Source organism: Litorilinea aerophila, from assembly GCF_006569185.2.
Lineage (GTDB): Bacteria > Chloroflexota > Anaerolineae > Caldilineales > Caldilineaceae > Litorilinea > Litorilinea aerophila.
In genome coordinates this window covers 1-57,671 of record NZ_VIGC02000015.1, presented here as the reverse complement: position 1 = coordinate 57,671, position 57,671 = coordinate 1, and the positions used below count along the sequence as shown (strand labels likewise).

Below are 57,671 nucleotides of genomic sequence, written 5' to 3'. Positions count from 1 at the left end.
CGACAAGGAGCTGGGCCCCATCGACGTGGCCAAGGCCACCAAGGAGGAGCTGCGCCACGTCCGCCTCAACATGCAGATGATCTTTCAGGATCCCTTCTCCTCCCTCAACCCCCGCATGACCCTGCTGGAGATCGTGGGGGAGCCCCTGGTGGTGAACCGGGTGGCCCGGGGCAAGGAGGTGGAAGAGCGGGTGGCCGAGCTCCTGCGCCGGGTCGGCCTGCGGCCCGAGTACATGCGACGCTATCCCCACGCCTTCAGCGGCGGCCAGCGCCAGCGCATCGGCATCGCCCGGGCCCTGGCCCTGAACCCTCAGCTCATCGTGGCCGACGAGCCCGTCTCCGCGCTGGATGTCTCCATCCAGGCCCAGACCCTCAACCTGCTCCAGGATCTCCAGGAGGAGTTCCACCTTTCCTACATCTTCATCGCCCACGATCTCAGCGTGGTCCAACACCTGAGCGACAGGGTGGTGGTGATGTACGTGGGCAAGCTGGTGGAGATGGCCGACAACGAGGCCCTCTTCTTCTCGCCCAAGCATCCCTACACCGAGGCGCTGCTGGCTTCCGTGCGCCAGCCAGACCCCACCCTGCGCCGGGAACGCATCGTGCTGGAGGGAGATGTGCCTGACCCGGCCCACCCGCCCAGCGGCTGCTACTTCCACCCCCGCTGTCGCTACGCCGAGGCCCGCTGCCGGGAAGAAGAGCCAGCCCTGCGGGAGGTGGAGCCTGGCCACTGGGCCGCATGTCACTTCGCCGAGGAGCTGGAGCTCCAGGGCGCGCTGTGAGGAGGAATTCCCAGATGACAGAGACTTCCCAGCCGGCGCGCGGCCAGCGTGCCCGCCCGGCTTTCTCCTTTCGACCCGCCCAGGGCTGGGAGATCGAGCTCCACTCCCTGCCGCCCCAGGCGGTGCTGGACAAACTGGACCTGGATCGCCCCGGCTTGGAGGCCGTCCGGGCCGCGATGGCCCAGGGCCAGGACGCCGCCCTGACGGCGCTGCTGGATTACTACCGGCGGCGCTATCCCCGGCAAGAAACGGCGCCCGATGCGCCCTTTGCCACGCCCGGCCAGAACTCCCGATGGGCGCGCCCCGCTCCCCAGCAGGATGTGGACAAGGTCATCGCCACCGCCGACAACCTGGTGAATCACGTCTTCCAGTGGGGCCCCTACCCGCCGGCGGACTACGGCCCCGAGATCGATTGGGCCTGGGATCCTGCCGGCGACATCGAGTGGGTGGCTGCGGTCTATCGCTTCTACTGGGCTCAGCCCCTGGCCACGGCCTATGCCGCCACGGGCGACGAACGCTACGCCCGCACCTTCGTGGAGCTCACCACCGACTGGATCGCCAAGCATCCCCTGGAGGAGCACCGCCGCACCCACCCCGTCTACACCTACTGGGAAGGCTTCGCCTGGCTGGACCTCCAGACCGGGATTCGGGCCACCCAACTCTGCAACGCCTTCCGCACCCTGGTCCACGCCCAGGCCTTCACCCCCGAATTCCTGGCCATCTTCCTCGCCTCCCTCTACGACCATCAGGTGAAGACGGCCCAGATCCCCATGGGCAAGGTCCACAACAAGGCGGTCTTCGAGCAGCGGGGCTTTGTCAACGTGGCCTACACCTTCCCGGAGTTCAAGGAGGCGCGCCAGTGGCTGGAGCTGGGCCTGGAGCGGACCCGCGAGGTCTACCTGGCCCAGTGCACCGGCGATGGCGTCCAGCGGGAGTGGTGCGGTGGCTATCACCTGGCCGTGCTGCAGGATGCGGTCGAGATCGCCGGGCGCCTGGATGCCATGGGTATCCCCGTGCCCCCGGACTACCGGGAGATGATCCGCAAGAATTACGACTACCTCTTCGGCATGGCCACCCCGGAGCTGGGCTTTCCCATGTTCGGCGACACCGCCCGCCCCCGGGTAGACTGGTCCGACCGGAGCAGTTGGCCCCTGTACAGCGCGCTTCTGCAGGCCAGCGAGGTGCTGGGCGACCCCAAGTACGCCGCGCTGGCCCGGCTGGAGCGCACCCAGTTGCTGCCGCCCCAGAGTTTCGCCTTCCGGGAGGCAGGCATGTATGCCCTGCGCAACGACTGGGGCCCGGAGCAGGTCTACCTGGCCCTCCACTGCTCGCCGCCTGCCATCAGCTCCCACGACACGCCGGACAACGGCACCTTCGAACTCTTTGCCTATGGCCGCTGGCTGATGCCCGACACCGGCTTCTACACCTATGGCCACGACCTGGAGGCCCGGGCCTGGCACCGGCAGACCCGGGTGCATCCCGTCCTCACCCTGGACGGCCAGGACAGCGCCGTGGATGCGGCGCAGCTCCTCTGGCAGAGTGGCGCCGACCTGGACGTAGTCGCCGTGCAAAACCTCTCCTACCCCGGGCTGACCCATCGCCGGACCCTCTGGTTCGTGGACAAGACGAACCCCGGCCAATCTTTCTTCGTGCTGCTAGATGAGGCCATCGGCGACGCGCCGGGGCAGCTGGCCCTCCACTTCCAGTTCGCGCCGGGCGAGCTGGCGGTGGATGCCATCACCGGGCGGGTGCGCACCCTCTTCGACGACGCCAACCTGCTCCTGCAGACGGCTGCCACCGTCCCCCTCTCCCTGGCGGTGGAGCCAGGCTGGCACGCCTGGACCTACGGCGCCCGGGAGCCCCGCAACGCCATCCGGCTGGCCGCGCAGCGAGCATCCGGTGGGAGCGGCTCCGTGGCCTTCCTGACCCTCCTGGTGCCCTATCGGGGCAACGCCGTGCCCTCGGCCGACCTTTCCCTGCCTGGGGACCTGGCCGTGGGCCAGGATCAGGTGGAGGTGGCGGTGACGGCCTTCGGACGGCGCTGGCGGCTGGGCCGGGATCTCCAGGCCCACCGCGCCTGGTGCCACCGTGGGTAGCGGCACCCCGGACCTGGCGAGGAGGAGCCAGATGGGCAAACCGTCGGACGTGCGTGTGACCCACGCGGCAATGACTTTCCGCCATGAGCGGCTGGCCGTCCCCCTGCACCTGAGCAAGGGGGTGATCGAGGAAATCACCTATGCCCAGGCCACGGTGCAGGGCATCACCCGGGATGGACGCCCCGTTCAGGGGACCGGCGCCATCCTGCTGTCCGACCTGTGGGCCTTCCCGCACCCGCTCCTGAGCCATGAGCAGAAGGACCGGGCCATGCGCCTCCTCTGCCAGCAGTTGGCCGAGACACTCTCCCACGACGGCGAGTATGCCGACCCACTGGAGAAGGGGCTGGCTCTGGCCCAGACCTTGCCCATCCTGACCCGGCGGGTGGAGGAAGCGTTGCCGGAGCTTCCGGCGGGATCCATGCCCCGGCTGGCCGCCATGAACTGCCTGGCGCCCCTGGATGCCGCCATCCACGACGCCTGGGGACGTGGCCTGGGGGGCGAAGTTTATGATTTTTACAGCTCGACCTGGTTGAACCGGGATCTGGGGAGCTACCTGGGGCCCGGGTTCCAGGGCCACTTCCCCGCCGACTTCCTGGCCGGCCGTCGGCGGCGGCTGGGTGTCCAGCATGTGGTGGGCCTGGGCGACCCGCTGTGGCCCCAGGAAAGCGAGTCGAGTACCTGTGCGCCCGGGTTGCCGGCCCACCTGGTGGGCTGGATCCGTCGGGATGGGGTGGCCAATTTCAAGATCAAGACCCGGGGCACCGACCCCGAGGAGGACGTGCGGCGCATCGCCTCGGTCTATCGGGTGGCCGTCCAGGCCGGCCTGCCGCCGGCCCTCGTGCGCCTTTCCATCGACCCCAATGAAGGTTGCCCGGACGACATCTTCCTGCTGGAGATGTTGCACTGCCTGGCCTTGCACGCGCCGGACGCCTATGGCGCGCTGGATTACATCGAGCAGCCCACCCCCCGGGACCTGGCCGCCTATACCTTTACCCTCCACCGGGTGGCCGCTCGGAAGCCGGTGATTGTGGACGAAAGCCTGGATTGCCTGGAGGCGCTGCGCCTGCTGGAGGAGCTGGGCTGGAGTGGTCTGGCCCTGAAGACCTGTAAGGGCCAGACCCACTGTCTGCTGGCCTACTGCTGGGCGAAGCGCCATGGCCTGTACGTCACCTGCCAGGATCTGACCAATCCTGGCCTGGCCCTGGTGCACAGCGTCAACCTGTGCACCCGCCTGGACCTCTCGGTGGACTACCTGGAATGCAACCAGCGGCAGTACATGCCCGCCGCCTGCCCCGAGGAACGGCAGCGCTTTCCCCACCATTTCACTTTGCAGGGTGGCTGCCTGGTATTGCCGGCGCAGCCCCCCCTGGGCCTCTACTGAGGGAGACGGGCCAGGAGAAGCCGCCATGGCACGACCCAAGGATGAGACCATGCAACAGCTCCAGGCGCTGGCCCATGAGCCGGCGGCCCAGGCGGCCTTCGCCGCGACCCTGCTGACGCCCCGGTACGGCCGCTCCGTGCACCAGGCCGCGCTGGCCGTCTTGGAGCGGCATCCCCATCCGCCTGCCCGGGAGGCGCTCCACCGTCTGTACCAACGCCTGAATGCTCGCCAGGGCGCTGCCGATCCGGGAACTTACCTTCGCGCCGCCATTGTGCGGGCCCTGCGGCCCATGGCCACCCCCGCCGACCGTTCCCTGTTGCAGCAGGCTGTGACCACCTACGAGTTTCCGCCGCCTGCCTTCAAGGAAGAAGCGGCCATGTTGCGTAGCGCGGCCCTCCTGGCCCTCCAGGAGCTGGACGACCCCACGGTGCCCTATCACGCGGTCCGGCTGCTGGCCGACGAATACACCGATCCCATGTCCGGTGAACCCGCACTGACAGCGGTTCGCCTCCTGGCTGCCCACGAGGCCTATCAGCCCCTCTACTACTACGTAACCCAGCCGGCCAGCCACTGCCTGCCGGAGGTAACCTCCGAATGTCTACGCCACCTGGTGGAGTTGCCCGAGGAATTGCTACCCGGCCTGGTGGAGCGCTATGCCGGGGCCACAGAGGAGGTGGTGCTGGTGGGCCTCTTCGACCTTCTGTTGCAACACAGGACCGGGCCCCATCACGTGGACTTTCTGATGGACTACCTCCAGCAGGGCGCACACCTGGACGCCTGCCGCTACCTGGCCGTCTGCCTGGTGGCCAGCGGCCGGGAAGAACTGTTGTCCCGGCTGCTGGTGCTGGCCCCCTGGGTGCAGGAACCCGCACGCGTCGACCTGCTGCTGGAGGCCCTGGCCCTGATCCCCACCCACCCCGGGGTGGCCGCGGTCGTGGAGCGCCTGGAGCAGCGCCAACGCGGCCGGTGAGCGGGCCATCGCGGAGAGGCCTTTGGGCGGAAATTGGGCGGACTTTGATCTATAGCGCCAGTTGTGCTATAGTATCAATGACTCTGCGGAACTCGTGATTCGGATAGAATGCCGGGGCGAGCCAACACTTTACAAAAGGGAGCATGATGAAGTGGCGTGGAAGTGTTAGCCCTGGCCTCGGCCGGGGCAAGACGGAAGCGCCCAGTCAGCACCCACCTGCTTACGCAGGTTCGTACCCACTGTCCACACGGTTCTGCGGAGTCTATGCCGCCCGATCTCTGATCGGGCGGTTTCTTATTGGGAAGACGTGGCTGGAAAACGTTGAGGGGCAACGTTGCCCTGGAGCCAATAGCTGGGGCGCCCCTGCCCCCAGAAGCGCTTTGTGGAATTATGTCTACTCTTTTGACGAGGGCCAGCCCCTTGTGCTACACTTTTGTGCTTGGACTGTTTCCTGCTTGCAGATGCCCATGAGGGCCTGTTGTGCAGCTGCCAAATCGATGCCAGAAGATTGGGGGCAAAGAGGAGAAAGCCGTGTCCATCATTCGAACGCGCGTCGCCGATGACACCTGGGTCTTCACCAGCGAGCTCTACCTGGAAGTCAACGCCGGCCTGGTGGTGACACCGGAAGGCGGCATCCTGATCGATACCCTTCCCTTTCCGTCGGAAACCCGCCAGATCATCGAGTTCGCCGAGCGCATCTGCCCGGCCGGGATCAAGTACGTGATCAACACGGTGAGCCATGCCGACCACGTCTATGGCTCTTACCTCTTTCCCGAGGCCGAGCTCATTGCCCACGAACGCTGTCGGGAGATGTTGATCCAGTACGCCTACCAGGCATTGGAAGAGGCCAAAGAGCACACGCCGGAGCTGCGGGAGGTGGAGCTGCGCCTGCCCAAGGTGGTCTTCAACGAGGGGATGCTCATCCGCCTGGGCGGCAAGACAGTGCACATCTTCAACACGCCCGGACCCAGCCCGGAGGTCTGCGCCGTGCACGTGCGAGAGGACAAGGTGCTCTTTGCCAGCGATCTGATGATGCCGGTCCCGCTGATTGCCAGCCCCTTCAGCGACATCGAACAGTACAAACGGTCCCTGGCCAATCTCCACGATTACAATCTGGAGAGCATTGTCCAGGGCCACGGCGACATCCTGCTGCGGGGCGAAGTGACCAGCAGCATCAACGCCAGCATCAAATACCTCAACGATATCCAGCGGGTGGTGGACGAGTTGATGGCCTCTGGCGCCACCAAACATGACCTGCTGCAACACGATATCGAGCAGTTCGGCCGCAGCCGCATCCCCCTGGGCGGTATCGTCCAGCAATTCCACGCCTCGAACCTGCTGTTCCTCTGGGAGAAGGCCCGCCAGCGCCAGCGGGCTTCCCGCCAGGCCATGCGGCCGGGCCTGAACTAGGCCAGAGCCGACCACCGGAGGCATGGGAGATGGGCCGGGCGGCGGGCAGAGGCCAGGGAGCCGGAGGGTGACCATGGCAGAGACGGACCAGACGTTGGAGGCCCTGGTGGAGGCCATCGCCGGGTTGACGCCTGACCAGCGGCGGCGCCTGCAGCGGCGCCTGCGCCTGAGCGGCCTGTGGGAGCCAGAGGAACTGCTCACCGACCGCAACCGTCTGGCCGTGGCGCCGGCCCTGGCCAGGCGTCCGGGTGCACGACCCAGCCGGCGGACTACCCCGACCCCTCTGCCCGCTACCTCCGACACCGAGTATCAGTCGCCGGTTAGCGGCAAGGTGGTGCGGGGCGCCCCCACGGAGGTGGACGGGGCCGTCGAGCCCCACGCCATGCCTCCCCTGCCCGGCCAGGCGCCGGAACAGCCCATTGTCATCATCTTCGACGGGGGCAGCAAGGGCAACCCGGGGCTGGGCTATGGCAGCTATGCCCTGCGCTGGCCTGGACAGCCCCAACAGGTGGTCCAGCTCCGCTTTGGCGACCGGGTGACCAACAACGAGGCCGAATACGATACCCTCATCTCCGCGCTGGAGGCCACTTTGAAGCGCCTGGAGGATAGCGGCGCCGATCCGGCCACGGCCCGGGTGGAAATCTATGGCGACTCCCAACTGGTGGTCAATCAGGTCAATGGCCGGTGGGCCTGCAACGAAGATCGCCTGCGGGTGCGGCGGGATCGGGCCCTGGCCCTGTTGAACCGCTTCGGCCACTGGCGCCTCCGCCACCACGGCCGGGAACACAGCGTCCGGGTCCTGGGGCACTGAGCCCAGAGCACCTACGGCCGCTCCACCAGGATGGTTACCCGGGTTTCATCGCTGGCCTCATCCCGGGTGATGACCAGGGAAAAGCTGTCATCCCCCTTGCGACAGGTGTAAAAGCCAAAGGAGCCTTCCACGCTCCATCCCATGGCCGTCAGGGTATCCTGATAAAACTGGGTGACCTCTTCCTCGCTCAAACGGCTGACCAGCTCTGGAATCCCGCCGTAGTAGTTGACCAGCTCTGTCTCCGGCGGCAGGGGGAATTCCCCCGGTGCGAAGCCGGGGACCTGGATCACCCCCGGTTCTGGCGCATCCGCCGGCCAGCTCACCGCCACATCGGCCCCAATGTCGAACATCTCATACGACCAGGAGAGGGATTGATCCGCTTCTGTGGGTTGGAAGTCCGGCCCCAGGGTGCGTGCGCCCCGGACTTCGGCCACGAAGTCGTACTTCACCACGAAGCCCCCTTCCTGGGCCACCCAGCCGTCGTACTGCATGGAGAGGATCTGGCCCATGTTGGCGGCCGTCTCCGCCGGGAAGAGGGTGGCAAAGCGGCCCGGGTCGTCGATGCGGTAGTGGATGGCCGGCACCCCGTTGACCATCTCCACGCCGACCCGCTCCGCGTCCGTCAGGTTGCGGGCGATGGCCTGGGAGAGGTCCACAAAGGCCTGGATGCCCGCCGCAAAGGCGGATCCCTGATCCCGCTGCACCACCAGCCAGTCCCCCTCGCCGTAGTTGACCGCCAGCCGATCGCCCACCTGGTAGACGGCCACCGTCTCTTCGCTGCCATCTTCGTGGCGGGTGGTGAGGACGTAGGATTCGTCGGAGCCGTAGGCGCTGTCGGTGCGCACGAAGGCCATCTGGAATTCGCCCTGCTGGACGGTGACGCTGCCGTCGGCAAAGGTGGAGCGGGTGCGGAAGGTCCCCCGGGCCCGGAAGGTGTCCGGCAACTGGATCCCGGGCCCTGTCTCTGCCTGGGGTTGGGTCGAGCCGGCCGGCGCGGGGGTTGGGGTGGGGGTGGGCAGGAGCACCACCACATCGGCGACCGGGTTGGTGACTGTACCGGTCATCGTGTCGGTCATCATGTCGGTCATCGTGTCGGTCATCATGTCGGTCATCGTGATCGTCTCGGCGTCGGCGATGGTCTCCGAGCCCGGGCCGGCAGGAAGAGCTGGAGGCGTGGCCGTTGCCGGAGGAGTGGGGGATGGAGAGGACAGCGTGGGCGTGGGCTCTACGGGCGCCGCGACGGTGGCTGTCGGGGGGAGGGTGGCTGTTGGCTGGGGGGTGGGCGTTTCCGCCTCCTGGCTGCGGCCACAGCCAGCCAACAGCAGGCTCAACATGGCCACAAGGACGAGGCAATGCCGGGTGCACCACAGGGGTCGCATGGTCGAACTTTCCTCCTGCTCACGGTGGATGGGCCCTGGCGGCCCACACAGGATCGGCAATGGGCCAGTGTAACATAGGCCCACAGGACCCGCCAAACGGGGCACGGGGCCGGCCATGTTACAATAGACAGGTCCCGGCCGGTCCACCTCCGGCCAGGGTAGAGCCAACTCCATCGCCATCCTGTTGTGTTTGGAGGGTGCCATGTTGCTGATCGACGGTGCCTATGGGGAAGGCGGCGGCCAGATCCTGCGCACGGCCCTGGCCCTCAGCCTGCTGACCGACCAGCCCTTTCGGGTGGAAAACATCCGCCAGGGGCGACTTCAGCCCGGCCTCAAGCCCCAACATCTCCACATCGTCCGGGCCCTGCTGCAGATGAGCGACGCCCGGGTGGACGGCCTGGCGCCAGGCGCACAGCGCCTCTCCTTCTGGCCGGGCCGCCTGCGGGCGGGCCACTTTCACCTGGACGTGGGCACCGCCGGCGCCATCCCCCTCATGCTCCAGACGCTGCTGCCCGTGGCCATGTTCAGCCCGGGGCCGGTCACCTGGAGCCTGACGGGGGGAACGGACGTGCGGGGCGCCATGACCCTGGACTTCTGGCGAATGGTGTTGCTGCCGTTCCTCCGTCCCTATGCCCGGGCACTTTCCCTGGACATGGAGCGGCCCGGCTTTTACCCGGCTGGCGGTGGGCGGGTGACCCTGCGGGTGGAGCCCCGCTTTCGGCAGCCCGGCCGGGGCGATGGCCTGGCCCTGCCCCGGGATCTGCGTCTGGACATCCCAAGCCGGGGGGCGCTGGTAGGCATCCAGGTGATCTCCCGGGCCAGCAGCCGCCTCCGCGCACGGCGAGTGGCCGAACGCCAGCTGGAGGCCTTCGCGGCGGGCTGGTCCGGTCAGCCTGTGCAGCCCCAGGTGCGGTACGACGACACCCGCTCCCCCGGCTCGTCCCTTACCGCCGTGGCCCTCTACAGCGCAACCCGCCTGGGCGCGGATGCGCTGGGCGAACGGGGCAAACCGGCAGAGGAGGTGGGGCGGGACGCAGCCCGTCGCCTCCGGGCTGCCGTGGCGTCAGACGCCACAGTGGACGTCCACACTGCGGACAATCTCATGCTCTGGGCCGCGCTCTTCGGCGGCTCCTACACCTTTCCAGAAGTCAGCGGCCACATCACCACCAACGCCTGGGTGATCGAGCACTTCCTGCCCGGCGCCCTCCAGCTGCGCGGTCGGACCCTGGAGGCGCCAGGCGTTGGAGCGGGCGCCGGCTCGCGCACGACGGCATAAATCACCCTCGCCACGCGGCGTCGGCATCCGCAGATGCCGACCCGGGCGGAACAGCGCCGCATCGGGGGGAGGCGCATCGGCGGATGCTTCCCCCGCCCATGGGCCACCCTCGCGACCCTGTGTTTTCTCCGATGGCGTCATCTATGGTTCCTGCAGTGGACTCATGGTATAATCCGGGCGCCCGGCTCAAACTTCCGACGGCAGCAGAAGAGATGGGAGGATCATGACCAAAACCGCGCAGATGACCATCCAGGCCTTCCTCGATGCCCTGGCCGCGCGCCAGTCCACCCCCGGCGGCGGGGGCGCGGCGGCGCTGGCCGGTGCCCAGGCCGCCGCCCTGCTCAGCATGGTGGCCAATTTCACCCTGGGCAACAAGAAATACGCAGCGGTGGAGGCCGAGATGCAGGGCTATCTGGCCCGCAGTGAGGCGTTACGACAGGAGCTGTTGGAGCTGGTGGACCGGGATGCCGCGGCCTTCGACGCGGTGTCTGCCTGTTACGCCATGCCCCGGGGCACCGAAGCGGAAAAGGCCGCTCGCACGGCCGCTCTGCAGGAAGCCCTCCAGGGCGCCGCCCGGGTGCCCCTTCACACGGCCGAACAGTGTCTGGCTGTCCTCCAGTTGGCCGAGCCCCTGGGCAGCAAGGGCAACGCCAACGTGGTGAGCGACGTGGCCACAGCCGTCTACCTGGCCGTGGGCGCACTGCACAGCGCCATCGTGAATGTCAACATCAACCTGAAATTCATCCGGGACCAGGCCTTTGTGGAGCAGTTCGCCGCCCGCCGGGATGCCCTGTTGGCCGAAGCGGCCCAGGCAGAGGCCGCCGCCAAAGCCGCCTGCCGCCAGACCCTGGGGGTGGACCTATGAGCGCCCGTCTCCTGGACGGCGCTGGGCTGGCCCGGCAGCTCAAGGCCGAGCTGAAGGCGGAGATCGAGGCGTTCGTGGCGGCCCATGGGGTGACGCCCACCCTGGCCGTGCTCCAGGTGGGCGACGATGAAGCCGCCTCCGGCTACGCCCGGGCCATCGCCCGCACCTGCAAAGGGGTGGGCGTGGCCTTTCGGGCAGAAACCCTGCCCGGGGAGGCCAGCCAGGCCCAGGCCGTGGAGACCCTCCAGGCCCTGAACCGGGACCCACAGGTCCACGGCATCATGGTGCTGGAGCCGCTGCCGGCCGCCCTGGACCTGGACGCCCTGCTGGATCACCTGGACCCGGCCAAAGACGTGGATGGGGTCCATCCCCTCAACGCCGGCCGCCTGGCCACGCAGCGGCCGCCCTTTTTCGTGCCGGCCACGCCCGCAGGGGGTATCCGCCTCCTGGAGGAGGCCGGGGTCGACTTCCAGGGCAAGGAGGCGGTGGTGGTGGGCCGCAGCAACATCGTGGGCAAGCCCATGGCTATGCTCCTTCTCCACCGCCACTGTACCGTCACCGTGGCCCACAGCCGGACGGTGGATCTGCCGGCGGTCTGCCGCCGTGCGGACATTCTCTGCGTGGCCGTGGGCCGGCCGGAGATGGTCACCGGCGACTGGGTGAAGCCCGGCGCCGTGGTGGTCGACTTTGGCACCACCTACACGGATGCAGGCCTCAAGGGGGATTGCCACCAGGAGAGCGTGGCCGCGGTGGCCGGCATGATGACGCCGGTGCCGGGCGGCACCGGGCCCATGACGAATGTCCAGTTGATGACCAACGTGCTGCAGGCCGCGCGACAGGCCGTGGCCCGCTGAAGCTGGTTTCAGAACTCCGTGCAAGGATGAGCAGAGCGGCGGAAAAGGGGCAGATCGGGGTGGCGTCCGGCGGCCCTATCAAAGCCGAAAGAAGGCGGCCAGGTCGGTGGCATCTGGCCGCCCTTCTTTGTTACACGCTCCTCACGGCCCTCATGACCTGGCCCATGGCGAGCCAGGTGCAGCGCGCCATCCCCGGCGACGGCTTCGACGGCTGGCAGAACTACTGGAACCTGTGGTGGCTCAAGATCGCCCTGGTGGACCGCATCCAGAATCCCTACGTCACCGATCTGCTCTACCATCCCACGGGCGTGGGCCTTTACTTCCACACGCTGAATCCCTTCAACGGCCTGGCCACCATGCCCGTGCAACTGGCGGCGGGGCTGCTCCCGGCCTACCACGCCGTGGTCTGGATCAGTTGGGTGCTGGGCGGTTACGGCACCTATCTCCTGACCCTGTGGTGGCTGCGACGGAGCCGGGCGGCTGGGTGGCAGGTTCACCTGCCGGCCCTGCTGAGCGGCGTCATCTTCACTTTTGCCCCCTTTCACATGGCCCATCTGCTGGGCCACATGCAGGTGATGAGCCTGGAGTGGATTCCCTTCTATGTGCTGGCCTTGCTGCGGGCCATGGAGCGAAGCCGCCGGGGGCGTCCCTGGCTCCGGGACGGATTGCTGGCCGGTTTCTTCCTGGTGTTGACCGGCCTCTGCGACTGGTATTTTGTGCTCTATCTCTTCTTTTTCACCGGTTTGGCGCTGCTCTGGCAGTGGGGGAGCTTCCCTCGCCGGGCGCCCGCCCTCTTGGCCCCGGCGGTGGTGGCGGGTGGATTCTTTGCCGTGGTTCTCAGCCCTGTCCTCCTTCCCATGGTCCAGGAGGCCCTCCACTATTCCTTCATGGTGCGTCCCAGCTCGGACCTCTACATCCTGAGCGCCAGCTTGATGGATTTCCTGGTGCCCAATCGGCTTCACCCCCTCTGGCGTGATGTCGCGCCCGCGTGGATCGGCAACCAGATTGCTCCCCTCAGCGAGCGGACCATCTCCCTGGGCTACGTACCCCTGTTGCTGGCGGCGACGGCGGCGATGGGACAGCGGCGTCGGGCCGGCTTTTGGCTGGTGGTGGCCGTCTTTTTCCTGCTCCTGGCCATGGGGCCTGCTCTGCACCTGGGTAACATCACCTGGGCGGATGTCCCGGTGGAGGCCCAGGCCGGGCAGTCGGTGCCCGGCTGGACGCCCTTTGCGGTGCTCAATCGGCTGGTGCCCTTCATGCGCATCAGCCGCAGCGTGAGCCGCTACGCGCTGATGGTGCAGATGGCCGTCTCCGTCCTGGCGGGGATCGGGCTGGCCGGCTGGCTGGCCCGGCACTCCCCCGGCTGGGGGCGGGCTCTGGTCGGGGTCCTCGTGGCGGCGATCCTCTTCGAGTTTTGGGTGGCGCCCTTCCCCATGAGCCCGCCGGACACGCCGGCCTTCTACGCCCGGCTGGCCCAGATGCCCGACGACGGCGCGGTCCTCAATTTGCCCATGAACTACGACCGGCCGGGCTATCTCCTCTACCAGACCGTCCATGGCCGGCCGTTGACGGTGGCCTACATCAGCCGGGACGATCCCCGGACCTTGACTGAACGGGTGCCTGTGCTCCAGCACTTCCGCCACCTGGGGCCGGATATCCTGGACGTGGACCCCGCCCGGGTGGGGGAGACGGTGTTGCACGATCTGGAGGTGGCGTGGGTGGTGTTGGACCGGTACAAGATGCCTGGCGGCGATGAGCGGACGTACACCGAAGCCCTGGCCGGGGCCATCTTTGCCGGCCGGGCACCTTTCTACAGCGATGAGCGACTCACGGTGTACCAGGTGATGCCGCCCGCGGCACCACAGCCCTACCTGCTGCTGGGGCCGCTCAACTGGGGGCCGCTTCAGGGTGGGGATGCGCCCTTCCGGGCCCTGGGAGATGGCCCGGCCGGACTGATGGGTCGTCACTTGCCGGCCCAGGCATCGGTACACGTGCGCTACCGAACGCTGCCCGGCGTCGGCGCCGTGGTCTACACCCCCGACGAAACGGAGATGGTCGCGCGCCTGCCGGCTGCCCCCGATGGCGCTGAGGTCACCATCCCCCTGGCTTCCACCGGAAGCACCGGCGAGGCGGGGGTTGTATTCCAGGCGGAGCAGGCCGACGCCGTCTTCGTAGAGGAGATCCGCCTGGTGGCGCCCTGACGCGCTTTCGGCGTGGGCTCAGGAAGCGCCTTCACCAGGGGCCAGGAAGGCCTCGATCAACGCGACGATCTGGGACTCCACCTCTTGCTCCAGGTCGAACCAGTGGACGTCCGGCATTTTACGGAACCAGGTGTACTGGTGGCGGATAAAGCGGTGGGTCTCCACCTTCATGCGGGCCATGGCTTCTTCCAGCGACATTTCCCCCCGGAGGTAGGCGATGATTTCCCGGTAGCCCAGGCTGGTCATGGCCGGGAGGGCGGGGTCATAGCCGGCTTCCAGCAGGCGCCGGGTCTCTTCCACCAGCCCCTGGCGGATCATCTCCTCCACCCGGCGGTCCGCGCGCTGGTGGAGGATGTGCCGGGGGCGGGTCAGGCCGATGTGGAGGATGCGGTAGGGTGGGGGCTCCATGCCTTCCTGTTCCACCTTTGGCCGCCCTGTGATCAGGCGGATCTCCAGGGCCCGGAGCACCCGCCGGGGGTTTTTGCCGTCGATCACCGCGGCGGTGGCCGGGTCCAGAGTCTGCAGTCGGGCGTACAGGGCCTCCCGGCCCTCCCGTGCCAGAACGGCTTCCAGTTCGGCCCGGAGTTGAGGGTGGGGGGGCGCCTCGGGAATGCGCAACCCCTGGGTCACGGCCCGCAGGTAGAGGGCCGTGCCGCCCACCAGGAAGGGCAGGTGTCCCCGGGCGTGGATTTGGTCGATGGCCTGGTAGGCCAGCTGTTGATACTCGGCCAGCGTCAGGGGCTCGTCGGGGTTGCGCAGGTCCACCAGGTGGTGGGGGGCGCGGGCCTGCTCCTCGGGGGTGGGTTTGGCCGTGCCGATGGCCATCTCTCGGTAGATCTGGCGGCTGTCTGCGTTGACGATCTCGCCGTCAAAGCGCTGGCACAGGCGCAGGCTGAGCTCGGTCTTGCCCACGGCTGTGGGGCCCAGCAGCACGATCAGGGGGGGCAAGGAACGGGAGGTGGTCATGGCTTGGATCTGGGTTTATATGCCGCCCACCGCGTGGCGGATGTGTTCCACGGCCTGAAGCCGTCCCTGGCGGTCCATCTGGATCGCCACCACGTCGATGCGCCAGGGGCCGGTCCAGCCCTGCTGTTGCACATAGTGCTCGGCCACTTCCCGCAGTTTGGCCTGCTTGCGGGGCGTCACCGACTGGAGGGCTGTGCCGAAGTGGGTCCCCCGGCGGGTGCGCACCTCCACCAGGACCAGCCAGGGGGTGGGTTCGCCGTTGCGGCTGAAGTCCGGCGCCATTTCCTGGGCCACCAGGTCGATCTCGCCGGCAGGACAGCGCCAGTTGCGGTCCAGGATGGTGAGGCCCGCCTCGGTCAGGTGGGCTGCGGCCAAATCTTCACCGGTCTTGCCCAGGGAACGCCGTGGATCGCGGGGCATGGCTAGGGCTCCTGGCCGGGACGTGGATCCGGGAAAAAGGTGGCGGGACGGGCCAGGGGAGCGAAGGAAAAGCGGTGTACCGGGCAGGGGCCATGCCGGGCCAGCGCCTCCCGGTGGCTACGGGTGCCGTATCCCTTGTGGGCTGCGAAGCCATAGTGGGGAAACTGGTGATCCAGTTCCACCAGCAGCTCGTCCCGGTGCACTTTGGCCAGGATGGAGGCGGCGGCCACGGTGACGATGCGTTCGTCGGCCCGGGGGAGGCTCTCCTGAGGGATGTTGACCTGGCGCAATTTCACCCAGTCGATCAGGAGATAGTCCGGGGGGACGGCCAGGGCCGCCAGGGCCCGGTACATGGCCAGCCGGGTGGCCGGCCCGATGCCCATCTGGTCGATTTCGGCGGCCGGCACTGCGGCCACGGCCCAGGCCTGGGCTGCCCGCCGGATCTCGGCGGCCAGGGCCGCGCGTTCCGCGGGCTTCAGTTGCTTGCTGTCTCGCACCCGGGCCCAGATTCCGTCCAGGGGGCTCTGGGGGGGGAGCACCACTGCGGCGGCGACCACCGGCCCGGCCAGCGCGCCCCGGCCGGCTTCGTCCAGGCCGGCCACGTGGCGATGGCCGGCCTCCCATAGTCGCGCTTCGTATTCCAGGCTGGGAGCGGGCGTGGATTTCATGGCGTCGGCTTTATATTTGGTGACAACAAAAGGGCACCGGCAAAGGCTGCCGATGCCCTGCATGGACATCCCAAAATTGGACACCCAGGATGGAGGTGCGGGACCCCGCGACGCCGGCCCGAAGGGTCAGCCGCGGATCCGCCGAAAGTAAAAAGCCCGGAGTAAAGCCAGGGTAAAAAGGCGGTGTCCGGCCGATCAGGTCTGGAGGAAACGCTTTTCCCGCAGGCGGGCAGCCTTGCCCTGGCGTTCCCGCAGGTAGTAGAGCTGTGCGCGGCGCACCTTGGCCTTGCGCAACACCTCCACCTTCTCCACCGTCTTGCTGTAGAGGGGGAAGGTTCGCTCCACGCCGACGCCGTGGGCGCCGGTGCGGCGTACGGTGTAGGTGGCGCCGGCCGTCTTGCCGCCATGCATGGCGATGACAACCCCCTGGAAGACCTGAATCCGTTCGTTGCGGCCTTCTGTGATCCGCTGGTGTACCCGGACGGTGTCGCCCGGGCTGAGGTCCGGCATGTCCGGGCTGAGCTCGGGCTGGAGTGAGGCCATCAGAGCATTGGTCATGGTATCACCGATCCTTTATTCCTGCGCTGCTGCGTACCCATGGCCACGCAGCAGTTCGTCCTGTGCCGTCAGATAATTACAACCTGGCAAGTATAACATATCGCCATCCACGGCCGCAAACTGAATGCCTTTCCGGATCGACTATCTTCGCATTTTATGTTGATCCCCAGGCTTCACAGATGGCCTCGCCGGAAGTACAGCTCCTGTGCATGAGGCGCCCGATTTGCGGCAGGGATTTGGCCTTCCCGACTTTGGGGGCTATAATTGCGTCTGTTTGAACAATCCACGGCCCTGGCCGGTTGGCGTGAAGCAGGGGGCGAGAGGGTTGGTTGGCTTTATTTGCCCAGATATGGGCTTGGGTATTTATCAAATGCGCTCTTCTTTGTCCGCATCTGTTTCCTCTCTTCCCGCTGGCTGCCAGCCGTGCCTGCGCAGAAAAGCCCGGTCCTCCTCGCTGAGGTTGACCATCTGGAGGAGGTCGGGGCGTCGCTGGAGGGTGCGCAGCAACGCCTGTTCCCGACGCCAGCGGGCCACATGGCCGTGATGCCCGCTGAGCAAAATGTCGGGGACCTGTTCGCCCCGGAAGGTGTAGGGGCGGGTGTACTGGGGCCCCTCCAGCAGGCCACCCAGGCCAGGCGAGTAGCTGTCCTGTTGGGCGCCCTCGGCGTAGCCCAACACCCCGGGCACCAGACGGGTAATCGCGTCCACCAGCACCATGGCGGCCAGTTCCCCCCCGCTCAGGACATAATCGCCGATGCTGATCTCGTCGCTGACCAGCTGGGTGCGCACCCGTTCATCCACGCCTTCGTAGCGCCCACAGATGAGGGCCAGCCGGCTGAAGTGGCTGAGTTCGGTGACGATGGCCTGGTTCAGGCGCCGTCCTTGGGGCGTCAGCAGGATGATGGGCACGTCCGCAGGCAGCGGGGCCGGCGCCTCTGGATCCCAGGGCGGCAGGTTGACGAAGGCGTCTTCCGGGGGGAGTTGCCAGCCCGGCGGGCGGGTGAGCACGGTTTCCACGGCGCGGAAGATGGGCTCCGGCTTCATGATCATGCCGCCGCCGCCGCCGTAGGGCGTATCGTCGCAGATGTGGTGGCGGTCGGTGGTGTAGGCCCGGATGTCATGCAACGCGACGGATAGCAGCCCTTTTTCCTGGGCCCGCTTTAGGATGCTTTCCGAAAGCGGACCACAGAACATGGACGGAAACAGGGTGAAGATGTCGAAGTGGATGCTGTGGGCCGGCCCGCCAGCCACCAGGCCTTCGCCTGGTTCGGTGGCCATCTCTGGATTTGCTTCGGACATACTCAATGTGGTGTGCAGGATTCTGAGTTCAAGGCTGCGGACATGTCGAAATCATCGGACTGGCAGCAGGGTTCATTTTTGCTTCGTGTTCTACAGCGCCTGAGAGTCTGGCAGCGCCTGGGCGCAGAGCAGCTGGCGCTGGCGCTGGAACGGCTCCGGTTGTGGCTGACCGGCATTGTAACACAGGGCCCGCTCCCTTTGAAGCCGGAAGCCTGGGCGGTTTCCTGGCCACGCGGCCGTCGCCTTCGGCAGTGGGCGCCCATCACCGTACAGGTGGGCTTTTGGGGCGTGCTGGCCCTGGTGATGTGGTGGAGTTGGCCCCACGGGGCCGGGACGCCCATGGCCGCCTCCTCGTCCACCTGGTCGAGGCAGGGCAGCCAGGCGTCCAGTTCGCCGGCTTCGCTAGCCATCGTCAACCCGGCCAACCTGACCACGCCCCAGGCTGCGGCCACCCCCGCGGAGGCGACAAGGACCGAAGACTCCGGGGAGAGCTCGGGCCTGGCCAGCCGTGAGCCCGCCGCCGGCAGCGCAATGACCGTCACCGTGACGGCAGCCGCCACCGGAGCCAGCGGCGCACCCTGGCCCCAGGAAATCGTGGTGGTCACCCCGACAGCAGCCCAGCCGGAAGCCGAGTCGCCAGCTTCCGCCCAGCCGGATCTGCCCGTCGGCAGCCCCCTGGTGATTCCCGTCGATTTGGCGGCTCCTTCCCAAGAAGTCGGGTCCGGGCAGGCAAGTCCTACCCCACCCCTTGCCGAGGCAGCATTGCTTCCGCTGCCCACCCCCACGCCGCTGCCGGTGCCGCCCACGCCCGACCCATCCCGTCTGATCACCGAAGAAGTCTCTTCGTTGCCGACGGTGGCCGTGGTTTCCCTTGCCGGTGTTCCCCTTTCGCCGACTGTGTTGCCACCCACCGCCACGCCAGAACCCACGCCGACCCCCTCTCCCACCCCCACCCGAGTGCCCTCTGAGCGCGGGCCTGGACGCCTCTGGTCCACCTTCACCCCGCGGCCGGCGGCAGAAAACGACCACTTCTGGATCGGTCGGCCCTTTGCCAACATCCAGGCCAACCAGCAGGCCAGCCCCAACTACCAGTTCGGCTCCACCGCCGGCAACCGGTATCGGCCACACCACGGCCTGGACATTTCCAACCCGGTGGGCACGCCCATTCGAGCAGGAGTCACCGGCACGGTGGTCCATGCCGGGCCTGACGATGTGAACCTGTTGGGGCCGTACAACAATTTCTATGGCCTGGCTGTGGTGATTCGCCTGGATCGGCGTCTGCCGGTCGCCGGGGGAGAGCTGGATGTCTACGTGCTCTACGGCCATCTGAGCGATGTCCGGGTGCAGGAAGGGCAGCATGTCCAGCCGGATGACGTGGTGGGGCTGGTGGGCATGACCGGCATCGCCATCGGGCCGCACCTGCATGTGGAGGTGCGGCTGGGTGCCAACACCTACCAGCACAACGTCAATCCCTATTTGTGGCTGGAGCCAGAAGAGGGCAACGGGGTGGTGGCCGTGCGCCTGTTGACCGCCAATGGCCGCACCTGGGCCGGCGCCAGGCTGAGCCTGACCCGCTTCGCCGGCGGCGTCGCGGTCTGGTCCCGCCAGATCGAGACCTACCTGGACACGGAGCAGATTGGCCCGGACCCCGCGTGGGGCGAGAACGGGGCCATGGGTGATGTGCCCGCCGGCCACTACTACCTGGTCGGCACGGTCAACGGGGAATCGATCCGGGTGGAGTTGGACGTGGAAGCCGGCGCCACCACCTTTGTGGAGATCCGAACGAGCCAGTGAAGGCTGCTGCCGGAGTAGGGCATCTGGAAAGGAGCAGCGGATGACGGGCCCGCGCCGGGTGATCATCTACACCGATGGCGGCTGCATCGGCAACCCAGGGCCAGGAGGGTGGGCGGCCATCCTCCGCTATGGCGAACACATCAAAGAGCTGTCTGGCCGTTTCCGGGAGACGACCAACAACCGCATGGAGCTGCGCGCGGCCATCGAGGGGCTGGAAGCCCTGACCCGTCCCTGCCCGGTGGTGCTGGTGACGGACAGCAACTACCTCCGCCAGGGAATCACCCAGTGGGTGCACACCTGGCAGCGCAACGGCTGGCGCACGGCCTCGAAGCAGCCGGTCAAGAACCAGGACCTCTGGCAGCGTCTGTTGGCAGCGGTGGCCCGCCACGAACCGGCCGGTGGCGTGGAGTGGCAGTGGACCAAGGGGCATGCCGGCGAGGCGTGGAACGAACGGGCCGACCGGCTGGCCAATGAAGCGGCCCGCAGTGTCACGGAAGACGACCCGGTGGATAGGGAATAGGCTGGGGCTACACCGGCCCTGATGTAGCCAGATCCCGGGCGATCAGGGTGGGCAGAATGAATGGGCCGGCCAGACGCACCATCCGCCCATGGCGGATTCCCAGCCGGCCGTTTCGCAGGTCCGGCCAGCTCCAGTGGCCTCGATAGCGGAAGAAGCCGGCGATTTCCCACAGCCAGAGCACGGCCAGGGCCAGGGGATAGGGCAGCCAGAAGCCCACGAAGACAAACGCCGTGTAATGGCGGGCCGGGTTCGGGTCGTCTACCAGCTCAGGCCGGAACCCCTCCGTGCCGAATTGAACCGGAGGCCGGCCCGCCATCTGCCGTAGAAAACGCAGGGGATGCGCCAGGTCTCGCAGCCGGATGTAGGCGTAGGCGTCAGCCATCTGCAGAATGAAAGTGACGGTGCCGCGCCAGCCGGCCGGTGCCTCTTCGGCCAGCCTCTCCACCGCCTGGATAAACCCCTGGACGCCTCCCCCCGCTTCCACGTCTCCTCCTCTGGATCGCTGCCCCTTTGACCGTCGCCTCCAGGATGATACCGGCAAGTCACGACGAGCGCAACTGCTACGTTCGGGTCAGGCTCCCACGGGTATTGGTCTCCCGCAGCGCTGGCCATCTTCGGCGGGCCGGAGACCCGCCCTACGTATCCGTTGCGTCCAATCCGCGCGGGTGGCACTTCGTGCCGTGGGTGCGATCGGTATCAATGCCGGAAGTGGCGGGTGCCGGTGAAGGCCATGACCAGGCCCAGGGCATCGGCCGCGGCGATTACCTCTTCGTCCCGCACCGAGCCGCCCGGCTGGACTACGGCAGTGATGCCATATTGGGCGGCGGCTTCGATGCCGTCTGGGAAGGGGAAGAACGCATCCGAGGCCATGACAGCCCCCTGAGCTCGCTCGCCGGCCTTATGCCCGGCCAGCATGACCGAATCCACCCGGCTCATCTGGCCAGCGCCCACGCCCACCGTGGCCCGATCCTTGGCAAAGACGATGGCGTTGCTCTTGACGTGGCGGGCCACCCGCCAGGCAAAGGCCAGGTCGGCCAGTTGCTCGGGGGTGGGCTGCTGCCGGGTGACGATCTGCCAGTTGTCCGGATCCATGTCGTTTTGGCTGCGGTCCAGTTCCTGGACCAGGACGCCGCCGTAGATGCTGCGCAGGCTGAGGGGGCGCAGGGCCACGCCCGTGGGCTGGACGATGCGCAGGTTTTTCTTCTTGCGCAGGATCTCCAGGGCCTCCTCCTCGTAGGCCGGGGCGGCCACCACTTCGATGAAGAGGGAGGACATGCGCCGGGCCGTTTCGGCATCCAGGGGGCGGTTGACAGAAATGATGCTGCCAAAGGCACTGACGGGATCGGAGGCCAGGGCCTTGTCGTAGGCGTCGGCCAGGTTGGGGGCGCTGGCCAGCCCGCAGGGGTTGCCGTGCTTGATGATGGCCACCGTCGGCTCCCGGAAGTCCTGCGCGGCCTGCCACGAGCCATCCAGATCCAGCCAGTTGTTGTAGCTCATTTCCTTGCCGTGGAGCACCTCGAAGGGGACCTTTTCGCCAGCGTAGATGTAGAGGCCGCCCTGCTGGTGGGGATTTTCGCCGTAGCGGTTGAGCTGGGCTAGCTTGAGATCCACCAGGATGTGGCTGGGCATGGGTGTATCGTCGGGTTCCCCGATCTGGTCGGCCAGGTAGGCGGCGATGGCCGTGTCGTACTCGGCCGTATGGCGGAAGGCCTTCACCGCCAGCCGCTTGCGGAACATGGACGAGGTGCCGCCCTGGGCGAAGGCATCGGCCACTGCGTCGTAGTCGGCTGGATCGCAGACCACCGTCACCGACTCATGGTTTTTGGCCGCGGCCCGCAGGAGGGCCACGCCGCCGATGTCGATCTCCTCCACAGCCGTGGCCAGGGTGGCATTGGCCTGGGCGATCGTCTCCCGAAAGGGATAGAGGTTCACCACTACCAGGTCGATGGGGGCAATGCCGTGCTGCTGGAGCTCCTCCAGGTGTTGGGTGGTCCGCCGGGCCAGGATCCCCCCGTGGATGGCGGGGTGCAGGGTCTTGACCCGGCCACCCAGGATTTCGGGGAAGCCGGTGACATCTTCCACGGCCCGAACCGGCAGCCCGGCGTCGGCAATGGCCCGGGCTGTGCCGCCACTGGCGATGAGCTCCACACCGGCCTCGTGGAGGCGGCGGGCGAATGGGACCAGACCGCTCTTGTCCGAGACGGAGAGCAGTGCACGTAGCTGGGGCATTTTCCTTCTTTCCTTTCGTGTCGTTCTTTTGTGTTGATTCGCTCTGTTTCGGCCCGAGGTAAACGAATGGAGCATTTCCAGTGCAAATTCGTGGGCAAACAAAAAAGGGCAGTCGGGCTCCTTGTCAGGAGCTCAACTGCCCCGCCCAGGCGTACGACGGTCAGACTTTCCCCGCGATCCTTCTCCCTCGTGGTCTGTTCCACGTGTTGGACGCCGTCCGCTGTATGCCGTTCACAGCCTGTCGGCCTGTCTCGCCAGTCGAAGAATCGCGCCTCGATTGTCGCTGCTTGAGTATAGGCTTTCATGGGGCCTGTGTCAAAAGGAGGCATCCATCGAGGGCTGCGCCGTCAGTCGGGCGCCAGAAGCTGGTCCACCGGTGTGGGCTGGGCAGGCCATCGGCCTTCTCGCATGAGCCACTCCTTTTCCGCCTGCAGGGTAGTGTACAGCGCCGGGAAGCTGTGGCGCAAGGCCGGCGTCCGCGCGTATTGGGTGAGCAACGTGTGGAGCACCCCCACGTAGAGCTCCATGGGCGCCAGTTGGGCCAGCCGCTGTCGAAACAGGGTGTCGTTGACGCCCCACCGGACGCGATTCCGAGCGATGAGGGCCTCTGTCTCGGCGGCCAGCTGGTCGGCCACCGTGGGTCTGAAGCCGGGACTCAGGGCCAGGAGCGGAGCCGGCGAGCGCACCACGTACAGGGTCATATCCGGCCTGGTAACCCCTTCCAGGGTGCCGCCGAAGGAGAAGAAGCCCAGCCGCTTGTCGACCCGGTCGCTGACCAGGATCCGGCCCACCGCCACCGAGACGGGCAGACGCAGGATGGGTTCCTGATGGAAGGTGGTTACCGTGACCAGCCCCTGGGTATCCACCACCGGCAGGCGCAGGGCCTCCGGGTCAAAGTGGGCCAGGGTGGGGGTCCGCCGGATGGCCACCAGCAGGCCCTGGTGACCCGGGCAGCGGGGGTGGGGCTGGGGCAGCAGGTCGTAGCCCAGATGTTCCATGTGTTTGAGCAACGCGGCGCTGGTGGGTTCTTCCATGTCTGCTCATCCCTGTGGTGCTTTCATCGTGCCTTGTTCCCCCCATTTTACCCTGATCTGCCCCGTTGGCCTTCATCTGGTTGGCCACCGAATATGGGGCAGAATGGCGAGGCCATGGTAGAATAGACAGGGCCGTCCCTGTCGGGCAAGTTCCGGCAGATGGACCCCATGCCAGCATCCACCCACCAACAGAACGTCCACGCAAAACGAGGAGTTCATTCCATGAAACTCGAACATGTTGCCATCAACGTGCCCGATCCCGCGGCCATGGCCCAATGGTGGGGCGAACACCTGGGCATGCGCACGGTGTTGGCCTCCCAGGAGTCTCCCTACATCCATTTCATCGCCGACGAGGCGGGCAGCATGCTGGAGCTCTACAACAACCCCGCCGCGCCCATGCCGGACTACGCTTCCATGAACCCCTTTAACCTGCACATTGCCTTCGCCTCTGCCGACATCGAGGCGGATCGCCAGCGGCTGATCGCAGCGGGCGCCACCCCGGTGGGCGAGATCACCACCACCCCGGCCGGCGACAAACTGGCCTTTCTGCGGGATCCCTGGCAGGTGCCCTTTCAGTTTGTCCAGCGCAAAAAGCCCCTGTTGGGTGAATAGGCGATAAGCGGCTGGTAAATCCCCGGCAGAAATTCGCCGATCAGGCCTCTGGCCTGCGGCATAGCCGATCAGGCCTCTGGCCTGCGGCATAGCCGATCGGGCCTCTGGCCTGCGGCATAGCCGATCGTATCCCCCAGAGGTCGCGCGCCCAGAGGGCACCCAGAATTTCTGCCGTGGTATTGACGCCAGACTGTACTAGAGAAAAGACGCGGAGAAAGCAATCATGGACTACGTGACCCTGGGGCGCACCGGCCTGCGGGCTTCGGTCATCGGCCTGGGCGCCGGGGGCCCCAGCCGATTAGGCCAAAGCACCGGGCGCAGCGAGGCGGAGTCGGTGGCCGTGGTGCGCCGGGCCCTGGATCTGGGCATCAACTTCATCGACACGGCCCAGGCCTACGGCACCGAGCCCATCGTGGGCAAGGCGTTGCGTTCCGTGCCCAGAGAGCAGGTCATCCTCTCCACCAAGATGGGCATCTTTCGAGATGGCCAGCCGGTGCCGCCTGCAGAGGTGGCTGCCGGCGTGGAGGAGAGCCTGCGGCGGCTCGGCGTCGACTACCTGGACATCTTCCACCTCCACGGTGTCCAGGTGCATCAGTACGACCATGCCATCAACCACGTGGTGCCTGTGTTGCTGCGCCTGCGGGAGCAGGGGAAGATCCGCTGGTTGGGCATCACCGAGTCCTTTGGCAGCGATACCCGGCATGAGGCCCTCCGTCGGGCCCTGGCCGACGACTGCTGGGACGTGATGATGGTGGGCTTCAATCTGTTAAACCAGAGCGCGCGGACCCTCATCTTTCCCCAGACCCAGGCCCGGAATATCGGGGTCCTGATCATGTTTGCGGTGCGACGGGCCCTGAGCAACCCGGAGCGGCTGCGGGCCACCCTGCAACAGCTAGTGGCGGCGGGCCAGGTGGATCCGGCCGAGCTGGATCTGGAGGATCCCCTGGGCTTCCTCCTCCACGAGGGCGGCGCTTCCTCCCTGCCCGAAGCGGCCTATCGCTTCTGTCGCTACGAACCGGGCGTCCATGTGGTGCTCTCGGGCACCGGCAACGTGGCCCATCTGGAAGAGAACGTGCGCGCCCTGCTCCAGCCGCCCCTGCCGCCGGCGGACGTGGCCCGGCTGCGCGCCCTCTTCGGCCGGGTGGACAGCGTCTCCGGCAACTGAGCAGGTACGCCCATCGACATTTGCCCGGCTTTTTGACAGACATTTGACGGTTCCCCACACCCACCCTTGTTGTATAGTAGAGAGGACAGCGTCCACTGTCTGTTCCGGATCTCTGGGGATGGCTGCCAGCACAGCTGTCCCCAGGGATCCGACTGGTCTCCTCGCCGGACAGGCATGAACCGGGGTGGAGCAGACCGGGATGTGGATAACGTGTAGCACGAATCTGGTGTATTCACGGCCATACGAGGGGATCACAGGAATGTGGATACCGATGGAGAATCTGCGAGGCTGGGGCAAAGAGATGCGTGTTCCATGGCGCCGCCTGTGGACGGATGAGAGGGGCGCCACAGCTGTTCTGGTGACGCTGCTTTCCATGGTCTTGCTCGCGATGGCTGCCCTGGGCGTGGACGGTGCCAATGCCTACCTCCAGCGCTGGCGCGCCCAGAACGCCGCCGATGCCGCGGCTTTGGCGGGTGCCCGCAGTGTGGCCCTGGGCGAGAGCCGTTCCGCAGTGGAAGCCACGATCCAGGAGCTGACCCGGGCCAATCAGGCTTCCCTGCTTTCCTGGGCCTACACCGACGATGGCCGGGGGGTCGTCGTCGAAGTGTCCCGCCGTTTTCCCACCTACTTTGCCGGCATCATCGGCTACCCGGAAGTGACCGTGGCCGCCGAGGCGGCAGCCCGCACCGGCCCGGTGGTGGCGGCGGACAACCTGTTGCCCATGACCGTCAACTGCATGCAGGAGCTGGTGTTCGGCCAGGAATATCTCCTGTGGGACCGAGAGGGTGAAGGGCCAGGCGTCTTCGGCTGGCTGGACTGGAACGGCGGCTCCCGGGGCAACAACGAACTGGTGGACAACATCGAAAACCCTGCCAACAGCGGCCGCTGGGAGATCGGCGATCAGATCCCGGCGGGGCCTGGGGTACAGAATTCCTCCGGCGTACGCAACGCCCTGCGCAACTGGATCGACCGCCCGGTGACCATTCCCCTCTACAGCCAGGTGACCGGCAACGGCGCCAACGCCCGCTACGAAGTCTGCGGCTTTGCCGAGTTTGTCATCACCGATTTTAACTTCCAGGGGCGAGACAAATGGGTGCGGGGGCGCTTTCAACGGGCCCTCCAACCCGGTAAGGGATCCACCGACCCCAGCGCGCCCGACTATGGCCTGCAGGCCGTCTTCCTGGATCGCTGATCTTTACGCCGCTGTTCAAGTCCCGCTGAAAACCGGGGGCATCACTCCGGCGTGACGTACGCCGCGGTGATGCCCCCGTCCACCACGAACTCCGCGCCGGTGACATAGGACGATTCGTCCGACGCCAGGTAGAGGGCCGCGTAGGCCATTTCCCGGGCCTCGCCAAAGCGGCCCATGGGGATGTGCACCAGGCGTCGCTGTCTCTTCTCCTCCGTGTCCAAAAAACGCATCAACATCTCTGTTCGCAGAGGGCCCGGGCAGAGGGCGTTGACCCGGATCCCTTCCCGCGCATGGACCACGGCCAGTTCCCGGGTTAGGGCCAGCACGCCACCCTTGCTGGCCGTGTAGGCGATCTGGGGCGTGGCGGCGCCCAGCAGGGCCACGAACGAGGCCGTATTGATGATGGAGCCGCCGCCGGCCCGCCGCAGCGCGGGGATGCCATATTTGCACCCCAAAAACACCCCCTTCAAGTTGATCGCCATGGTCAGGTCCCAGATGGCCTCGTCGGTGTGGACCGCGTCGTCGTCCTGGCTGTGCATGATGCCCGCGTTGTTGAAGAGGACATTGAGCTGGCCGTAGCGGGCTTCGGCCTCCGCCACCATGCGTTCGCAGTCGGCCGCCCTGGACACATCCGCCTGGACGAAGAAGGCATCCCCGCCAGCCTCCTGGACCAGCCGGACCGTCTCTGTGCCCGTTTCCTGGTTGATATCCACCACCACGACCCGGGCCCCCTCCCGGGCGAACAGCTCTGCCGTGGCGCGGCCGATTCCGCCGCCGCCACCGGTGATCAACGCAACCTTGTTTTGCAAACGCATGGGTTGACTCCTGCCATTGATGGGTGCGTACCACAGGTTTTAGATTCGTTTTAGATTCGTTCGAAATATCGCCGCCGTTCCCAGTCGGTCACGGCCCGGTCGTAGGCGGCCTGTTCCACCCGAAAGAAATGGGTGTAGTGCTCCACCACCTCCTCACCCAGCACCCGGCGGACAAATTCGCTCTGCTCGAAGAGGTCGGTGGCTTCTCCCAGGCTGCGGGGCACGTGGGGAAGGTGCCGGGCGGCGTAGACGTCACCGGCAAAGGGGGCCGGCGGTTCGATCTGTTGGGCGATGCCCTCCAGCCCGGCAGCCAGGGACGCGCTGTAGGCCAGGTAGGGGTTGCAGTCCGCGCCGGGGACCCGGCATTCGATGCGCAGGCTCTGGCCCCGGCCCACCACCCGGAAGCCGGCAGTACGGTTGTCGTAACTCCAGGCCAGCCGGGTAGGCGCCCAGGATCCGGCCTGGTAGCGTTTGTAGGCGTTAACCGTAGGCGCGTAGAAGACCATCAGCTCTGGCAGATAGTGGATCCAGCCTCCCAGGAACCAGCGGAACAGGGGCGAGGCCTGGACGGGGCCGAAGGTTTCACCGCCAGCAAAGGCATTGGTGCCGTCCTGCCAGAGGCTCAGGTGGAGATGGCAACTGGAGCCGGCCTGGCCTTCGGCAAATTTGGCCATGAAGGTGACGCTCAGGCCCATCTGGTCCGCCACCTCTTTGAGGCACTGCTTGTAGAGGGCGTGGCGGTCGGCCATGGTGAGGACGGGGCTGTAGCGGATGTTCAGCTCGTGCTGGCCCAGGCCCCACTCGCCCTTGGAATTTTCGACTGGCACACCGGATCGCTTCAGGTGACGTCGCACCGCAGCGGTGAAGGCCTCCACCCGGCTGCCCTGGAGGATGTGATAGTCCTCGATGTACCAGCCGGCTGCGTCCAGGTCCCGGTAGCCCCGACGGGCCGCTTCCCGGTAGGAGAGGCGGAAGAGGTAGTATTCCAGTTCCGAGGCCCCGTAGGCGGTGTAGCCCAGGGCTTCTGCCCGTTCCACCTGGCGGCGCAGGAGGGTGCGGGGCGCCAGGGAGACCTGCTGATGGCTCGCTTCATCCTCCACATCGCAGATCACCAGGGCCGTGCGGTCCAGCCAGCTGGCCAGCCGTAGCGTCTGGAGATCGGGCACCAGATGAAAATCGCCGTAGCCCTTCTCCCAGTTGGCGTACTGGTAGCCGGGGACCGGCTCCATCTCCATGTCCACCGTCAGGAGATAGTCGCAGCCATGGGTGCCGTGCTGGCTGACTTCCTCCAGGAAAAACTCAGCGTCGAAGCGCTTGCCCATGAAACGACCGTAGAGGTCGCTGAAGGCCACGATTACGGTGTCGACGCTTCCAGCCTGGACCAGTTCCGCCAGCTGCTCCAGGGTTAACATTCCGGTTATCTCTGTCACGGTTGGCTTCCTGTGGACTGGGTTGAACAGTTTGTCGGTTCGCGGCTGCTGTGGGAAAATGGAAGTTCGTCAGCGCGCCCGATCAGGTTGCCCCCCCACCCTGGCTCCCTGGCCCGGGTCGTGGGGACGAAATCCAGGCAAATGGCGCGGCAAATCACAAATCAAATGACCATTGCAGCCCAGGACCATCTCCAGTATAATGGGGAGACCACTTCCAGCGCACCTCCAGTTGAGCAACAGCGAGCATGACGGACCAGACAGCGGATTCCAACGCCTCTGCGGATCGGCCGGGAGGATCTTTGGCAAATGCCCGGATTTCGGCCGATGGACGCCAATCGACCCTGCCCGGTGTCATTCGGGTGTTGTATGTGGGCCGCCAGAATCGGGTGGTGGATGAACTGGCCGCGCTGTTCGCGAGGACGGCGGAGCCGGCCACTGAGGGGCCAGATGATGGGGAGCCAGCCGGTGGCGAGACGCCCTGGTGCTTAGAACCCATCGAGTTCACGGCTGTGACCAACCAGAAGGCGGCCCTGCACCTGATCCGGACGCGGCCGCCCAAGGTGCTGCTGGTGACGGTTGATGCCAGGCCCAACAGCCGGGGCCGCTTCTGTGAGATGGTCCGCTATCGGCTACCCACGGCTGCCATCTTCGCCGTGGGGCCAGCCCGGCCAGTGGGAAACGTCCACTTTGACGGCTTCATCCAGGTCCCCCTGGACCATGCAGAGGTGCTGGCCGCCATCCGCCAGATCCAGAATCAATACGCCAGCCACGTGTTGGAGCATGGCCCCATCCGCCTCAACGTGGCCACCCGTACAGTCTTCACACCCCACGGCCAGCACCACATGACGCCCAAGCAGTGTGCCCTGCTCCAGTTTTTGATGTTGCATCGAAATGGGGTGGTCCGTCGCCAGGAGATCATGGAGGCCATCTGGAACACCTCGTACATGGAGGATACCCGGACCCTGGACGTACATATCCGCTGGCTGCGGGAATGCATCGAGCCCGACCCCTCCAACCCCATCTACCTGAAGACGGTGCGCGGCGTGGGCTACCGGCTGATTTTGCCTGCCCCGGGGGAGGCCTCGGGCGGTTGAAGTTCGCCGCCCGGGGCGGAGCCGGATGGGTCAGCTCACCTTGCGCCTGGCCTCCACCACATTGGGCAGGCGGTCGATCTTGGTCAAGATGCGGGTCAGTTGGGCGGCGTCCCGAATTTCCAGGGTGGCGTTGATGACCGCCAGGTTGTCCTTCTGGCCGGTGACCGCCTCCACGCTGATCATGTTGATGTGTTCGTCCGCCACCAGGGCTGCCACGTCCCGCATGAGCCCAGAGCGGTCATAGGCGCTGACCTGGATGCTGACGGGGAAGGTGGCCTCTGGATCGGCTGCCCACTGCACATCGATCAGGCGGTTCTCCTGGCCACGACGCACGATGTTGGCTACGTTGGGGCAGACGGTGCGGTGGATGGTCACGCCCCGCCCTTTGGTGACGTAGCCCACGATGGCGTCGCCTGGGACGGGGTTGCAGCAGCGGCCCAGGTGGGTGAGCAGTCCCTCCACGCCCTGGACTCGAAAGCCGTCGGTGGCGGAGCTGCGGCGTCGACCCTCGGCCCCTTTTTCGCCGCCCTCTCGTTCCAGCTCTTCCCAGCGAGCCCGTTCCCGCTCCCGGCGTTCCTTCTCCAGCACCTTCTGGGCCAGATGCTGGGAGTTGATGTCCCCATAGCCGATGGCGGCCAGGAAGTCATCCACCTTGTCGTAGTTGAAGAGCTTGGCCATGCTCTCAAAACTTTCGTTGATGGCCAGCCGCTTCATCTCCTTTTCCAGCATCTGCCGCCCGCGCTGGATGTTCTCTTCCCGGCCCTGTTTGCGCAGCCAGGCCCGGATCTTGCTGCGGGCCCGCTGGGTGGCCACATACTCCAGGTTGGGGTTGAGCCAGTCCCGACTGGGGCCGCCCCGTTTGGCCGCGATGATGGTCACCTGGTCGCCATTCTGGAGCTTGTAGTCCAGGGGAACCAGACGCCCCCGGATGTTGGCCCCCCGGCAGCGGTGGCCCAGTTCCGTGTGGATGGCGTAGGCAAAGTCGATGGGCGTGGAGCCGGCCGGCAGGTCGATCACGTCTCCCTGGGGGGTGAAGACGTAGACCCGGTCGTTGAAGACGTCGGTCTTCATGCCGTCCACGAATTCCCGGGCGTCGGTGACCTCCTGGCGCCATTCCATGAGCTGGCGCAGCCAGGCGATCTTCTCCTGGAAGCGGGCGTCGTGCTTTTTCTGCTCCTTGTACTGCCAGTGGGCGGCGATGCCGTATTCCGCGATCTCGTGCATCTCCCGGGTGCGGATCTGGATCTCCATGGGCTTGCCGCTGCGCTTACTCAACACCGCGGTGTGGAGGCTGCGGTACATGTTGTCTTTGGGGTTGGCGATGTAGTCGTCGAATTCCCCAGGGATGGGCCGGTAGTTGCTGTGGACTACGCCCAGGGCTGCGTAACACTGGGCCTCCGTCTCCACGATGATGCGAAAGCCGTGGATGTCGTAAATCTGGTCGAAATCCACGTCCTTGCGCTTCATCTTGCGGTAGATGCTGTAAATATGTTTGGGCCGGCCGCTGACCTCGGCGGGAATGCCGGCCTTGGCCAGGAGCTCCTCCAGCTCTCGCTTGATCCGGGCCACCCACTTTTCCCGCTCTTCCCGCTTCTGCTGCATGGCCTTGGCCAGCTCCCGGTAGGTGTTGGGCTCCAGGTAGCGGAAGCTCAAGTCCTCCAGCTCCCATTTGATCTGCCAGATGCCCAGGCGGTTGGCCAGGGGCGCGAAGATGTCCAGGGTTTCCCGGGCAATGCGCTTCTGTTTGTGTTTTTTCTGGCTGCCCAGGGTGCGCATGTTGTGGAGGCGGTCGGCCAGCTTGATGATCACCACCCGCACGTCGTCCACCATGGCCAGGAACATCTTGCGCAGGGATTCGGCCTTGGCGTCGGCGATGCCCTGTTGGGCATTGCTCAGCTCATTGATGCGCTTCAGCTTGGTGACGCCATCCACCAGGTTGGCAATGTCCCCACCGAAGTACTCCCGCAGGTAGGCCAAATCGAACTGGGTATCCTCCACCACGTCGTGGAGGAGCCCCGCGGCCAGGGTGTCCACATCCAGCCGCAGCTCGGCCAGGATGGTGGCCACCGCGATGGGGTGGAGGACGTAGGGTTCACCGCTATGCCGTCGCTGTTCCCGGTGGGCATAGCTGGCCACCAGGTAGGCCCGCAAGAGCAGCTCCCGATCGGCCGGGGTGAAGCTGGCGGGCACCCGCTGGAGCAGGTTCTCCATGGCCTGGAGCTCCTCGGGCGTGGGCTGGATCTGGATAGTCCCCTTACGGTCGGCGGTGGGGAGCGGCGGCAACTTTTGCAGCGCGGCCAGCAACGGCGTGGCAGGCCGCCCCGCCTCCTGCTGGACGGCGGGCGGTGCCTGTGGCTGTGGTTCTGGCTTGGCTCTTTCCAGGGCGGACGTGGATTGGGGCGCGTCATCCCGGCCAGGACGGCCCTCGTCAAAGGAAACAAACTGGGCAGCTCCGTTGATGTAGACCTGGACGCTCGGGTCGCCCCGCAGCTCCGTATCCACCGTCAGTTCTGCCTGCCCCTCTTCGGCCACACCGGTTTCGGGGCGAATGGGTTGTTCGGTCCTATCGTCGGGCTCGCCGCTCGACGCTGGAGCGTTTTCTGTGGTTGGCCTGGCAGGTTGTGTCCCGTTGGCCTGGCTATCCATCTTGACAAACATTGGCTCCTCGCCCTCTCCCTGAATATGCACCCTCGTTTGGACCCGAGAAACCGGATGGATCCCCAATGGATATCCGGTGAAAATCCCCCCTCGGTCAGGAATTTCCGTCAAAAACACGCCAATACAGTCGAAAAATGACAAGCGCCCAAAAATTGTGACAACAAGTTAAGAGATTTAACCATCATTATACCCCCTCTTGGAGCCGCTGGCAATGGGAAAAAACATCCGGGCGGCATCCACATTGGCTGGCGCGGCTCCAGGCGCTGCCAACCTGAAAGGGGGGCCAGCGCGTAAATTCGGCAGGGGGCGTTCAATTTGTGGCCATGTGACAGGCAAGTGACAGGTTCATAATCAACAAAACTCGCTATGATGTAAGGGCGGTGCAAGGATATTGCCCCGTTGATTAGACGACTTCCTGGGGCAGGGGACATCTTGGTGGGAAAGGGAGGTCGCACATGAAGCGTAAACAGCAGGTTCAGCGGAGTGACGCAAAGGATCCTTTTTTCTTGAATATGGCGAAATTTTTTGGAAATATGGCAAAACGACCGCACAAAAGGTCAACCTCCACATTAACCTCCCGCCGTGCTGGCCGGGGCCTGCATCGTTTTTGGCGGCGCGGCCTGGCCATGGGCCTCCTGATCGCCGGGCTGTTGGTCTTCTTGGGGACCGTGCCCGCGGCGCAAGCGGCAGAGCCCCGTCAAATGGCGGGGAATCCCCGCTGTGATGACCTGGGGTTGGGGGATCTGGAGGACTTTAAAATCGAGCCGGAGCGGCTCTACATGAACAACGAGGCCTTCGCCAGCAACGACGGCAGCTTCACCGGCACCTACCACCTGGACGGCGTGGGGATGGTGCAGGTGACCGTCACCGGCTGGAAGGATGGGGATGAAGAGAACCAGTTCCGCTGGCAGACGGACTTCCCGGTGGCAGCGGTGATCGTCAAGGCCAAAGGCGCGCTGGTGTACGACTACACCGGCCAGGGGGGCGCCACCGCCGACGAGGGGCTCCACGCGCCGGAAGACAAGGGCATCAGCCACATCAACTTCTGTTTCACCAAACCGCCGAAACCTACTCCCACGCCGACGGTAGAGCCCAGCCCGACACCCACGCCGACGGTGGAGCCCAGCCCGACGCCCACACCGACGGTGGAGCCGAGCCCGACGCCCACGCCGACGGTGGAGCCCAGCCCGACGCCCACGCCGACGGCGGAGCCCAGCCCGACGCCGACGCCGACGCCGACGGTAGAGCCCAGCCCGACGCCCACGCCGACGGCGGAGCCCAGCCCGACGCCCACACCGACGGTGGAGCCCAGCCCGACGCCCACGCCGACGGTGGAGCCCAGCCCGACGCCCACGCCGACGGCGGAGCCGAGCCCGACGCCCACGCCGACGGCGGAGCCCAGCCCGACGCCCACGCCGACGGTGGAGCCCAGCCCGACGCCCACGCCGACGGCGGAGCCCAGCCCGACGCCCACGCCGACGGCGGAGCCCAGCCCGACGCCCACGCCGACGGTGGAGCCGAGCCCGACGCCCACGCCGACGGTGGAGCCGAGTCCGACGCCCACGCCGACGGTGGAGCCCAGCCCGACGCCCACGCCGACGGCGGAGCCCAGCCCGACGCCCACGCCGACGGTGGAGCCCAGCCCGACGCCGACGCCGACGGTGGAGCCCAGCCCGACGCCGACGCCGACGGCGGAGCCGAGCCCGACGCCCACGCCGACGGTGGAGCCGAGCCCGACGCCGACGCCGACGGCGGAGCCCAGCCCGACGCCCACGCCGACGGCGGAGCCGAGCCCGACGCCCACGCCGACGGTGGAGCCGAGCCCGACGCCGACGCCGACGGTGGAGCCCAGCCCGACGCCCACGCCGACGGTGGAGCCGAGCCCGACGCCCACGCCGACGGTGGAGCCGAGCCCGACGCCCACGCCGACGGTGGAGCCGAGCCCGACGCCCACGCCGACGGCGGAGCCTCTGCCGGGCAAGGTGGTGGTGGTGAAGCAGACTCAACCGGAAGGCAGCACGGGGCAGTTCAGCTTCGCCGGCAGCTTTGGCCCCTTCACCTTGGGCGGCGGCCAATCCCAGGCCTTTGGCGGGTTGGCGCCCGGCACCTACCAGGTGGCAGAGCAGACTCCGGCCGGCTGGGTCTTGGTCAACGCCACCTGTGACGACGGCAGTACGCCCGATGCCATCCAGGTGGACGCCGGCGAGACGGTGACCTGCACCTTTGTGAACCGTCGACAGGTGTACGACCTGGCCCTGGAGAAGCAGCTGCCCGAGATCCTGCCCGTGTTGCGGCCGGGGGATCCGGTCACCTTCACCCTGCGGATTGCCAACCAGGGCGAGCTGGACGCCCACGACATCGTGGTGACGGACTGGGTCCGGCCGGAAGATTTCGTCTTCCACGCCGATGCGAATCCTGGTTGGACCGGGGACCCAAGCCGTCCCCAGCGCCTGGTCCCCCTGGTGCCGGCAGGACAGTCGGTGAGCGTCCCCATCGTCCTGCATGTGGCGCCGGATGTGGATGGCAGCCGCTCGCTGATGAACTGCGCCGAGATCCAGGCCGACGACGGTGACGACCAGGATTCGACGCCTGGAAACTATGGCGGGGGCGCGGCCCAGGAAGACGATACCGGTTGCGTCGAGGTACCGGCCACCCTGGTAGAGCCATTGAACCCGACCCGCCTGGATCCGGAGCAACAGCCCGGCATTCCGGCGGACCGGGGTCACGCCATCTACCTGCCCATCGTCCGACGATGAGGGTATTCCGGCCGGAATTCATCGACGGTTTCCGTCAGAGACCGTGCCACTGAATTTCTGCTGAGGCATCGACGCCGGACTGTACCCGTAAGCCGGTTGTCTCTGCCAGCCAGTTGTGGCATTCTGTAGCGGCGGCACGCCGAACTACCCCTGGGGGGAGCTCGGTGTGCGGCCGCTTTCTGTTGTCTGGCTCTACGACAAAATGACACGGATGACCCAGATTCACCACCCTTGCAGTCGATGCGTAGGCGCGGGCCGCCTTGCCCGCCCGCTGTCGCCAATCGCGAAAGGGCGCCGGTTCGTGGTAGGGGCGGCCTCCCCCCGGACGTCGGCACCCGTCGATCCGGTCACCTCCGGCGGGCCAGAGACCCGCCCTACCCCGTGGCACCCCATCCGCACGGCTGGCAGCCCGCGCCTACAGCGAGGGCCCCGTGCCCGCCCGTTGTGGCTGAAAATAAAATGCAAGGATGGTAATCTGCGGTTTCTTCAATGGAATCTTGCATGGATGCGGAGATAAGTATGGTGCGGAATGGGCGGATCCTACCCCTGTGGCGACGCTTATGGATCTACCAGGCAGAGCGCTTTCCCCTCTTGAGCCATGGCCTGTTGGTGACCATCATGGCGGCGGGGAGCCTGGGATTTTCGGCCCGGGCCCGGGGACAGGCGGCCTGGCCCGGCTGGCTGGCGCTGGCAGCGGCATCCTTCTGTGCCCTGGGCTTTTTCTTCCAGCTACGGGTGGCCGATGAGTACAAGGACTTCCACGACGACCAGGCCCATCGCCCCTACCGCCCCGTACCCCGGGGCCTGATCCGCCTGGAAGAGCTGGCCCTCCTGGCGGTAACGGTGGCCGGGATCCAGGCGGGCCTCACCCTCTGGCTGGGTCCTGCCCTGCTGCCCTTTCTGCTCGCTGTGTGGGCCTACATGGCCGCCATGCGCTGGGAGTTCGGCCTCCACCGCTGGCTGCGGGCTCGGCCCTGGCTCTATCTGGCCTCCCACATGGTGATCGTGCCCCTGATCGTCCTCTTTCTCACGGCCTGGGACTGGCGGCTGAGAGGGAGCAACGCTCCCCCTGGCCTGGGCTGGTTTCTGGCGCTGGGCTTTTTCAACGGCGTGCTCTTTGAGGTGGGGCGCAAGGTGCGCGCCCCAGCAGACGAGGAAGCGGGCGTGGAGACTTACACAGCCCTGTGGGGGTGCCGGAAGGCCACCCTGGCCTGGCTGGCGGCCCTGGCCCTGGCTGCACTCTGCGCCCTGGCGGCGGCCCGCCCTGTGGGTATGGTGGAATGGACCGGGAGCGTGGCGGCGGGGTTGGGCGTGTGGGCCATCATCGCGGCCCGGCGCTTCCTGCAACGGCCGGTGACCGCCCGGGCCCGGCAGGTCCCCCTGATCTCGGCGCTGTGGGTTCTGGCCCTGTACGTCGTCCTGGGCATTCTGCCCTTTCTCCTGCCCGGCTGACCGGGTTTTCCCCGGATGCATCTCCCCAACGATGCGGGACCTACGGGCTCCGTTGGACTTCGGACCCCAGACTCCGGGCCATCCACGACACAGCTTCTCTGGACCTATTTCTGCTTCTGCCGGGCCGTACTAATGATGGTCCAGATCCACGTTGCGCAGGATATTCTGGCGGGCCCGATATTCCAGGCCGGGTGCCACGAGCTTGTCGTGGGCGTCCCAATGGAGAAGATGCTGGGGACCGGTGCTGCCATCCTGGGCAAAGAGCCGGTTGAGGAGGAGGACGATGGTGGAGATGTAGACCAGGCTGCCCACGACCCAGACCAGCGCACCGCTGAGCATCTGGTCCTCCATCAGGCCCAGGGGCAGGGGGGGCTGGACCTGGGCCGGCCAGGCGGCCCGAACCTGGACGTAGTGGCTGTACAGGGGGGCGCTGGAAAAGGCGATGGTGACGCCTGCCACCATGTTGGGGATTTCCACCCCCAGAATGGCGGCCACGCTGCCCCAGCCAGGGCAGGCCCGGCGAATCCGAGGGCCCGTGTTGGTCACATGGCGCCAGAAGAAGAGGGCCACGCCCAGCAGCAGCCAGGGCTCCAGCAGGCGGGCCATTTCCCGGTCCAACACCCAGTTGGTCAGGCGCGGATCATGCCAGAGCAGCATGCCGCTGAGGAAAGCAAACCAGGCTGTGGCCGGGTGGACAACCAGCCGGAACCATCGGCTCCTCCGCCCCCGGCGCAGCCAGGAGACCAGGGGGCGTCGCACGGCGAAGGGCATGCCCCGCAGGATGACGTGGAACGGGCAGGCCAGCCACAATAGCGGCGGTACTAACATGTAGAGCAACACCATCTGGAAGGTGCGCGCCGTCAGCAGGTATGGGCTCCATGCCTGCATGGGCGAGGCCAGCGCCGTCAGCAGGAGCAGGACGCCAGCGCTCCATGCCGCCAGGCGCTCTCCCCGGGCAAAACTGACGCGCCCATGGCCCGGAAGCCGTTTCCGCAGCCGCAGCCAGGCCAGCAGGTAGAGGCCACCCACGGCCAGCAACACCCCCAACGCAGTCAGTTGCCAGCCCATTGTTGACAGGTTCATGAGGTTGCATCACAATCGGATGGAAGCGCCCCGGCTTCCATCCCCGATGGTTGCCGACTATAGGGGTAGAGTAGCCACCATGATGGCATTTGTCAAGAAAAGTCTACCATGCAACCATGAAGCCTACCTTCGTGTTCGACGCCTGCTCCCCTGAATCCCTGCCGGAACTCTCGGGCAAGGCCCGCGGGCTGGCCCTTGCCGGCGGCGCGGGGCTGCCTGTGCCGCCCTGGTACTTCGTGGCGCCTTCGGCCCTCCTGGCCGCCCTTTCTCCAGAGCAGCAGGATGCCCTGGCCCGGGCAACCGACGCGGGCGCAGCCCAGGCCGCCCTGGCCCACCTCCGCCTGCCCCCTGCGTTGCTGACCGAGCTGGCGGCCGCGAGCGCGGACCTGGCCGGCGACGGCAGCCTCCTGGCTGTGCGCTCGTCCGCGCCCGACGAAGACAGCCGCGGCCACTCCTTCGCCGGGCAGCTGTGCAGCTTCCTGAACGTCCCCCCCGACCAGGTTCCCCAGCGCCTGGTGGAAGTCTGGCGCTCCGGCTTCAGCGAACGGGTCTTTGCCTATCGCCGGGAGCATGGCCTGCCCCTGCCGCCTCCCCCGCCCGGCGTGATCATCCAGCGGATGGTGGAGGCCCGGGTGTCCGGGGTGGCCTTCAGCGCGGATCCTGTCAGTGGCCGGCGCATCGTAGCCGTGGTGGCCGCGGTGCAGGGCCTGGCCGAAGGCCTGGTGGCCGGCCACGAGCAGGGGGATACCTACCGGGTGCAGGCAGACGGCACCGTGCTGGAGCGTCACCTTCAGCACGAGGATGCCCCACTCCTGACGGATGCAGAGATCCGGGCCGTGGCAGCCCTGGCCCGTCGGGCCGCCGCCATCTTCAGCCGCCCCCAGGACATCGAGTGGGCCCTGGCCGGCGACGGCCAGCTCTATCTGCTCCAGTCCCGTCCCATCACCGGCCTGGCGGATCTGCCCGATCCCGACGCACCGCCGGTGCTGTGGGACAACAGCAACATCATCGAGAGCTATGGCGGCATGACCACACCCCTGACCTACTCCTTCGCCCGGCGGGCCTATGAGGAGGTCTACCAGCAGTTCTGTCGCATCTTGTACGTGCCGGAGGGGGTCATCCAGGCCAACCGCCACGTCTTCGCCGCCATGATTGGCCTGATCCGGGGGCGCATCTACTACAACCTCCTGAACTGGTACCGGGTGCTGGCCCTGCTGCCCGGCTTTCGCGCCAACCGCCACTTCATGGAGCAGATGATGGGCGTGAAGGAGAGCCTGCCCGACAGCCTGGTCGCGGAGTTGGACCAGAGCACCTGGCGGCAGCGCTGGCTGGATCGCCTCTACCTCCTGCGCACGAGCCTGGGACTGGTGTTGAACTTCCTCCTGCTGGAGCGGCGTAAGCGGGCCTTCTATCGGCGGCTGGCGGACGCCCTGGGCCAGGGGCGGCCAGATCTGACGGCGTTGCGGGCTGACGAGCTGGTGGCCTACTACCAGCGGCTGGAGCGTCTGTTGCTCACTCGCTGGGATGCGCCCCTGTTGAACGACTTCTTCGCCATGATTTTCTACGGCGTGCTGGGCCGCTTGACCGCCGCCTGGTGTGGCGACACCACAGGCAGCCTGCGCAACGATCTGCTGAGCGGCAGCGGCGGGATGATCAGCGCGGAACCGGCCGAACGGGTGCGGGAGCTGGCCCGGCTGGTCCTGGATGCCCAGGCGGCCGACCCGGGCTTTGTCCGCCGCCTCCAGACGGGCACCCGGGCCGAGATCGAGGCCTCCCTGCCCCACGCCCCTGCTTTCCAGCGGGCCTACAGGGCCTACCTGGAAGAGTTCGGCGAGCGATGTCGCAGCGAGCTCAAGCTGGAGAGCCCCACCCTCCACGACGATCCCCTGCCCCTGTTGCGGGCCGTGGGACAACTGGCGGCGCTGGGCCAGCCGGGCCTGGAGGCGCCGGAACGGACAGGCACACGGGACCAGGCCGAGCAGCAGGCCCTGGCGGGGATTGGGCAGAGTTTCTGGCGGCGCTGGCTTTTTCGCTGGGTTTTGCAGCAGACCCGCCGACGGGTGCGGGATCGGGAGAATCTGCGCTTTGCCCGCACCCGGGTCTTTGGCCGGGCCCGCCAGATCTTCCGCGAGCTGGGCAAGCGCCTCTACGAAGTGGATGCCCTGGACGACCCGGCGGATGTCTTCTACCTGGAGGTGGATGAAATCTTCGGCTTTGTCGATGGTACCACCACCTGTGCCGATCTGCGGGGGCTGGTCTCGGTGCGGCGGGCCGAGTTTGCCCGCTATGCGGCCATGGAAGCCCCGGCGGAACGCTTTGTCACCCGGGGCATGGTACACCGGGGCAACCGCTTCCAGGCCGACTCCCGGGAGGAGCAGCCCGGGCCGGCGGCTGGTTCCAAGCAGGGCCTGGGCTGTTGCCCCGGCGTGGTCCGGGGACGGGTGCGGGTGGTGCGGGATCCTCTGACGGCCGGCCTGGAGCCGGGGGACATCGTGGCGGCCGAGCACACCGACCCCGGCTGGATCCTGATCTTGCCCATGGCCGCCGGGCTGCTGGTGGAGCGGGGCAGTCTCCTCTCCCATGCTGCCATTGTGGCCCGGGAGCTGGGCATCCCGGCGGTGGTGGGACTGCGGGGGCTGACCGCCTGGCTGGCGGACGGCGACTGGGTGGAGCTGGACGGCGGAACCGGGGTGGTCCGCCGCCTGCCGCGCGACGGCGGGCAGTAGGGCGAAGCGAAAGTGCGTTTCAACGCACTTGGCGTGTGTCAGCCGATGATTTCAATCATCGGCCCCAGGCCGGCCACTTGTCACGGTGGCTGCCAGTGTGTCCAGCAGGACCATCCCCGCTTCTTCGGCCGTGGCGCCGAAGGCCACGATGCCGTCCTCGTGGCCGCCCATGGCAAAGATGCCCCGGTGGCGCACGTCCGTCTCCCGGAAGAGTCGCTCCACCTCCCGGGCCATGGCTGGCGTCCCATAGGGCACATGGGCCGCGGTGGTGGGCAGGCCCAGCTGGGAAGCCTGTTGCCACAGCTCTGGGGAGTGGACATGCATCACCCAGCGGATGGTTTCATCCTGGTCGTAGACGGTGCCGTGGGTCAGGGATTCGGATGAAGGGCGGATGGGGCCCTGGGCAATCACCAGGTTCTGGTCTGGATCCCATCCGGTAACAATGGCATAATGCTGGGGCCCCAGGGTCTCCAGGTGGCCGGTCTGGGTGCCGCTGATGACGAAGCGCCGTCTGCCTGGCTCCGCGGGGAAGGGCGGGAGCCGCCGGCTGATATTGCCGAAGCCGTAACCGCCGTAGCGACCCGGATCCTGGCCGATGAGCCGCCGGCCGTAGAGAAGCTGGCGCCAGTGGTTGATCTCTTGCAGGCCTTCGGCAGGCAGGGGCGGCCCAGGAGTAAATTCAAGTCGAAATTTGATAACGCCTTCCTGGCTAGACATGCCGTATCCTTGTGCTCACGTTTTTCAAGGTGATTATCCAGTGTACCCCGGACTTCGAACTCCGGACTCCAGACTTCGGACTAATACTACGGAGGTTTCCCATGCATCCATTGACCGACCTGGCCGTGCCGGCGGGAAAGGTGGCCATTCACTGGTTCGGACAGAGCTCCTTCGCTTTCAAGGATGAGGCCGGAACCGTCGTCCAGGTGGACCCGTACTTCCCGCGGGAGCGGCCCGCCGACCGCTTCATCCACTCCCAGCCCCCTCTGGACGAGGCCACCCTGCCCACCGACTTTGTCCTGTTGACCCACAATCACAGGGATCACACCTGTATCGAGTCCCTGTTGCGTATCCATGCTGCGTTTCCCCAGTGCCGCTTTGTGGGGCCGTCCGAGAGCGTGGCCAACATGGCGGAACATGGTATCCCCGCTTCGTTGCTGACCACCCTCGCGGCTGGCGAGCAGGCGACTTTGGGCACCATGCGCGCCCACGCCGTGTGGGCCAAGCCTCCCCAGGGCGCACCCGAAGACGGCATCCCGGCTCCGGATGTCCAGCATCTGGGCTACGTGCTGGAGGCCGGCCCGGTGCGGATCTACATTTCCGGCGACCCCATCAACACCTTCGCCGACCATGAGGAACTCCTCGCACCCATCCGGGCCCTGCAGCCGGAGATCGGCCTGCTCACCACCCATCCCACCGAAGGGGAATTCCCCTTCTTTGACGGCTCGGTCAAGATGGCCCGGGCGCTGGGTCTGCGCACGGCCGTGCCGGCCCACTACGCCTGTTTTGTCAAACGCAACTACGATCCGGCGGAATGGGCTGCCCAGTTCCCCGCCGACGGCCCCCGTCCCCTCATCATCCCCTACAACAGCCACGTGATCTACCCGGAGGCGTGACGGCTCCGAAGTTCAGGCGGCTGCCTTCTGCTCCCCGCTGTCGGGGGGCGGAAGGGGCCGCACCAGGACTTTGTCCACCCGGCGGCCGTCCATGTCCACCACCTCGATGCGCAGATTCTGCCAGTCCACCACGTCGCCCACCTTGGGAACCTGCCCCAGGATGGCCATGACCAGGCCGCCCATGGTCTGGTAGTGGCCTTCCACATCCTCGGGGAGATCCGGCAACTGGAGCAACTCTTTGAAGTCGTCCAGGGGGAAGAGGCCATCGATGAGCCAGGAGCCGTCATCCCGCTGCACGGCCTCCACCTCTTCGATCTCATCGGGGCCGGGGATCTCACCGACGATGGCCTCCATGATGTCGTCCATGGTGACCAGCCCTTCCACGCCGCCGAACTCGTCGATGACCAGCGCGATCTTGGAGCGGGTCTCCTTGAAGCGCTCGATGACGTTCAGCGCGGGCATGCTCTCCGGTACGAAGAGGGCCGGACGCATCACCGCCTGGATGTCCAGGGGTTGGCCGGACATACACTGGGCCAGCAGGTCCTTGGCCAGGACGATGCCCACCACGTTGTCCAGGAAGCCATCGGCCACGGGAAAGCGGGAGCGCCCACTGCTCAGGACCTTGTCCCGAATCACGTCGGGTGAGTCGTGGATGTCGATCCAGACGATCTCCGGCCGGGGGGTGATCAGCGCGCTGATCTTACGGTCGGCCAGGCGGAAGACCTGCCCCACAATCTCTTCCTCCAGGGGCTCAAACACACCGGTCTGGGCGCCCTGTTCCAGCATGAGGCGGATTTCCTCTTCCGAAATGGTCGGTTCCTGGAGGGGTTGGATGCCGAAGAGTTTCAAGATCAGGTCGGTGGAGACGCTGAGGAGGCTGACCAGGGGCGCAGCCAGGGCCGCCAGGCGCGCCATGATGCCCGCCACCGAGGCGGCGATGCCTTCGGCGTTGCGCAGGGCCAGGCGTTTGGGGAGCAGCTCCCCCAGGACCAGGGAGAGGTAGGTGATGCCGGCCACCACCACGGTGACCGCCAGGGGCCGGCTGTAGGGCGCCAGCAGGGGAACGTTGCCCAGAAAGCGTTCCAGGTTGTCCGAAAGGGTCACGCCGCCGAAGGCACCGGCGACGATGCCCACCAGGGTGATACCAATCTGGACGGTGGAGAGGAAGCGGCCCGGCGCGTCCACCAGCTCCAGGGCGAGCCGGGCCCCAGCATGGCCTTCTTCCGCCATCTGTTGCAGCCGTGCCCGACGTGCCGAGACGACGGCCAGCTCGGACATGGCGAGAAAGCCATTGGCGGCCAGTAAAAGGAAAAGGATCAGCAGTTCAGCAAACAGTGACATATTCATGACCTGCCCGGCGCGGTTCCCGCCTTTGGCGGGAAAAATCCGGGCGCTCTGGGCTGCTTGTTGGTAAAGTCCCGCCAGGAGCCCGTCTGCCGGCAGGAGGTGCAGGCGAATTTCCCTGCCCTGCCCTCGGCGTCCGGGAAGGCGCCAGATGTTGCACGGGTATCTTACCGGCAGGGGGGGCGAATGTCAACGAAGCCAGGGTACAGGGGCGCGGCGCGGCCTGCCCATCTTGCCGCTTCCATGCGAGTCTTGTGGATTTGGGCCACCGGGAAATTAGGGAAAAGGCCCGTCCTCTGTTACACTGGGTTTGTCCGGCGGAGATCCAACGGGTTTACCCGGGCCATCAGACGGCAGCCAGCGGGCTCGCCGTACAATCGGCAACGAAGTTTGCCATCCATTCAATTTGTCATCGGGCTGAGGGTGCGACTTGGCTCAATGCAGTGACCATCGAGTCAAGGAGTACTTTACGTGAATTTTACCGATTTTTCCCTCGACGCGCGCATCCTCGCCGGTATTGATGCCGCTGGATTTGTGACCCCCACCCCCATCCAACAACAGGCGATTCCCCTGGTGCTCCAGGGACGAGATGTCCTGGGGCTGGCCCAGACCGGCACGGGCAAGACGGCCGCGTTCATGCTGCCTGTGTTGCAGCGCCTGACCCAGGGCCCCCTGCGGCGTCCCCGGGTGCTGATTATCGCCCCGACCCGGGAGCTGGCCGAACAGATCCACGAGGCCTGCACCGTGCTGGGCAAGCGGACCAAAGTACGCAGCGTCACCATCTATGGCGGGGTAAGCAAACGGGCCCAAAGCGCCGCCCTGCGCCGTGGTCCAGAGGTGATTGTGGCCTGCCCGGGTCGCCTCCTGGACCACCTGGGCGATGGCCAGCTGGACCTGTCCGGCGTGGAAGTGTTGATTCTGGATGAGGCTGATCGCATGTGCGACATGGGCTTTTTGCCCGACATCCGGCGCATCCTCACCCATCTGCCCACCCAACGCCAGACCCTCTTCTTCTCGGCCACCATGCCGGAGGAGATCCGCCTGCTCGCCGACCAGATCCTGGATAACCCGGTCACGGTCCAAATCGGGATGACCGCGCCCGCCGAGACGGTGGATCACGCGCTCTACCCGGTGCCGGGGCGGCTGAAGGAGAGGCTCCTGCTCTCCCTGTTGCCCCGCCTGGCCACAGGGCGTGTCCTGGTCTTCACCCGCACCAAGCGGCGTGCCCGCAACCTGGCCCAGACGCTGGATCGGGAGGGGTACCGCGTCGCTGCCCTGCAGGGCAACATGACCCAGAATCGCCGCCAGGCGGCGCTAAACGGCTTCCGGAAGGGCCGCTACGACATCCTGGTGGCCACCGACATCGCGGCCCGGGGGATCGACGTGGCCGAGATCAGCCACGTGATCAATTTCGACATGCCCAACACAGTGGACGCCTATACCCATCGCATTGGCCGCACAGGCCGTGCCCACCAGACCGGCGAGGCCTTTACCTTCGCCGAACAAGGCGATGAGGGCATGGTGCGGGACATCGAGCGGGTTCTGGGGGCCACCATCGAGCGCCGCCAGTTGGCCGGCCTGGACTACGGCGATTTCATGCCAGAGCGCTACGGGAGCCAGGCTTCCCAGGCGCAGACACGTCACGCCCGCCGGCGTCGCCGCAGCGCTGCCGGTTCCCATGCCCCTCGCCGCCAGAGTCGGTTTCACCGCTCCTCGGTGAGCCGCAAGGCCGCAGGCCGCCCCGCAGGGGCCACCTCTTCTTAAGCGAGGGAGTTTCTTAGGCGCAGGAGGCTGCACCGATTGGGTCCCCATGGGTAGGACGGATCTCCGGCCCGCCGGAGGTGGCCGGATCGACGGGGTGCCAGCGCCACGCCGCACAATCCTGGGCAAAATTCTGCAAAGCTTGACAACGCCTGCCCCCCGTGGTAGACTCTCAGCCAGTTTTGCGCTGGAAGGCGCGCGGTGGCAGCGCGCTGAAACCATCGTAAAACAGCGAGTACAATAGAAGCAACGATCACAATAGCGCACAATAGCGTTGATGGAGACGAGTACGCGCCGGCCAGGGGCACAGCGAGCCTGGGACGGTGGAAGCCAGGTCACACCGGCGGCGCGGAAAATCCCTCCGGAGCTGCGACCTGAACGGCCCTTTTGTCCACCGATGGGCAAAAGGGCCCAGTAGGCGTCGCCGGGGTTGTGGCACGTTACCGCCACGGCAGACTCATGTACGGGCGAGGGGCCCGGCAGGCTCTGCAGCGAGGTGTCCATGGCCAGAAAGGCTGGTCCATGGGAACCGGGGTGGTACCGCGGACTTGAAGCCCGTCCCCGTTGTGGGGAGGGCTTTTTTTGATCCCCTGTCCCGTCGGCGACAGGGACGGCTGGAGGATGGACCCGCGGTCAGAAGTTGGGTGAAGGGGATGGGCGATGGCCGACTATCGGCGATACCTGCCAGATGAGACGCTCTTCGTCACTTGCCGGACCTTTCGCCGCGAGCCCGTCCTGGCCGATGGGACGGCCGTACACCTGTTGCGTACCGTGCTGAATGGCATCAAGCAGCGGTGGCCCTTCCTGACCGTGGGCTACGTGATCCTGCCGGATCACTTCCACTGGCTGATGAAGCCCCAGCCCCCCGCCACCGTCCATCGCATCGTGGCTGCGGTGCAGCAGCGCTTCGCCCGGGATTACCAGCAGCTGCTGGGCATGCCCGAGCCTGTGCTGGTCTGGCAGACGGGCTACCAGCTCTGTCAAGTGCGGGGAGAGGAGCAACAGCGCCTGCATCTGGACTACATCCACTATGACCCGGTCCGCCATGGCCAGGTGGCGCGCCCGGAGGAGTGGGCCCACAGCAGCTATGCCATCTGGGTGGAGCGGGGACTCTATCGGTTGGGTTGGGGCTGGACCCCGCCGGATGGGCTGGCCGGGCTGGGGCCCCGGGAATGACCCGGCCTGAAAATGAACTGTGACAGGGATAGCTCTTCGGGAGGAGGCACAGGATAATTACCATGGCAACCACGACCCAAGTGAAGTTCAAGAGCGTCAACTCTGTGGTCAACTACCCGGAGCTGGAAGAAGAGATCCTCCAGCTCTGGCGGGAACGGGACGTTTTCCAGCGCAGCATGCGGGAGCGGGAGGGCGGACCCGAGTACGTCTTCTTTGAAGGCCCGCCCACAGCCAATGGCCGGCCGGGCATCCATCACGTGCTGGCCCGGGCCTTCAAGGACATCTTCCCCCGCTACAAGACCATGCAGGGGTATCATGTCCTGCGCCGGGGGGGATGGGATACCCATGGCCTGCCCGTGGAAATTGAGGTGGAAAAGCAGCTGGGCCTGAGCGGCAAGCAGCAGATCGAAGAGTTCGGCGTGGAGGAATTCAACCGCCGCTGCCGGGCCTCGGCCATGGAGTACATCCGGGATTGGGAGCGGCTCACCGAGCGCATGGCCTTCTGGGTGGACCTGAAGAACGCCTACGTCACCTTCCACAACGAATACATCGAATCCCTCTGGTGGATCTTGAAGCAGTTCTGGGATCGCAACCTCCTCTACCAGGGCTACAAGGTGGTGCCCTACTGCCCCCGCTGTGGCACGCCCCTGAGCAGCCATGAGCTGGCCCAGGGCTACCGGGAAGGGACCATCGATCCCAGCGTTTACGTCAAATTCCCGGTTCTGGGCGAGGAGAACACCTTCTTCCTGGTCTGGACCACCACCCCCTGGACCCTGCCCGGCAACGTGGCCCTGGCCGTGGGTGAGGAGATCGACTACGTCCTGGTGCAGGATGTGAGCGGCGCCCGCCTCTACCTGGCCGCTTCCCTGGCCGAGACTGCCCTGGAGCCGGGCTACCAGGTGCTGGCCCGCATGAAGGGCCGGGACCTGCTGGGCAAGCGGTACGAGCCCCTCTACCGCTTCTTCCCGGTGGAGGAAGATTACGCCTACGTGGTGGCCGGCGACTTCGTCAGCACTGACGACGGCACCGGCATCGTCCACATCGCGCCTGCCTTCGGTGCCGACGACATGGAGGTGGGGCGGCAGAACGGCCTGCCCATCATCCAGACCATCCAGCCGGACGGCACCTTCAAGCCGGAAGTCAAACCGTGGGCTGGCCTCTTCGTCAAGGATGCCGACCCTGCCATCCAGGAGGAGCTGGCCAGCCGGGGGCTGCTCTACAAGGCCGGCACCTACGAGCATACCTATCCCTTCTGCTGGCGCTGCGATTCCCCCCTGCTCTACTACGCCAAGGAGACCTGGTACATCCGCACCAGCCAGTTCCGGGATCGGCTGGTCGCGCTCAACCGGGAGATCAACTGGTATCCGGAGCACATCAAAGAGGGGCGCTTCGGCAACTGGCTGGAGAACAACGTGGACTGGGCCCTGGGGCGGGACCGCTACTGGGGGACGCCCCTGCCCATCTGGCGCAGCGACGCGCCGGGCAGCACCTACATGGAGTGCATCGGCTCCATCGCCGAGCTGGAAGAAAAGGTGGGCCGCAAGCTGACCGACCTGGATCTCCACCGCCCCTACGTGGATCAGCTCACCTGGCCGGCGCCAGACGGCGGCACCATGCGCCGGGTCACGGAAGTGGCCGACTGCTGGTTCGACAGCGGCTCCATGCCCGTGGCCCAGTGGCACTACCCGTTTGAAAACCAGGAGCTGTGGGAGCAACAGAAGCAGGCCGACTACATCTGCGAGGCCATCGACCAGACCCGGGGTTGGTTCTACACCCTGCACGCGGTGAGCACCCTCCTCTTTGACCGGCCTGCCTTCAAGAATGTCATCTGCCTGGGCCACATCCTGGCCGAAGACGGCAGCAAGATGAGCAAATCCCGGGGCAATGTGGTGGACCCGTGGGAGGTCTTCAACGTCCACGGCGCGGACGCCACCCGCTGGAACATGTACACCGCCAGCCCGCCCGGCAACAGCCGCCGTTTCAGCGTGAACCTGGTGGGCGAGACGGTGCGCAAGTTCATGAACACCCTGTGGAACACCTATAGCTTCTTCGTCACCTACGCCAACCTGAGCGACTGGCAGCCGGCCCCCGACGTCCTCGACGGCCCGGCCCAGCCCCTCAGCGAGCACCTGTTGGACCGCTGGGTGCTGTCGGAGCTCCATCGGCTGGTGCGGGATGTGACCACGGCCATGGAGAACTACGACGTCCTGGGTGTCACCCGGCCCATCGCTGCCTTCGTGGACGACCTGAGCAACTGGTACGTGCGCCTCAGCCGGCGCCGCTTCTGGGATGGCCAGCCGGAGGCCCTGAACACCCTCCACCACGTGCTGGTCACCCTGAGCCACTTGCTGGCGCCCACCACGCCCTTCATTGCCGAAACCCTCTACCAGAACCTGGTGGTGGGCGTGGACCCCAGCGCGCCGGACTCGGTGCACCTGAGCCGCTGGCCTCGGGTGCAGGAAAAGCTCATCGACGAGCGGCTGAACGCGGACATGGCCTTTGTCCAGCGCATCACCAGCCTGGGCCATTCGGCCAGGCAGGCCGCCAACCTCAAGGTGCGCCAGCCCCTGGCCCAGGTGGTGGTCCGGGTGCGCCAGCCCGAAGAACGGGCCAGCCTGGAACGGCTGCAGCAGCTGGTCCTGGAGGAGCTGAACGTCAAGAGCCTGGCCTTCGCCGATGCTGCGGGCGACCTGGTGGATGTCCAGGTCTTCCCCTACCCCCGACAGCTGGGGCAGAAGTACGGCGCCGGCTACCCCAAGATCCGCCAGGCCATGGCCCAGATGGACCAGGCCGAGCTGGCCGCCCGCTTCCAGGCCGGCGAAACGGTGGAGATCCAGGTGGATGGCACCACCTACCAGGTCACGCCCGAGGATGTGGAGGTGCGCACCACCCCCCGCATGGGCTACAGCGTGGCCGAAGGGGGCGGCTATCTGGTGGCCGTCACCACGGAGATCGACAAGGCCCTGGAGCAGGAAGGCTACGCCCGGGAGCTGGTCCGCCGGATCCAACAACTGCGCAAGGACGCGGACCTGGAGATCAGCGACCGCATCGTCACCTACATCGCCGATTCGGATCTGATCCACGAGGTGCTGGAGCACTTCGGCGACTACATCCGGGAGGAGACCCTGACGGTGGACCTGGTCCAGGTTCACCCGGGCCAGGGAGACGCCATCCCGGCCCACCTGCCCCAGACCACTTTCGAGCTGGGCGACGCCAGGATCACCGTCGCGGTCAGCAAAAAGTAGCGCGCCTCTCTTGCAGAGGAGAAAGCCAGGGGAAGAGCCGTCCTGATGCCTCTGGGTAAGCTTGTACTGCACTGGTGGGCCACAGGCACGAACGCCTGTGGCCCATTTCGGAGTGATGTCCCTTGAACCAAGATACCCGTCAGCCCATTTCGGCCAGCCGCAATCGCCTGTTGGCCATCCTCCTCCAGCGTTGCCCCGTCTGCCTGGAAGGGAAGCCCTTTGACGGGCTCCTGCACATGCACAAGACCTGCCCCCGCTGTGGCATCCAGTTCGAGCGGGAGACGGGATTTTTCCTCAACGCCATGTTCTTCGCCTATGCCCTGGGCTTTGTGGTGCTGGCACCTTCGGCCCTGTACCTCTACCTGACGGGCGCGTCCACCGCCTTGTTCACCGGGGTGATGGCGGCGGAGATCCTGCTCCTCTGGCCCCTGGTCTTCCGCTATTCCCGCATCCTGTGGATGCACGTGGACCAGATGTTGGATCCCAGGCGGATCCCGGGTTCCGCACCGGAGCCAGATGCATGATTCCTCTGTAAAAAAGGGTGGTCCGTGCAGGGAGGCAGGTCACCCCTCCTTGCGTGACAGGGCCCCCGGCACCGCTGTCCGGCCGGGAGGCCGGACCTACGGCAAGGGGTGCGGGCTCGCCGGCAGGAAGGGGGTGGTCCGTGCAGGGAGGCAGGTCACCCCTCCTTGCGTGACAGGGCCCCCGGCACCGCTGTCCGGCCGGGAGGCCGGACCTACGAGGAGGGGCGCGGGCTCGCCGGCAGGAAGGGGGTGGTCCGTGCAGGGAGGCAGGTCACCCCTCCTTGCGTGACAGGGGCCCCGGCACCGCTGTCCGGCCGGGAGGCCGGACCTACGGCAAGGGGTGCGGGCTCGCCGGCAGGAAGGCCGTCACAGGACCAGGGGTTTTCGCGCCCGCTGGATGGCCAGTTGCATCAATCGCTCCTGGAAATTCCGCGTCTCCTGGGGAGAAGGCGGCATCCGCAGGGTGTAGCGGCCCTCCGCGTCCAGATCCCAGGCCAGGCGGTTGTCCTCCAGGGCCATCTCCAGGATGCGGATCAGCCGCTGCTGCAGGGCCGGCTCATGGACCGGCGTGATGAGCTCCACCCGGTATTTCAGGTTGCGGGTGCGCCAATCTGCGCTGCCCAGGAAGACCAGGGGCTCGCCGTTGTTGTGGAAGTAGTAGATGCGGTCGTGCTCCAGGAAGCGCCCCAGGATGCTGATGACCCGGATGTTGTCGCTGTAGCCGGGGAGCTGGGGCCGGAGACAGCAGTGGCCCCGCACGATCAGGTCGATCTGGACGCCGGCCTGGGAGGCCCGGTAGAGGTCCTGGATGATGCGGCTGTCGTCCAGGGCGTTCATCTTGGCGATGATGCGGCCGTTGCCGTGCTCCTGCTGGAAGCGGATCTCGTTTTCAATGAGCTGGTGAAAGCGGCCCCGCATCTGTTGAGGCGCGACCAGGGCCTGCTCATAGCGCTGGTCCGGCGCGTAGCCGGTGAGGTAGTGGAAGAGGTTGACCAGATCCCGCCCCAGGGCCGGCTTGCAGGTGAAGTAGCTCAGGTCGGTGTAGAGCTGGGCCGTCTTGGGGTTGTAGTTGCCCGTGCCGATGTGGCAGTAGGTGCGCAGGGTGTCTCCTTCTCGGCGCACGATGAGGGTCGCCTTGGCGTGGGTCTTCAGGCCCACCAGGCCATAGGCCACGTGGACGCCCGAGTTTTCCAGCATGCGGCCCCATTCGATGTTGTTGGCCTCGTCAAAGCGGGCCTTGACCTCCACCAGCACGGCCACCTGTTTGCCCCGTTCGCTGGCCTGGATCAGCGCCTTGACAATGGGCGACTCGTCCGACGTGCGGTAGATGGTCTGCTTGATGGCCAGCACCTTGGGGTCCGCGGCGGCCTCCTCGATGAGGCGCTGGGTGCTGGCCGTGAATGACTCATACGGGTGGTGGATGAGCAGATCCCCCCGGCGGATGATGGCAAAGATGTCCCGGGTCTCCTTGGTCTCCCCCTCGTGGAGGAGCACATAGGGGATGGCCGGCTCCCACGGCTCGAACTTCAGGTGGGGCAGGTTCAGGTCGGCGATGGCAAAGCAGTCGGTCAGGTCCAGCATACCGTTCACTTCGTAGACATCGTCGGGCACCAGGTCCAGCTCCCGGATGAGCAGCTCCCGGTCGTACTCAGGCATGGCCTGGTCCACCTCCAGCCGGACCACAGGCGCAAAGCGGCGCTCCCGCAGCTCCTCGGAGATCATCTGCAGCAGGTCGTCGGCCTCCTCTTCGTCCCGCAGGATGTCGGCGTTGCGGGTGATGCGGAAGGGGTGGACGCTCACCACCTCCATGCCCGGGAAAAGTTCGCCGATGTGGTGGGCGATCAGCTGTTCCACCGGCAGGAAGCGGTAGCGGATGGAGTCATCTTTCCCGGCATCTGGGGGGGGCGGCACCTCCACCCAGCGCTTCACCGGAATTTTGACCCGGGCGAAGTGGGTGCTCTCCCGCCGGCCGTGGCGCAGGATGATGGCCAGGGAGAGGCTCAGGTTGGAGATGAACGGGAACGGGTGGCCCGGATCCACGGCCAGGGGCGTCAGGATGGGGTAGATCTGACGGCGGAAGTAGGCGTAGAGCTGTTCCTGCTGATGGGGGTGGAGATCTTCGTAGCGGCAGATTTCCACCCCGGCCTGCTCCCGCAGGAGGGGGCGCAGGGTTTCCTCCCAGGTGGCGGTCATGGTGCGATGCATCACCAGGATGGCCTGGCGGAGGAGGGCCAGCTGTTCCGAAGGGGTGCGCCCGTCCAGGCTCAGGCGACGGACGCCGGCGGCTTCCTGTCGTTTCAGGCCACCGATGCGCTTCTGGGTGAATTCGTCCAGGTTGCTGGCGGTGATGGCCAGGAAGCGGACCCGCTCCAGGAGGGGCGTGCGTTCGTCCAGGGCCATGGCCAGCACCCGCCAGTTGAAGTCGATCCAGCTCAGCTCCTGGTTGAAGTACAGGGTGGGGTCATCCAGCCCGGCGTCGGCTGGCACCGGCCGAGGCGCCACCGCTTTGGGCACGGAAAAGTTCAGGCCGGCGGGGATGGCCTTCTGGCCGCCATCCCCGGCCGCCGTATCGGCCGGGGGGCGGGCTGCCGGCCGGGTCACGGCGTTGGTCATGCCGTCGATCCGTTCATCTCGGCTCATCGCTTTCACCTGTTTCCCTTGGTGGAGTGGGCATCCTCAGATGCGGCTCCGTCCTACTGTAGCAGGTCACGCAGGGATGCGTGACATGGGGTCCCGTCCCGTTGGGTGCGGATGTCCGGCCCGGAGACCGACCTGCCAATCCGTGTCCATCCGTGTGCCATTTTTTCAGGGCAGGATGCCGACGCCGCGTTCGAACGGCATCGGAGCGGGTCACGGCGTCACCGACACCGTCCCCAGCTCCAGCATATCACGGCCCTGGTGGGTCAACAGGCGGGGCAGGTTTTCTCCATTGGCGTCATAAACCACCACCACCAGCCGGTAGTCGCCGGGCTCCGCAGGGGCGGCCGTGATCAGGGTCTGCAATTCCACCTGCTGGGGGATCCAGTTGGACGACCCGCCGGGCAGGCTCAGGTCCACCTGGGCGGCGGGCTTGCCGTCCGACCCCAGCCACTGGATGCTGGTGCTGTAGTCCGCGGCGGGGCGGTCCAGGGCCTGCCAGACCAGGGTAAAGACCATCTGGTCCCGGGCCGGCACGGTCGCCGCCAGGGGCTCGATGATCCCCAGCAGGCGCAGGACGCCGCCGAAATCCTCGCCGACGGGCGTGGCAAAGGGGGGCGGCGTGAAGAGGCGGGTACTGCCCAGGACCCGGAAGGGTAGCCGGGCAAAGGTGCTCTCCGGCGCCGTCAGCCCCACCTCCAGCCAGTAGTCGTCCGGCGCTAGGTTGAGGGGCGGCCGCAGCTGGTGGATGGTGCGGATGCGCTGGTCGTCTTCCCACTGGCTGGTGGGCAGGGTGGTGGGCATGGGCAGCTCCTGCTCGCCCACCAGGCGGTTGTCGCTACGCTGGCGCCAGCGGACCCGCAGCCGGTAATCGCCCGGCATCTTCTCCTCTGCATACCAGTGGATCTCCAGGCCGAAGGCCTGGCCAGGCTCGGCCTCTTCTGCCAGGGTAGAGGCCTGAATGAAGAGATCGGGAATGAGCTGGACCGCGGCCGCCTTGTCCATCTCGTCGGGTCCCCGGGTGGCCTGGGGCAGGTCGGCGTCCAGGATCACGTGCTTGCCCAGGGGCTGCCCCTGCCGCCCCAGGATGTCCAGCCCGGTGAGGTCGCCTTCGGCCTCGTAGACCCCCAGGCGGAAGCGGTAGGTGCCCGGCAGCGCGCCAGGGCCGGCCCACTCATCGGCCGGGATGCGCCCCACGGTCACCTGGTCGGGCCGCCAGCGGAAGGTGGGGTAGGGGTACCCGGCCGGCCGGCGATCTTCCATGCGAAAGAAGGGGATGCCATCGGCGGTGAAGGTGTTGCCGGTGATGTGGAGGTCCGGCGGCGGCTCGCTGTGCTGGGGATGGAGCTGCCAGAAGAGCAGCAGGTCACCGTTGGCCGCGACCGTGTAGTCCAACAGGTAGATCTGGTTGCCGAAGTTGATGCTTTCGGGCGTCACCGCCGGCGAGCGCATCAACACCTTCTCGGCGTGGATCTGGGTGTAGTGGCGCAGCTGGATGTGCCAGAACTCCCGCTTGATCCGCTCCTCCCGCCCGGCCAGCTGGAGCTGCAGGGGCACCAGGTTCATGGGATCCACCACGTCGTGCTGCCATTCCACCAGCCAGACGTCGGTCTTCCCCCGCAGCGCGGTGCGCAGGGCCTGGGCCGTCTCGGCAAAGTCCAGCACCGCGTTGACGTCCAGGATCTCCAACTGGGGAAGGCGCAGGGGGGGCATGTCGGGCGCGTAGTAGTTCCAGACGGGCCAGGCATGGCCACTCACCAGAACCACCAGCGGGGAGACCGCCTGGCCGGCCGCCCGTTCTTCGTCCATGCGCTGGCGGATGAACTGGCTCACCTGGCGCCATTCCGCCTTGGTGAAGGCCGGGTCGTAGAACCAGTTGCGGTCGGCGTAGAGGAAGCCCAGGAAGAGGGGCAGGGACAACAGCAGGCCCAGGCTGGTGGGCAGGTAGGCCGCCAAAAGGCCGGCCCGCCTGTCCGCGAGGGGATGGGCGGCCGGCGCCATGAGCTCTGCCAGCCCCCCACTCCACAACAGGATCAGACCGGGCAGCGCGATCATGGCGTAGCGGGCGTTGAACTTGGGCACCATGGCGGCCAGGATCAGGATGGCCAGCAGGGGCAGGATCAGCCACAGGAGGCCGTAGTGGACCACCCGCCAGCGGTGGTTTCCCCGCCAGAGCAGCGCGGCCATGGCCACCAGGGTGATGAGCCCATAGGGCAACAGCAGGCGGACCGCCTCTGCCTCCAGCACGGTCTCTCCGGCAACGAAGCTGATGGCCACATGGCGCAGGGCCTCCCACAGCTTCAGGCTTCCTTCCCAGTAGCTGGAGTCCACCGAGAGCCGGTTCAGGAGCACGGTGAACCAGGGCAGGTAGAGGCCCAGGACGGCGCCGTTGCCCAGCAGAAATGGGGTAAACGGAGAGGGCCGGGCCGGATCCAGCCCCGGCTGGGGACGCCCCGCGGCCAGCGCCCGCAGGTGCCGGCCCGTCAGCCAGTTGCCCAGCCAGTGGTCCAGCAGGAAGGTGACACCCAGGGCCAGGAGCAAAAAGAAGGCGAAATAGTGGGTGTAGACCGCGGCCGTGGCCACCAGCACATAGCTGGTCCAGTGGCGCCAGCGATCTTCCCGGTGCCAGGCGCCATGCACCACCAGGTAGCCCAGGAGGACGCCCAGGGCGGTCAACATGGCGTACATGCGGGCTTCCTGGCTGTAGTACAGGAGCAACGGATGGACGGCGCCGATGGCCGCGGCCAGGATGCCGGCCAGCCGCTGCCGGGTTACCTCCCTGGCCAGCAGGGCCAGCAGGGGGATGGTGAGGGTGCCGAAGAAGGCGGACGGGAAGCGCAGGCTCCATTCGCTCCAGCCGGCCAGGCGGCCCCAGGCGGCCACCACGTAGTAGTAGAGGGGCGGCTGGATGTCGCCGGCCGTCCAGCGGGTCAACTCCGCCAGGCTGCGCCGGGCAATATCCGCCGTCACCCCCTCGTCGTACCAGAGGCTCTGGGCCTCCAGCCGGTAGAGGCGCAGGCCAAAACCCAGCACGGTGAAGGCGACGACCGCCAGCCAGAAGACTTGTTTCGCTCGCTCCTGCATCGATTTCCGTGACAAATGGCATCGCGCCACCCGGCGGGGCATGCTCGCAACCTGCGGGGGAGACCCGCCCGGCGGCGCGATGGCTCCTTCGACGTTACTTTCTGGGTGCCAGGCCCAGGGCATGGGCGGCCTGGTGGCGCTCCATCAGGAGGCTGAGCAGGGCCATGACCGCCTCGCCCACGGCCGTGAAGAGGCGCATGGCCAGGGCAATGACGGTAACCACGGCGCCGTCCAGCAGGGGGGCCAACAGGACCAGAAACGCCCCCTCCCGCACGCCAAAACCGCTGGGCGTGAGCAGGCTGAGGAAACCCACAGCATAGGCGATGGGGTAGGCGGCCACCAGATGGGGGAGCAGCTCGGCCAGGCGGGCGGCGGAGTAGTCGCCCAGGCCAAAGGTCAGGGCGGCAAAACAGCCTCCCCACAGCAGCCAGTCCCCTGCAGCCAGGGTCAACAGCCAGCACAGCCGCCGGCTGGACAGCCGGGTCTCCAGGGTGGTGCGCCCCAGCCGTCGCAGCCCCCAGTTGGTCAGGTGCAGCAGCCACTGGGGCCGCAACAGGAAGAGGGCCACCGGCGCCAACAGGAGCGGCACCAGTCCGGGGGTCAGGCTGCCCAGGCTGCTGGTCAACAGCCCCCAGTTGCCGGTGAGGGCAAAGTAGAGGGCGGCGATGGGGGCCACGGCCAGCAGGATGATGGCCTGGTAGAGGGCGATGCTGGTGACGGTGGCTTCGGGCCGGATGCCCCAGCGCTGGCCGTAGACGGTCATGCTCAGGGGGTGCCAGATGTTGCCGGGAATATAGCGCACCACGGCGCTGAGAAACCAGATGCGGCCTGCCACATCCAGGGGAAGATGCCCCCCCAGCAGGGCCAGCAGATGGCGCCAGATGGCAATCTCCAGGGACCAGGCAGCCAGCAGCAGGGTAGTGGCCAGGGCCAGCCAGCCGCCATGGAGCTGCCAGGCGTGCTGGCGCAGGGCCTGCCACTGCCCCACGATCAGGAAGGCGATGAAGAGCGCGGCGACAGCCACCATCAGGGGCTGCACCCATTTCAGGAGTCGACGTGCTATGGCCATCATGCCAGAAACCATCCTCACCAGCGGGTGGGGAAGGCGCTGCCCGGCGGCAGGCTTCCCACGCAGGTTCCCCAGAACGGGATGCACGCTAGCAATCTATCACGAATGGGGCGTTTTGGCGAATTTGACCGCTGTCATCGCCTGACCCGGCATGTGAGTTCTTCGTGCCACTTCGTTGCGCCGCGGGGATGAATACAGCGGAATCTGCGTTCTTTTTCAGGGCAGGATGTCGGCTCCACGTGATTGGGGAGGGGGGCGAGGGACGGGCTTGGCGTCGCGGGGGGTCGTCCCTTTGACGAGTCTGGGACACATCCCACCTCCCGCCACCCCGCCTTGTCTCTTGTCCGGCCTGCCTCCTGTGGCGTATAATCAGTAGAAGCGCGGCCGTGCGCCTCTATATCCCTGCATGACGGGGGTGCAGGAGGCGCTGTCGCCCCACTGTCCGGCCAGGAGACCGGACCTGCGGCCTGCGACGCAGGTCGCGCATCCCTGCGTGACATGGGTGCATGAAGCGCTGTCGCTCCATTGTCCGGCCAGGAGACCGGACCTGCGGCCTGCACCGTAGGTCACGCATCCCTGCGTGACGGGGGGGCAGAAGGCGCTGTCGCCCCACTGTCCGGCCAGGAGACCGGACCTGCGGCCTGCGACGCAGGTCGCGCATCCCTGCGTGACATGGGTGCATGAAGCGCTGTCGCTCCATTGTCCGGCCAGGAGACCGGACCT

At 66.6% G+C, this 57,671-nt stretch carries 42 protein-coding genes, 1 other RNA gene and 1 riboswitch (1 of these 44 running past the window's edge); of the genes, 25 read left to right on the top strand and 18 right to left on the bottom strand.

Annotated features, from left to right (window positions below; genetic code table 11):
* From FKZ61_RS12915 to FKZ61_RS12885, 7 genes are all read left to right on the top strand, one after another.
* Positions 1-781, top strand: the 3' portion of a protein-coding gene (locus FKZ61_RS12915; RefSeq protein ID WP_141610538.1) for an ABC transporter ATP-binding protein. Its footprint begins 248 nt before the window's first position; only the last 781 of its 1,029 coding nucleotides appear in the window; the start codon falls outside the window, past its left edge; the stop codon is at positions 779-781.
* Positions 782-795: 14 nt separating this feature from the next.
* Positions 796-2,877 carry an alginate lyase family protein gene (locus tag FKZ61_RS12910; RefSeq protein ID WP_170199656.1) on the top strand — a complete coding sequence of 694 codons (2,082 nt, stop codon included), beginning with the start codon at positions 796-798 and terminating at the stop codon, positions 2,875-2,877.
* Between the two features lie 31 nt (positions 2,878-2,908).
* Entirely contained in the window at positions 2,909-4,258 is a 1,350-nt protein-coding gene (locus tag FKZ61_RS12905; protein WP_141610536.1) for an enolase C-terminal domain-like protein, read from the top strand.
* Positions 4,259-4,283: 25 nt separating this feature from the next.
* Positions 4,284-5,228, top strand: a complete 945-nt coding sequence (locus FKZ61_RS12900; RefSeq protein WP_141610535.1) for a HEAT repeat domain-containing protein — start codon at positions 4,284-4,286, stop codon at positions 5,226-5,228.
* A gap of 77 nt (positions 5,229-5,305) precedes the next feature.
* A non-coding RNA gene (ssrS, locus tag FKZ61_RS12895) (6S RNA) lies at positions 5,306-5,494 on the top strand.
* 265 nt (positions 5,495-5,759) lie between these two features.
* A complete protein-coding gene (locus FKZ61_RS12890) occupies positions 5,760-6,638 on the top strand; it encodes an MBL fold metallo-hydrolase (protein WP_170199654.1) in 879 nt (292 codons plus the stop codon).
* 73 nt (positions 6,639-6,711) lie between these two features.
* Positions 6,712-7,449: a ribonuclease HI family protein gene (locus FKZ61_RS12885; protein ID WP_170199652.1), complete on the top strand. Its 738-nt coding sequence runs from the start codon at positions 6,712-6,714 to the stop codon at positions 7,447-7,449.
* An 11-nt stretch (positions 7,450-7,460) separates the two neighbouring features.
* On the opposite strand, the gene FKZ61_RS12880 is transcribed toward FKZ61_RS12885, so the two are convergent.
* Complete coding sequence (locus FKZ61_RS12880; protein WP_141610532.1) at positions 7,461-8,828, bottom strand: hypothetical protein; 1,368 nt, start codon at positions 8,826-8,828, stop codon at positions 7,461-7,463.
* A gap of 202 nt (positions 8,829-9,030) precedes the next feature.
* On the opposite strand from FKZ61_RS12880, the gene rtcA reads away from it, so the two are divergent.
* The 4 genes from rtcA (at position 9,031) to FKZ61_RS12860 (ending at position 14,024) form a co-directional block, all read left to right on the top strand.
* Complete coding sequence (gene rtcA, locus FKZ61_RS12875) at positions 9,031-10,104, top strand: RNA 3'-terminal phosphate cyclase (RefSeq protein ID WP_141610531.1); 1,074 nt, start codon at positions 9,031-9,033, stop codon at positions 10,102-10,104.
* Positions 10,105-10,327: 223 nt separating this feature from the next.
* Complete coding sequence (locus tag FKZ61_RS12870) at positions 10,328-10,969, top strand: cyclodeaminase/cyclohydrolase family protein (RefSeq protein WP_229964240.1); 642 nt, start codon at positions 10,328-10,330, stop codon at positions 10,967-10,969.
* Positions 10,966-11,823 carry a bifunctional 5,10-methylenetetrahydrofolate dehydrogenase/5,10-methenyltetrahydrofolate cyclohydrolase gene (locus tag FKZ61_RS12865; RefSeq protein WP_141610530.1) on the top strand — a complete coding sequence of 286 codons (858 nt, stop codon included), beginning with the start codon at positions 10,966-10,968 and terminating at the stop codon, positions 11,821-11,823. Before FKZ61_RS12870 ends, FKZ61_RS12865 begins: the two co-directional genes overlap by 4 nt.
* A gap of 164 nt (positions 11,824-11,987) precedes the next feature.
* Positions 11,988-14,024 carry a YfhO family protein gene (locus FKZ61_RS12860; protein WP_141610529.1) on the top strand — a complete coding sequence of 679 codons (2,037 nt, stop codon included), beginning with the start codon at positions 11,988-11,990 and terminating at the stop codon, positions 14,022-14,024.
* Positions 14,025-14,042: 18 nt separating this feature from the next.
* Here FKZ61_RS12860 and miaA read toward each other — a convergent pair whose 3' ends face one another.
* From miaA to trmD, 5 genes are all read right to left on the bottom strand, one after another.
* Positions 14,043-14,990, bottom strand: coding sequence for a tRNA (adenosine(37)-N6)-dimethylallyltransferase MiaA (gene miaA, locus FKZ61_RS12855; RefSeq protein ID WP_141610528.1), 948 nt, complete (start codon positions 14,988-14,990; stop codon positions 14,043-14,045).
* A 15-nt stretch (positions 14,991-15,005) separates the two neighbouring features.
* Positions 15,006-15,410, bottom strand: a complete 405-nt coding sequence (locus FKZ61_RS12850; protein ID WP_141610527.1) for a YraN family protein — start codon at positions 15,408-15,410, stop codon at positions 15,006-15,008.
* A gap of 2 nt (positions 15,411-15,412) precedes the next feature.
* The gene (locus FKZ61_RS12845; RefSeq protein WP_141610526.1) at positions 15,413-16,078 is read right to left on the bottom strand and encodes a ribonuclease HII; all 666 of its coding nucleotides are present in this window, start codon (positions 16,076-16,078) and stop codon (positions 15,413-15,415) included.
* 195 nt (positions 16,079-16,273) lie between these two features.
* Complete coding sequence (rplS, locus tag FKZ61_RS12840) at positions 16,274-16,636, bottom strand: 50S ribosomal protein L19 (RefSeq protein ID WP_141610525.1); 363 nt, start codon at positions 16,634-16,636, stop codon at positions 16,274-16,276.
* 366 nt (positions 16,637-17,002) lie between these two features.
* A complete protein-coding gene (trmD, locus tag FKZ61_RS12835) occupies positions 17,003-17,863 on the bottom strand; it encodes a tRNA (guanosine(37)-N1)-methyltransferase TrmD (protein ID WP_141610590.1) in 861 nt (286 codons plus the stop codon).
* Positions 17,864-17,977: 114 nt separating this feature from the next.
* On the opposite strand from trmD, the gene FKZ61_RS12830 reads away from it, so the two are divergent.
* Together FKZ61_RS12830 and rnhA are read left to right on the top strand one after the other, a co-directional pair.
* Positions 17,978-19,729, top strand: a complete 1,752-nt coding sequence (locus FKZ61_RS12830; protein ID WP_141610524.1) for a M23 family metallopeptidase — start codon at positions 17,978-17,980, stop codon at positions 19,727-19,729.
* A gap of 40 nt (positions 19,730-19,769) precedes the next feature.
* Complete coding sequence (gene rnhA / locus FKZ61_RS12825) at positions 19,770-20,249, top strand: ribonuclease HI (RefSeq protein ID WP_141610523.1); 480 nt, start codon at positions 19,770-19,772, stop codon at positions 20,247-20,249.
* A gap of 7 nt (positions 20,250-20,256) precedes the next feature.
* Here rnhA and FKZ61_RS12820 read toward each other — a convergent pair whose 3' ends face one another.
* The 3 genes from FKZ61_RS12820 to FKZ61_RS12810 all read right to left on the bottom strand — a co-directional run bounded on the left by FKZ61_RS12820 (position 20,257) and on the right by FKZ61_RS12810 (position 23,512).
* Positions 20,257-20,733, bottom strand: coding sequence for a hypothetical protein (locus tag FKZ61_RS12820; protein ID WP_141610522.1), 477 nt, complete (start codon positions 20,731-20,733; stop codon positions 20,257-20,259).
* Positions 20,734-20,945: 212 nt separating this feature from the next.
* Complete coding sequence (purH, locus tag FKZ61_RS12815) at positions 20,946-22,478, bottom strand: bifunctional phosphoribosylaminoimidazolecarboxamide formyltransferase/IMP cyclohydrolase (protein ID WP_141610521.1); 1,533 nt, start codon at positions 22,476-22,478, stop codon at positions 20,946-20,948.
* Positions 22,479-22,614: 136 nt separating this feature from the next.
* Positions 22,615-22,750: riboswitch (ZMP/ZTP riboswitch) on the bottom strand.
* Between the two features lie 75 nt (positions 22,751-22,825).
* Positions 22,826-23,512, bottom strand: a complete 687-nt coding sequence (locus FKZ61_RS12810) for a hypothetical protein (protein WP_170199650.1) — start codon at positions 23,510-23,512, stop codon at positions 22,826-22,828.
* A 222-nt stretch (positions 23,513-23,734) separates the two neighbouring features.
* Here FKZ61_RS12810 and FKZ61_RS12805 point away from each other — a divergent pair, with 222 nt between their 5' ends.
* The 3 genes from FKZ61_RS12805 (at position 23,735) to FKZ61_RS12795 (ending at position 26,481) form a co-directional block, all read left to right on the top strand.
* Positions 23,735-24,124 carry a VOC family protein gene (locus FKZ61_RS12805; RefSeq protein WP_141610520.1) on the top strand — a complete coding sequence of 130 codons (390 nt, stop codon included), beginning with the start codon at positions 23,735-23,737 and terminating at the stop codon, positions 24,122-24,124.
* A 223-nt stretch (positions 24,125-24,347) separates the two neighbouring features.
* Positions 24,348-25,289 (top strand): aldo/keto reductase, encoded by a 942-nt coding sequence (locus FKZ61_RS12800; RefSeq protein WP_141610519.1) that lies wholly within the window; start codon positions 24,348-24,350, stop codon positions 25,287-25,289.
* A gap of 199 nt (positions 25,290-25,488) precedes the next feature.
* Positions 25,489-26,481, top strand: coding sequence for a pilus assembly protein TadG-related protein (locus FKZ61_RS12795; RefSeq protein WP_141610518.1), 993 nt, complete (start codon positions 25,489-25,491; stop codon positions 26,479-26,481).
* Positions 26,482-26,522: 41 nt separating this feature from the next.
* On the opposite strand, the gene FKZ61_RS12790 is transcribed toward FKZ61_RS12795, so the two are convergent.
* Together FKZ61_RS12790 and FKZ61_RS12785 are read right to left on the bottom strand one after the other, a co-directional pair.
* Positions 26,523-27,296 carry a glucose 1-dehydrogenase gene (locus FKZ61_RS12790; protein WP_141610517.1) on the bottom strand — a complete coding sequence of 258 codons (774 nt, stop codon included), beginning with the start codon at positions 27,294-27,296 and terminating at the stop codon, positions 26,523-26,525.
* A 50-nt stretch (positions 27,297-27,346) separates the two neighbouring features.
* Entirely contained in the window at positions 27,347-28,708 is a 1,362-nt protein-coding gene (locus FKZ61_RS12785) for a glutamine synthetase family protein (RefSeq protein ID WP_141610589.1), read from the bottom strand.
* 317 nt (positions 28,709-29,025) lie between these two features.
* On the opposite strand from FKZ61_RS12785, the gene FKZ61_RS12780 reads away from it, so the two are divergent.
* On the top strand, positions 29,026-29,820 hold the full coding sequence (locus FKZ61_RS12780; RefSeq protein WP_170199645.1) for a winged helix-turn-helix domain-containing protein: 795 nt from the start codon (positions 29,026-29,028) through the stop codon (positions 29,818-29,820).
* A 30-nt stretch (positions 29,821-29,850) separates the two neighbouring features.
* On the opposite strand, the gene relA is transcribed toward FKZ61_RS12780, so the two are convergent.
* The gene (relA, locus tag FKZ61_RS12775) at positions 29,851-32,478 is read right to left on the bottom strand and encodes a GTP diphosphokinase (RefSeq protein WP_229964237.1); all 2,628 of its coding nucleotides are present in this window, start codon (positions 32,476-32,478) and stop codon (positions 29,851-29,853) included.
* 626 nt (positions 32,479-33,104) lie between these two features.
* Between relA and FKZ61_RS12770 the strand changes: the two genes are divergently transcribed.
* Positions 33,105-35,234 carry a prealbumin-like fold domain-containing protein gene (locus tag FKZ61_RS12770; protein WP_141610515.1) on the top strand — a complete coding sequence of 710 codons (2,130 nt, stop codon included), beginning with the start codon at positions 33,105-33,107 and terminating at the stop codon, positions 35,232-35,234.
* Between the two features lie 501 nt (positions 35,235-35,735).
* On the top strand, positions 35,736-36,686 hold the full coding sequence (locus tag FKZ61_RS12765; protein WP_170199643.1) for a UbiA family prenyltransferase: 951 nt from the start codon (positions 35,736-35,738) through the stop codon (positions 36,684-36,686).
* A 129-nt stretch (positions 36,687-36,815) separates the two neighbouring features.
* Here the strand turns inward: FKZ61_RS12765 and FKZ61_RS12760 are convergent, their stop codons facing one another.
* Positions 36,816-37,769: a cytochrome c oxidase assembly protein gene (locus FKZ61_RS12760; RefSeq protein ID WP_141610513.1), complete on the bottom strand. Its 954-nt coding sequence runs from the start codon at positions 37,767-37,769 to the stop codon at positions 36,816-36,818.
* Positions 37,770-37,885: 116 nt separating this feature from the next.
* On the opposite strand from FKZ61_RS12760, the gene FKZ61_RS24010 reads away from it, so the two are divergent.
* Positions 37,886-40,495: a PEP/pyruvate-binding domain-containing protein gene (locus tag FKZ61_RS24010; RefSeq protein WP_141610512.1), complete on the top strand. Its 2,610-nt coding sequence runs from the start codon at positions 37,886-37,888 to the stop codon at positions 40,493-40,495.
* A gap of 51 nt (positions 40,496-40,546) precedes the next feature.
* On the opposite strand, the gene FKZ61_RS12745 is transcribed toward FKZ61_RS24010, so the two are convergent.
* Entirely contained in the window at positions 40,547-41,212 is a 666-nt protein-coding gene (locus FKZ61_RS12745) for a class II aldolase/adducin family protein (RefSeq protein WP_141610511.1), read from the bottom strand.
* A gap of 101 nt (positions 41,213-41,313) precedes the next feature.
* Here FKZ61_RS12745 and FKZ61_RS12740 point away from each other — a divergent pair, with 101 nt between their 5' ends.
* On the top strand, positions 41,314-42,108 hold the full coding sequence (locus FKZ61_RS12740; RefSeq protein WP_141610510.1) for an MBL fold metallo-hydrolase: 795 nt from the start codon (positions 41,314-41,316) through the stop codon (positions 42,106-42,108).
* A 12-nt stretch (positions 42,109-42,120) separates the two neighbouring features.
* Here the strand turns inward: FKZ61_RS12740 and FKZ61_RS12735 are convergent, their stop codons facing one another.
* The gene (locus tag FKZ61_RS12735) at positions 42,121-43,449 is read right to left on the bottom strand and encodes a hemolysin family protein (protein WP_141610509.1); all 1,329 of its coding nucleotides are present in this window, start codon (positions 43,447-43,449) and stop codon (positions 42,121-42,123) included.
* A 474-nt stretch (positions 43,450-43,923) separates the two neighbouring features.
* Between FKZ61_RS12735 and FKZ61_RS24300 the strand changes: the two genes are divergently transcribed.
* From FKZ61_RS24300 to FKZ61_RS12715, 4 genes are all read left to right on the top strand, one after another.
* On the top strand, positions 43,924-45,216 hold the full coding sequence (locus FKZ61_RS24300; protein WP_141610508.1) for a DEAD/DEAH box helicase: 1,293 nt from the start codon (positions 43,924-43,926) through the stop codon (positions 45,214-45,216).
* Positions 45,217-45,873: 657 nt separating this feature from the next.
* The gene (locus FKZ61_RS12725) at positions 45,874-46,389 is read left to right on the top strand and encodes an REP-associated tyrosine transposase (protein ID WP_141610507.1); all 516 of its coding nucleotides are present in this window, start codon (positions 45,874-45,876) and stop codon (positions 46,387-46,389) included.
* A 62-nt stretch (positions 46,390-46,451) separates the two neighbouring features.
* A complete protein-coding gene (gene ileS, locus FKZ61_RS12720; protein WP_141610506.1) occupies positions 46,452-49,634 on the top strand; it encodes an isoleucine--tRNA ligase in 3,183 nt (1,060 codons plus the stop codon).
* Between the two features lie 122 nt (positions 49,635-49,756).
* A complete protein-coding gene (locus FKZ61_RS12715) occupies positions 49,757-50,158 on the top strand; it encodes a DUF983 domain-containing protein (RefSeq protein ID WP_141610505.1) in 402 nt (133 codons plus the stop codon).
* A 366-nt stretch (positions 50,159-50,524) separates the two neighbouring features.
* Here FKZ61_RS12715 and ppk1 read toward each other — a convergent pair whose 3' ends face one another.
* The 3 genes from ppk1 to FKZ61_RS12700 all read right to left on the bottom strand — a co-directional run bounded on the left by ppk1 (position 50,525) and on the right by FKZ61_RS12700 (position 56,951).
* Positions 50,525-52,798, bottom strand: a complete 2,274-nt coding sequence (gene ppk1 / locus FKZ61_RS12710) for a polyphosphate kinase 1 (RefSeq protein WP_229964236.1) — start codon at positions 52,796-52,798, stop codon at positions 50,525-50,527.
* 210 nt (positions 52,799-53,008) lie between these two features.
* Positions 53,009-55,879 carry a glycosyltransferase family 39 protein gene (locus FKZ61_RS12705; protein WP_170199642.1) on the bottom strand — a complete coding sequence of 957 codons (2,871 nt, stop codon included), beginning with the start codon at positions 55,877-55,879 and terminating at the stop codon, positions 53,009-53,011.
* 94 nt (positions 55,880-55,973) lie between these two features.
* Positions 55,974-56,951, bottom strand: a complete 978-nt coding sequence (locus tag FKZ61_RS12700; RefSeq protein ID WP_170199640.1) for a lysylphosphatidylglycerol synthase domain-containing protein — start codon at positions 56,949-56,951, stop codon at positions 55,974-55,976.
* Between the last annotated feature and the right edge of the window lie 720 nt (positions 56,952-57,671).

Bases quoted from the DNA above. Each gene is read 5' to 3' on its own strand.
- FKZ61_RS12910 (WP_170199656.1), top strand. From the start codon at position 796: ATGACAGAGACTTCCCAGCCGGCGCGCGGCCAGCGTGCCCGCCCGGCT.
- FKZ61_RS12905 (WP_141610536.1), top strand. From the start codon at position 2,909: ATGGGCAAACCGTCGGACGTGCGTGTGACCCACGCGGCAATGACTTTC.
- FKZ61_RS12900 (WP_141610535.1), top strand. From the start codon at position 4,284: ATGGCACGACCCAAGGATGAGACCATGCAACAGCTCCAGGCGCTGGCC.
- FKZ61_RS12885 (WP_170199652.1), top strand. From the start codon at position 6,712: ATGGCAGAGACGGACCAGACGTTGGAGGCCCTGGTGGAGGCCATCGCC.
- FKZ61_RS12880 (WP_141610532.1), bottom strand. From the start codon at position 8,828: ATGCGACCCCTGTGGTGCACCCGGCATTGCCTCGTCCTTGTGGCCATG.
- rtcA (WP_141610531.1), top strand. From the start codon at position 9,031: ATGTTGCTGATCGACGGTGCCTATGGGGAAGGCGGCGGCCAGATCCTG.
- FKZ61_RS12870 (WP_229964240.1), top strand. From the start codon at position 10,328: ATGACCAAAACCGCGCAGATGACCATCCAGGCCTTCCTCGATGCCCTG.
- FKZ61_RS12865 (WP_141610530.1), top strand. From the start codon at position 10,966: ATGAGCGCCCGTCTCCTGGACGGCGCTGGGCTGGCCCGGCAGCTCAAG.
- FKZ61_RS12860 (WP_141610529.1), top strand. From the start codon at position 11,988: ATGGCGAGCCAGGTGCAGCGCGCCATCCCCGGCGACGGCTTCGACGGC.
- miaA (WP_141610528.1), bottom strand. From the start codon at position 14,990: ATGACCACCTCCCGTTCCTTGCCCCCCCTGATCGTGCTGCTGGGCCCC.
- FKZ61_RS12850 (WP_141610527.1), bottom strand. From the start codon at position 15,410: ATGCCCCGCGATCCACGGCGTTCCCTGGGCAAGACCGGTGAAGATTTG.
- FKZ61_RS12845 (WP_141610526.1), bottom strand. From the start codon at position 16,078: ATGAAATCCACGCCCGCTCCCAGCCTGGAATACGAAGCGCGACTATGG.
- rplS (WP_141610525.1), bottom strand. From the start codon at position 16,636: ATGACCAATGCTCTGATGGCCTCACTCCAGCCCGAGCTCAGCCCGGAC.
- FKZ61_RS12830 (WP_141610524.1), top strand. From the start codon at position 17,978: ATGTCGAAATCATCGGACTGGCAGCAGGGTTCATTTTTGCTTCGTGTT.
- rnhA (WP_141610523.1), top strand. From the start codon at position 19,770: ATGACGGGCCCGCGCCGGGTGATCATCTACACCGATGGCGGCTGCATC.
- purH (WP_141610521.1), bottom strand. From the start codon at position 22,478: ATGCCCCAGCTACGTGCACTGCTCTCCGTCTCGGACAAGAGCGGTCTG.
- FKZ61_RS12810 (WP_170199650.1), bottom strand. From the start codon at position 23,512: ATGGAAGAACCCACCAGCGCCGCGTTGCTCAAACACATGGAACATCTG.
- FKZ61_RS12805 (WP_141610520.1), top strand. From the start codon at position 23,735: ATGAAACTCGAACATGTTGCCATCAACGTGCCCGATCCCGCGGCCATG.
- FKZ61_RS12800 (WP_141610519.1), top strand. From the start codon at position 24,348: ATGGACTACGTGACCCTGGGGCGCACCGGCCTGCGGGCTTCGGTCATC.
- FKZ61_RS12795 (WP_141610518.1), top strand. From the start codon at position 25,489: ATGTGGATAACGTGTAGCACGAATCTGGTGTATTCACGGCCATACGAG.
- FKZ61_RS12790 (WP_141610517.1), bottom strand. From the start codon at position 27,296: ATGCGTTTGCAAAACAAGGTTGCGTTGATCACCGGTGGCGGCGGCGGA.
- FKZ61_RS12785 (WP_141610589.1), bottom strand. From the start codon at position 28,708: ATGTTAACCCTGGAGCAGCTGGCGGAACTGGTCCAGGCTGGAAGCGTC.
- relA (WP_229964237.1), bottom strand. From the start codon at position 32,478: ATGTTTGTCAAGATGGATAGCCAGGCCAACGGGACACAACCTGCCAGG.
- FKZ61_RS12770 (WP_141610515.1), top strand. From the start codon at position 33,105: ATGGGCCTCCTGATCGCCGGGCTGTTGGTCTTCTTGGGGACCGTGCCC.
- FKZ61_RS12765 (WP_170199643.1), top strand. From the start codon at position 35,736: ATGGATGCGGAGATAAGTATGGTGCGGAATGGGCGGATCCTACCCCTG.
- FKZ61_RS12760 (WP_141610513.1), bottom strand. From the start codon at position 37,769: ATGAACCTGTCAACAATGGGCTGGCAACTGACTGCGTTGGGGGTGTTG.
- FKZ61_RS24010 (WP_141610512.1), top strand. From the start codon at position 37,886: ATGAAGCCTACCTTCGTGTTCGACGCCTGCTCCCCTGAATCCCTGCCG.
- FKZ61_RS12745 (WP_141610511.1), bottom strand. From the start codon at position 41,212: ATGTCTAGCCAGGAAGGCGTTATCAAATTTCGACTTGAATTTACTCCT.
- FKZ61_RS12740 (WP_141610510.1), top strand. From the start codon at position 41,314: ATGCATCCATTGACCGACCTGGCCGTGCCGGCGGGAAAGGTGGCCATT.
- FKZ61_RS12735 (WP_141610509.1), bottom strand. From the start codon at position 43,449: ATGTCACTGTTTGCTGAACTGCTGATCCTTTTCCTTTTACTGGCCGCC.
- FKZ61_RS12725 (WP_141610507.1), top strand. From the start codon at position 45,874: ATGGCCGACTATCGGCGATACCTGCCAGATGAGACGCTCTTCGTCACT.
- ileS (WP_141610506.1), top strand. From the start codon at position 46,452: ATGGCAACCACGACCCAAGTGAAGTTCAAGAGCGTCAACTCTGTGGTC.
- ppk1 (WP_229964236.1), bottom strand. From the start codon at position 52,798: ATGAGCCGAGATGAACGGATCGACGGCATGACCAACGCCGTGACCCGG.
- FKZ61_RS12705 (WP_170199642.1), bottom strand. From the start codon at position 55,879: ATGCAGGAGCGAGCGAAACAAGTCTTCTGGCTGGCGGTCGTCGCCTTC.
- FKZ61_RS12700 (WP_170199640.1), bottom strand. From the start codon at position 56,951: ATGATGGCCATAGCACGTCGACTCCTGAAATGGGTGCAGCCCCTGATG.